The sequence below is a fragment of the Mesorhizobium sp. B1-1-8 genome, from assembly GCF_006442795.2.
GTDB lineage: Bacteria > Pseudomonadota > Alphaproteobacteria > Rhizobiales > Rhizobiaceae > Mesorhizobium.
In genome coordinates, this window is sequence record NZ_CP083956.1 from 2,546,371 (window position 1) to 2,604,041 (window position 57,671).

Annotated in this window: 43 protein-coding genes (2 of these 43 only partly in view); 26 read left to right on the plus strand and 17 right to left on the minus strand. The window is 63.8% G+C overall.

Going from position 1 to position 57,671, the window contains the following annotated elements:
• Window positions 1-83 carry the beginning of an RrF2 family transcriptional regulator gene (locus FJ974_RS12445; RefSeq protein WP_040984137.1) on the minus strand. The gene continues 367 nt to the left of window position 1, outside the view, so 83 of the gene's 450 nt are visible here — the first part of the coding sequence; the start codon lies at window positions 81-83; its stop codon lies off the left edge, out of view.
• Between the two features lie 313 nt (window positions 84-396).
• Between FJ974_RS12445 and FJ974_RS12450 the strand changes: the two genes are divergently transcribed.
• Both FJ974_RS12450 and FJ974_RS12455 read left to right on the plus strand, forming a co-directional pair.
• Window positions 397-666, plus strand: coding sequence for an antitoxin (locus FJ974_RS12450; RefSeq protein WP_140535207.1), 270 nt, complete (start codon window positions 397-399; stop codon window positions 664-666).
• Window positions 666-1,064, plus strand: a complete 399-nt coding sequence (locus FJ974_RS12455) for a type II toxin-antitoxin system VapC family toxin (protein ID WP_140535209.1) — start codon at window positions 666-668, stop codon at window positions 1,062-1,064. Before FJ974_RS12450 ends, FJ974_RS12455 begins: the two co-directional genes overlap by 1 nt.
• A 9-nt stretch (window positions 1,065-1,073) precedes the next feature.
• Here the strand turns inward: FJ974_RS12455 and FJ974_RS12460 are convergent, their stop codons facing one another.
• The 7 genes from FJ974_RS12460 to FJ974_RS12490 form a co-directional block, all read right to left on the minus strand.
• Complete coding sequence (locus tag FJ974_RS12460; RefSeq protein ID WP_140535212.1) at window positions 1,074-2,114, minus strand: sulfate/molybdate ABC transporter ATP-binding protein; 1,041 nt, start codon at window positions 2,112-2,114, stop codon at window positions 1,074-1,076.
• Between the two features lie 35 nt (window positions 2,115-2,149).
• Window positions 2,150-3,034, minus strand: a complete 885-nt coding sequence (gene cysW, locus FJ974_RS12465) for a sulfate ABC transporter permease subunit CysW (RefSeq protein ID WP_140535215.1) — start codon at window positions 3,032-3,034, stop codon at window positions 2,150-2,152.
• On the minus strand, window positions 3,027-3,878 hold the full coding sequence (cysT, locus tag FJ974_RS12470) for a sulfate ABC transporter permease subunit CysT (protein ID WP_140535217.1): 852 nt from the start codon (window positions 3,876-3,878) through the stop codon (window positions 3,027-3,029). The genes cysW and cysT overlap by 8 nt, the downstream gene beginning before the upstream one ends.
• Window positions 3,879-3,986: 108 nt before the next feature.
• Window positions 3,987-5,015: a sulfate ABC transporter substrate-binding protein gene (locus FJ974_RS12475; protein WP_140535220.1), complete on the minus strand. Its 1,029-nt coding sequence runs from the start codon at window positions 5,013-5,015 to the stop codon at window positions 3,987-3,989.
• A gap of 265 nt (window positions 5,016-5,280) precedes the next feature.
• On the minus strand, window positions 5,281-5,592 hold the full coding sequence (locus FJ974_RS12480; RefSeq protein ID WP_181177200.1) for a hypothetical protein: 312 nt from the start codon (window positions 5,590-5,592) through the stop codon (window positions 5,281-5,283).
• Window positions 5,593-5,692: 100 nt separating this feature from the next.
• Window positions 5,693-7,783: a penicillin-binding protein 1C gene (gene pbpC / locus FJ974_RS12485; protein ID WP_140535225.1), complete on the minus strand. Its 2,091-nt coding sequence runs from the start codon at window positions 7,781-7,783 to the stop codon at window positions 5,693-5,695.
• 90 nt (window positions 7,784-7,873) lie between these two features.
• Window positions 7,874-13,354: an alpha-2-macroglobulin family protein gene (locus FJ974_RS12490; RefSeq protein WP_140535228.1), complete on the minus strand. Its 5,481-nt coding sequence runs from the start codon at window positions 13,352-13,354 to the stop codon at window positions 7,874-7,876.
• Between the two features lie 279 nt (window positions 13,355-13,633).
• Between FJ974_RS12490 and FJ974_RS12495 the strand changes: the two genes are divergently transcribed.
• The 6 genes from FJ974_RS12495 (at window position 13,634) to FJ974_RS12520 (ending at window position 30,137) form a co-directional block, all read left to right on the plus strand.
• Complete coding sequence (locus tag FJ974_RS12495) at window positions 13,634-15,562, plus strand: autotransporter assembly complex protein TamA (RefSeq protein ID WP_140535231.1); 1,929 nt, start codon at window positions 13,634-13,636, stop codon at window positions 15,560-15,562.
• A gap of 2 nt (window positions 15,563-15,564) precedes the next feature.
• Window positions 15,565-23,487 (plus strand): translocation/assembly module TamB domain-containing protein, encoded by a 7,923-nt coding sequence (locus tag FJ974_RS12500; RefSeq protein ID WP_226891585.1) that lies wholly within the window; start codon window positions 15,565-15,567, stop codon window positions 23,485-23,487.
• 253 nt (window positions 23,488-23,740) lie between these two features.
• Window positions 23,741-25,399, plus strand: coding sequence for an ABC transporter substrate-binding protein (locus tag FJ974_RS12505; protein WP_140535234.1), 1,659 nt, complete (start codon window positions 23,741-23,743; stop codon window positions 25,397-25,399).
• Window positions 25,400-25,548: 149 nt separating this feature from the next.
• The gene (locus FJ974_RS12510) at window positions 25,549-26,583 is read left to right on the plus strand and encodes an ABC transporter permease (protein ID WP_140535237.1); all 1,035 of its coding nucleotides are present in this window, start codon (window positions 25,549-25,551) and stop codon (window positions 26,581-26,583) included.
• 11 nt (window positions 26,584-26,594) lie between these two features.
• Window positions 26,595-27,752: an ABC transporter permease gene (locus FJ974_RS12515; protein ID WP_140535239.1), complete on the plus strand. Its 1,158-nt coding sequence runs from the start codon at window positions 26,595-26,597 to the stop codon at window positions 27,750-27,752.
• A gap of 51 nt (window positions 27,753-27,803) precedes the next feature.
• Window positions 27,804-30,137, plus strand: a complete 2,334-nt coding sequence (locus FJ974_RS12520) for an ABC transporter ATP-binding protein (protein WP_140535242.1) — start codon at window positions 27,804-27,806, stop codon at window positions 30,135-30,137.
• A gap of 18 nt (window positions 30,138-30,155) precedes the next feature.
• Here the strand turns inward: FJ974_RS12520 and FJ974_RS12525 are convergent, their stop codons facing one another.
• Entirely contained in the window at window positions 30,156-30,746 is a 591-nt protein-coding gene (locus FJ974_RS12525) for a hypothetical protein (protein WP_140535245.1), read from the minus strand.
• A 209-nt stretch (window positions 30,747-30,955) separates the two neighbouring features.
• Between FJ974_RS12525 and FJ974_RS12530 the strand changes: the two genes are divergently transcribed.
• Together FJ974_RS12530 and FJ974_RS12535 are read left to right on the plus strand one after the other, a co-directional pair.
• On the plus strand, window positions 30,956-32,494 hold the full coding sequence (locus FJ974_RS12530) for a trimethylamine methyltransferase family protein (RefSeq protein WP_140535248.1): 1,539 nt from the start codon (window positions 30,956-30,958) through the stop codon (window positions 32,492-32,494).
• Between the two features lie 78 nt (window positions 32,495-32,572).
• Window positions 32,573-34,999, plus strand: coding sequence for a GcvT family protein (locus tag FJ974_RS12535; RefSeq protein ID WP_140535250.1), 2,427 nt, complete (start codon window positions 32,573-32,575; stop codon window positions 34,997-34,999).
• Between the two features lie 25 nt (window positions 35,000-35,024).
• Here FJ974_RS12535 and FJ974_RS12540 read toward each other — a convergent pair whose 3' ends face one another.
• Complete coding sequence (locus FJ974_RS12540) at window positions 35,025-35,417, minus strand: DoxX family protein (RefSeq protein ID WP_140535253.1); 393 nt, start codon at window positions 35,415-35,417, stop codon at window positions 35,025-35,027.
• A 204-nt stretch (window positions 35,418-35,621) separates the two neighbouring features.
• Here FJ974_RS12540 and FJ974_RS12545 point away from each other — a divergent pair, with 204 nt between their 5' ends.
• Window positions 35,622-36,110, plus strand: coding sequence for a hypothetical protein (locus FJ974_RS12545; protein WP_140535256.1), 489 nt, complete (start codon window positions 35,622-35,624; stop codon window positions 36,108-36,110).
• 327 nt (window positions 36,111-36,437) lie between these two features.
• Here the strand turns inward: FJ974_RS12545 and FJ974_RS12550 are convergent, their stop codons facing one another.
• A complete protein-coding gene (locus FJ974_RS12550; protein ID WP_140535259.1) occupies window positions 36,438-37,214 on the minus strand; it encodes a VOC family protein in 777 nt (258 codons plus the stop codon).
• A gap of 233 nt (window positions 37,215-37,447) precedes the next feature.
• On the opposite strand from FJ974_RS12550, the gene FJ974_RS12555 reads away from it, so the two are divergent.
• The 4 genes from FJ974_RS12555 (at window position 37,448) to FJ974_RS12570 (ending at window position 41,488) form a co-directional block, all read left to right on the plus strand.
• Window positions 37,448-38,812, plus strand: a complete 1,365-nt coding sequence (locus FJ974_RS12555) for an NAD(P)-dependent oxidoreductase (RefSeq protein WP_140535261.1) — start codon at window positions 37,448-37,450, stop codon at window positions 38,810-38,812.
• A gap of 2 nt (window positions 38,813-38,814) precedes the next feature.
• A complete protein-coding gene (gene preA / locus FJ974_RS12560; RefSeq protein ID WP_140535264.1) occupies window positions 38,815-40,128 on the plus strand; it encodes an NAD-dependent dihydropyrimidine dehydrogenase subunit PreA in 1,314 nt (437 codons plus the stop codon).
• Window positions 40,129-40,484: 356 nt separating this feature from the next.
• The gene (locus FJ974_RS12565) at window positions 40,485-41,018 is read left to right on the plus strand and encodes an RrF2 family transcriptional regulator (RefSeq protein WP_140535267.1); all 534 of its coding nucleotides are present in this window, start codon (window positions 40,485-40,487) and stop codon (window positions 41,016-41,018) included.
• 11 nt (window positions 41,019-41,029) lie between these two features.
• Entirely contained in the window at window positions 41,030-41,488 is a 459-nt protein-coding gene (locus FJ974_RS12570; protein WP_140535270.1) for a carboxymuconolactone decarboxylase family protein, read from the plus strand.
• 114 nt (window positions 41,489-41,602) lie between these two features.
• Here FJ974_RS12570 and FJ974_RS12575 read toward each other — a convergent pair whose 3' ends face one another.
• Entirely contained in the window at window positions 41,603-42,325 is a 723-nt protein-coding gene (locus FJ974_RS12575) for an SDR family oxidoreductase (RefSeq protein WP_140535273.1), read from the minus strand.
• Entirely contained in the window at window positions 42,322-43,167 is an 846-nt protein-coding gene (locus FJ974_RS12580) for an SDR family oxidoreductase (RefSeq protein WP_140535275.1), read from the minus strand. Before FJ974_RS12580 ends, FJ974_RS12575 begins: the two co-directional genes overlap by 4 nt.
• A 103-nt stretch (window positions 43,168-43,270) precedes the next feature.
• Here FJ974_RS12580 and FJ974_RS12585 point away from each other — a divergent pair, with 103 nt between their 5' ends.
• Window positions 43,271-44,143: a helix-turn-helix transcriptional regulator gene (locus FJ974_RS12585; RefSeq protein ID WP_140535278.1), complete on the plus strand. Its 873-nt coding sequence runs from the start codon at window positions 43,271-43,273 to the stop codon at window positions 44,141-44,143.
• 358 nt (window positions 44,144-44,501) lie between these two features.
• Entirely contained in the window at window positions 44,502-45,452 is a 951-nt protein-coding gene (locus FJ974_RS12590; protein WP_226891586.1) for an IS481 family transposase, read from the plus strand.
• Here the strand turns inward: FJ974_RS12590 and FJ974_RS12595 are convergent.
• The gene (locus FJ974_RS12595) at window positions 45,449-46,078 is read right to left on the minus strand and encodes a TetR family transcriptional regulator C-terminal domain-containing protein (protein ID WP_140530182.1); all 630 of its coding nucleotides are present in this window, start codon (window positions 46,076-46,078) and stop codon (window positions 45,449-45,451) included. The genes FJ974_RS12590 and FJ974_RS12595 overlap by 4 nt on opposite strands.
• Before the next feature lie 342 nt (window positions 46,079-46,420).
• Between FJ974_RS12595 and FJ974_RS12600 the strand changes: the two genes are divergently transcribed.
• Window positions 46,421-47,749, plus strand: a complete 1,329-nt coding sequence (locus FJ974_RS12600; RefSeq protein WP_140530184.1) for an aspartate aminotransferase family protein — start codon at window positions 46,421-46,423, stop codon at window positions 47,747-47,749.
• A gap of 90 nt (window positions 47,750-47,839) precedes the next feature.
• Here FJ974_RS12600 and FJ974_RS12605 read toward each other — a convergent pair whose 3' ends face one another.
• A complete protein-coding gene (locus FJ974_RS12605) occupies window positions 47,840-48,478 on the minus strand; it encodes a TetR/AcrR family transcriptional regulator (RefSeq protein WP_140530185.1) in 639 nt (212 codons plus the stop codon).
• A gap of 121 nt (window positions 48,479-48,599) precedes the next feature.
• Between FJ974_RS12605 and FJ974_RS12610 the strand changes: the two genes are divergently transcribed.
• The 3 genes from FJ974_RS12610 to FJ974_RS12620 all read left to right on the plus strand — a co-directional run bounded on the left by FJ974_RS12610 (window position 48,600) and on the right by FJ974_RS12620 (window position 51,746).
• Entirely contained in the window at window positions 48,600-49,850 is a 1,251-nt protein-coding gene (locus FJ974_RS12610) for a Zn-dependent hydrolase (protein WP_140530187.1), read from the plus strand.
• Between the two features lie 64 nt (window positions 49,851-49,914).
• The gene (gene hydA / locus FJ974_RS12615) at window positions 49,915-51,366 is read left to right on the plus strand and encodes a dihydropyrimidinase (RefSeq protein ID WP_140530188.1); all 1,452 of its coding nucleotides are present in this window, start codon (window positions 49,915-49,917) and stop codon (window positions 51,364-51,366) included.
• A gap of 2 nt (window positions 51,367-51,368) precedes the next feature.
• Window positions 51,369-51,746, plus strand: a complete 378-nt coding sequence (locus FJ974_RS12620; RefSeq protein ID WP_140530190.1) for a hypothetical protein — start codon at window positions 51,369-51,371, stop codon at window positions 51,744-51,746.
• A gap of 62 nt (window positions 51,747-51,808) precedes the next feature.
• Here FJ974_RS12620 and FJ974_RS12625 read toward each other — a convergent pair whose 3' ends face one another.
• Window positions 51,809-52,213 (minus strand): cupin domain-containing protein, encoded by a 405-nt coding sequence (locus tag FJ974_RS12625; RefSeq protein ID WP_140530191.1) that lies wholly within the window; start codon window positions 52,211-52,213, stop codon window positions 51,809-51,811.
• Between the two features lie 113 nt (window positions 52,214-52,326).
• Here FJ974_RS12625 and FJ974_RS12630 point away from each other — a divergent pair, with 113 nt between their 5' ends.
• The 5 genes from FJ974_RS12630 to FJ974_RS12650 all read left to right on the plus strand — a co-directional run bounded on the left by FJ974_RS12630 (window position 52,327) and on the right by FJ974_RS12650 (window position 57,173).
• Window positions 52,327-53,118, plus strand: a complete 792-nt coding sequence (locus tag FJ974_RS12630; RefSeq protein WP_140530193.1) for an ABC transporter ATP-binding protein — start codon at window positions 52,327-52,329, stop codon at window positions 53,116-53,118.
• A 413-nt stretch (window positions 53,119-53,531) separates the two neighbouring features.
• Window positions 53,532-54,410: an ABC transporter permease gene (locus FJ974_RS12635; RefSeq protein WP_140530197.1), complete on the plus strand. Its 879-nt coding sequence runs from the start codon at window positions 53,532-53,534 to the stop codon at window positions 54,408-54,410.
• The gene (locus tag FJ974_RS12640) at window positions 54,407-55,543 is read left to right on the plus strand and encodes an ABC transporter permease (protein ID WP_140530198.1); all 1,137 of its coding nucleotides are present in this window, start codon (window positions 54,407-54,409) and stop codon (window positions 55,541-55,543) included. Before FJ974_RS12635 ends, FJ974_RS12640 begins: the two co-directional genes overlap by 4 nt.
• 39 nt (window positions 55,544-55,582) lie before the next feature.
• Window positions 55,583-56,554: an ABC transporter substrate-binding protein gene (locus FJ974_RS12645; RefSeq protein ID WP_140530200.1), complete on the plus strand. Its 972-nt coding sequence runs from the start codon at window positions 55,583-55,585 to the stop codon at window positions 56,552-56,554.
• A 169-nt stretch (window positions 56,555-56,723) separates the two neighbouring features.
• Complete coding sequence (locus FJ974_RS12650; protein ID WP_140530201.1) at window positions 56,724-57,173, plus strand: CHRD domain-containing protein; 450 nt, start codon at window positions 56,724-56,726, stop codon at window positions 57,171-57,173.
• A 47-nt stretch (window positions 57,174-57,220) separates the two neighbouring features.
• On the opposite strand, the gene FJ974_RS12655 is transcribed toward FJ974_RS12650, so the two are convergent.
• Window positions 57,221-57,671, minus strand: the 3' end of a protein-coding gene (locus tag FJ974_RS12655; protein WP_140530203.1) for a thiamine pyrophosphate-binding protein. 1,199 nt of this gene lie beyond the right edge of the window; 451 of the gene's 1,650 nt are visible here — the last part of the coding sequence; the start codon falls outside the window, past its right edge; it ends in the stop codon at window positions 57,221-57,223.

The window sequence follows — 57,671 nt, forward strand, 5'->3', positions numbered from 1 at the left end:
TTGACGAATGCAAGCTGGCCAGCCGGCAGGCCGGAAAGATGCACGAGGGCCTTGAGGCCGTATTTGCCTTTTTTGGTCAGCATGCCCGATTCAGTTTCATCAAACCCCAATCGCCTGCATCTGGCGGTTGTTTGTGTGCAAATCATGACAGTTCGGCCGCCGAGGGCCGTTTGGCCCAACAATTTGCCGGTGCAGCTTAGGCGCAAACGCGTTGATTCTTCGTAACGTTTTTCACGTTGGCGGCGATGGCTTCGCCGGCAAAGGGTGACGGGTTCGTCAATGCAGAAAGCCGGCAAAACCCGGCTTGCTTGCTCTTCGTAATTGCCGGGATATTCCGCATCTTGAATTGTGGAGCCGAATGGCATATACAATTGGCATATACAAACGGGAGCCGTCATGCCTCAGCGCCATCATTCAACACCGCCGAAGGAAGCCAAGTTGTTCCGCAACAACCGCAGTCAGGCGGTACGCATTCCTGTTGAGTTCGAACTTCCCGGGGACAAGGTTCTGATCAGCCGAGACGGCGAGCGCCTCATCATCGGGCCGGTCCGCAAACCCGGCATTGTCGCGTTGCTCGCCCAATGGGCGAAAGAGCCTCCGCTTGGTCCTGAGGAAGACTTTCCCGAGATCGATGATGTGCCTATCAAGCCCGAGGACATCTTTTGATGCGCTTCATGCTGGATACCAACATCATCAGCGACATAATCCGAAATCCGGCCGGCAAAGCCGCCGGTGCGGTGGCTCGCGAGGGAGATAGCGCCGTGTGCACCAGCATCGTGGTTGCCTCGGAACTGCGTTATGGTTGTGCCCGCAAGGGATCGGCCAAGCTGCTCGCGAAGGTCGAGGAACTACTGGCGGAGGTTCCCGTCTTGCCTCTCGATGTGCCGTCGGATGCCAAATACGGCGCACTTCGTGCCGACCTGGAAGCCAGCGGTCAGATCATCGGCCATAATGACCTTTTCATAGCTGCGCATGCCTGCACATTGGGCGTCACGCTGGTGACGGCCAACATCGGGGAATTCAGCCGGATCAAAGATTTGAAAGTCGAGAACTGGTTGGAGTAGCGCCGAGGATCAGGCCGCCGGAAAAAGCTTCCAGCGCCGCGGCCGGAACGCCACGCGGCTTTTTTGCGCCGCTGGATGGTCGACCGGCAGTTCGATCTCGACGCGCTGGCGCTCGCCGCCGATCTCAAGCTCGACCCGCCTGGTGCCGGCGACGCGGCGGCTGGCGGCAACCGTGCCGGCGATGCAGCCGCTGCAGCCGTCGAGCAGTTCGACGTCGTGCGGGCGGAAGTGGAGCAGCGCTTCGCCGGACGGCGCGTGCGGCGCCTGCAGGCCGATCGGCCGGTCGGCGATCCAGATCTCGCCATTCTCGACCCTGACCGGCAGCGAACTCGATTCACCGATGAAGGAATAGACGAAGGGCGAGTTCGGCGTGTCGTAGATCTCGTCGGCGGAGCCGACCTGCTCGATGCGGCCCTGGCTCATCACCACGACGCGGTCGGCAAGCTCGAGTGCTTCTTCCTGGTCGTGGGTGACGAAGACGGTAGTGTGGCCGGTGCGGTCGTGGATCTCGCGCAACCAGCGTCGCAGCTCGCGCCGCACCTGGGCGTCGAGCGCACCGAACGGCTCGTCGAGCAGCAGCACCCTGGGCTCGATCGCCATGGCGCGGGCGAGCGCCACGCGCTGGCGCTGGCCGCCGGAGAGCTGCGCCGGATAGCGCTTTTCCAGTCCCGTGAGCTGGACGAGGTCGAGGAGCTCGGAGGCGCGGCGGCGGATCTCCTGGGCGGAGGGACGTGCCGCACCGTGCCGGACCTTCAGGCCGAAGCCGATATTGTCGGCCACCGTCATGTGGCGGAACAGCGCGTAGTGCTGGAAGACGAAGCCGACATTGCGCTCCTGGATCGACTTCTGCGAGGCGTCCTCGTCGCCGAAGAAGATTTTTCCCCGCGTCGGCCGTTCGAGCCCCGCGATCAGCCTGAGCAGCGTCGTCTTGCCGGAGCCGGACGGTCCAAGCAGCGCGATAAGCTCGCCCGACTTGATGTCGAGCGAGACGTCACGGAGGGCCGGAAACCGCTCAAACTCCTTGCGCACGTTGGCAACGCGAACTTCCATTTACAAACCTTTTAGTTGATGCACGGCGTACGCATTCAATGTCCGCGCGTCGCGGCGATTTCGGCGCCGTAGCGCATCTCGAGAAGTGTTTTCAAGACCAGCGTCACCAGCGCCAGGCCGGCCAGCAGCGAAGCCACGGCGAAGGCGCCGACGGCGTTGTATTCGTTGTAGAGGATTTCGACGTGCAGCGGCATGGTGTTGGTCAGCCCGCGTATGTGGCCCGACACGACCGAGACCGCGCCGAATTCGCCCATCGAGCGCGCATTGCATAGCAGCACGCCGTACAGGAGCCCCCATTTGACGTTGGGCAGCGTCACATACCAGAAGGTCTGCCAGCCATTGGCGCCGAGCGAGAGCGCCGCCTCCTCGTCGCCATTGCCCTGTTCCTGCATCAGCGGGATCAATTCGCGGGCGACGAACGGGAAAGTGACGAAGATGGTGGCAAGCACGATGCCGGGCACGGCGAACAAAATCTGGATGCCGTGCGCCTTCAGCCATTCGCCGAGCAACCCTTGAGCACCGAACAGAAGCACATAGACCAAGCCGGAAATAACCGGCGAGACCGAGAAGGGCAGGTCGATCAGCGTCGTCAGAAACGCCTTGCCCTTGAATTCGAACTTGGCGATCGCCCAGGCCGCCGAGATGCCGAAGACGACGTTGAGCGGCACCGAGATGGCCGCCACCAGCAGGGTAAGGCGGATCGCCGAACCGGTGTCGGGGCTGGAGAGCGCTTCCGTGTAGGCGCCGATGCCCTTGGCCAGCGCCTCGTGGAAAACCACGATCAACGGCAGAAGCAGGAATATGGCGAGGAAGGCGAAGGCGATTGCCATCAGCACGGCCTTCACCGGCCGGCTTTCGGTCACCGCCGCCGACTGGCTCTCGTGGTGCGGCTCGTAGGATTTGATCTCGGGATCAGCCATAGCGCTTGCGGCTCCATGTCTGCGCCAGATTGATGACCAGCAGCATGACGAAGGACAAAAGCAGCATGATCGCCGCGATCGCGGTCGCCGCCGGGTAATTGTATTCCTCCAGCCGGATGACGATCAGCAACGGCGCGATCTCGGATTTGTAGGGCAGATTGCCGGCAATGAAGATGACCGAGCCGTATTCGCCGACGCCGCGCGCGAAGGCGAGCGCAAAGCCGGTGGTGATGGCCGGCGCCAGCCCCGGAAAGAGCACGCGGGTGATGATCTGGAAGCGATTGGCGCCAAGCGTGGCGGCCGCTTCTTCCACTTCCTTGTCGATCTCCTCCATGATCGGCTGCACGGTGCGCACGACGAAGGGCAGGCCGATGAAGATCAGCGCGATAACGATGCCGAGCGGCGTGTAGGCGACCTTGATGCCGAGCGGCGCCAGCAGATAGCCGATCCAGCCGTTCGGCGCGTAGAGCGTGGTCAGCGCGATGCCGGCGACCGCGGTTGGCAGCGCAAAAGGCAGATCGACCATGGCATCGACGATGCGGCGGCCGGGAAAACGATAACGCACCAGCACCCAGGCGACGAGGGTGCCGAAGACGACATTGACCGCGGCGGCGATGGCGGCGGCGCCGAAGCTGATCTGAAGCGCGCCGAGGGTGCGGCGGTCGGTGGCGATCGCCGAGAATTCGGTCCAGCCGAGCGCGGCCGAGCGCCAGACCAGCCCCGACAAGGGGATGAGAATAATGAGCGTCAGGTAGGCAAGCGAGAAGCCGAGCGTCAATCCGAAACCCGGAACGACGCTCGGCTGTCTGAACCGCCACCCCGCTCGCGCGGGTGTTGTGGTCATAGAATTCTGGATCGTCCCTTCTTATTCAAACCGGAATGACTTGGCAGTCGTTCAGCCGGCATTCCCGATCGGGTCAACCGGGCCTTCGGGGGTCTTACTGGGCGGATCTCACTGGGCTGGCTGGTAGATCTGGTCGAATATGCCGCCGTCGCCGAAATGGTAAGGTTGTGCCTTCTTCCAGCCGCCGAAAAGCGGATCGTCGATCGAGATCAGCTTGATATCGGGCGTCTTGGGCAGATCTTCCGGCGCCACCAGCTCGGGCTTGGCCGGACGATAGTGGTTCCTGGCGATGATCGTCTGCCCTTCCTTTGAGTAAAGCCAGCCGAGATACGCTTCGGCCACCTTGCGCGTGCCCTTGGCGTCGACATTGGCGTCGACAACAGCCACCGGCGGCTCGGCCAGGATCGAGGTTGGTGGATAGACGAGGTCGAAATTGTCGGCGCCGAACTCGTCAAGCGCCAGATAGGCGTCGTTTTCCCAGGCAATCAGCACGTCGCCCAGGCCCTTCTGCGCGAAAGTCACGGTCGAGCCACGCGCGCCGGTGTCGAGCACCGGAGCGTTGGCGTAGAGCTTGCCGACGAATTCCTTGTTCTTGGCCTCGTCGCCGCCGTCATGGGCGTTGGCGTAGGCCCAGGCGGCAAGATAATTCCAGCGCGCGCCTCCGGACGTCTTCGGGTTCGGCGTGATCACTTGCACGCCATCCTTCACCAGATCGTTCCAGTCGTGGATGCCCTTGGGATTGCCCTTGCGCACGAGGAAGATGATGGTCGAGGTGTAAGGAGCTGAATTGTTTTCGAATTTCTTGCGCCAGTCGGGATTGATCTTCTTCGACTTGTCGACGATGGCGTTGATGTCGCCCTCGAGCGCCAGCGTCACCACGTCGGCGTCGAGACCGTCGATGACCGCGCGGGCCTGGGCGCCCGATCCGCCATGCGACTGCTGGATGGTGACGGTCTCGCCGGTCTCGGCTTTCCAGTGCGCGGCGAAGGCCTCGTCATAGGCCTTGTAGAGTTCACGTGTCGGGTCATAGGACACATTGAGGATGGTTGTGTCGGCAAAAGCGAAGCCCAACGTGCCGAACTGGACAGATGCGGCGACCAGCGCGCCGAGCAGTTTCCTGAAATGAGGTTTGGTCATTTCCGTCTCCGTTGAACTGCACGAACTCTACCGAGTTTATAGAATTTAGATGCATTCGAATGTTGCCTTTTTCATCTCCTTGAAGCAATTTTTCGCCGAGCAGCCGGTCAAGGAGGAAATATTTTCCTCAAAACGACACCGGCTACTCCGCGTCAGCGGGCCTAACTAGAAGCGGCCTGTGTGCGGGCAAGCCCTACGCAGGCCGAAACCTACTTGGCGGTCGCCGCTTTCTGGACGTTGGGGACCGCCTTTGCCGCCTGTCGGGTCAGGATGCAGACCAGCGCGTGATAGCCGCCGGCCTTGCGACGCGGGAATTTTCGAGGCTGGCATAGTGGATGTTCTGGCGAATGGTGGGATCGACATCGGCGAGCCTGACGAAGCCGGCGGGCAGGGGATTGGCACGGGCTGGGGGAGGGATCGCGATTGTTAGCGCAAGCGCTGCGAAGAATGCTTCCAAAGATTGGCGCGAGGCCCCCCTCTCTGGCCTGCCGGCCATCTCCCCCTCAAGGGGGGAGATCAGCAGCTTCGGTGTCGCGCTCAACCTTTGACGGTTGGCGAAAACGGATGCGAAATCCAATCTCCCCCCTTGAGGGGGAGATGCCCGGCAGGGCAGAGAGGGGGGCCTCGCGCCGGGCTTCAGCCCAAAAAGCGCAATCCCCTGAATCGCTTGCCGTTTTCTATTCAACAAACACCTTCACACTTGCCGCGCGGCCGGCCGCGTCGATCACCGTCAGGGTTGAATAACCGGTGCCGTCGGGCTGCCAGGTGGCGGTGCGGCGGCGGTCGATGCCGGCGAGCGGCTTGCCGTTGGCGAGCCAGCGGAACGGCGCGCGGCCACCCTGCAGCTTCAGCACCAGCGGCGTGGCGTCGGCCGAATTGGTGCCGAGATCGACGCGAGCGCCGTCCGGCGGAAAGATGATGGTCGGCGCCGGCTCGGTCGGCGTCGCCTGCACTAGCCCGTCCGATCCGGCGCCGAAGCGGGCAAGCGTCAGCGGCAAGTCCTCGCGTTTGGGGTTGAAGACGCCCGGCGGGCGGCTTGGCAGCGGCACGCTGGCCAACCCCGAGCGGACGAAGCCTTCGAACAGGATGGGCGCGGCCGAGACATAGCCGGAGAGGCCCGGTACCGGCCCGGCATCGGCGCGGCCGACCCAGACACCCAGCACGTGGCGGCCGTCGAAGCCGACCGACCAGGCGTCGCGGTAGCCATAGGAGGTGCCGGTCTTGTAGGCGATGCCGCGCTGCATGGCGCCTTCCGGCGGCTTCACGCCGGACAGGATGTCGTCGATCTGCCAGGCCGCCTGGTCGTCGAGGATGGTGGCCGTGGTGCGCTCGGCATTGGCCGGCTCGGTGCCGTCATGCAGCGTGTGCGCCTTGCCGCCATTGGAAAGCCCGGTATAGAGCTGGACGAGGTCGCGCAGGGTCACACCGACGCCACCGAGGCCGATGGCCAGGCCCGGCGCCTCGTTGACCGGCAATATGGGATTGACGCCGGCCTGACGGAAGCGCGCCGTCAGCCTGGCCGGGCCGACGGCGTCGAGCACGCGGATGGCCGGCACGTTGAGCGACAGCTGCAGCGCCTGGCGGATCGAGACGTCGCCTTGGTAGCCCATGTCGAAATTCTTCGGCCGGTAGCCGCCGAAATCGGCGGGACTGTCCTCGATGATCATCTCCTGCGCCACCAGCCCCTGCTCGAAGGCGAGCCCGTAGATGAACGGCTTCAGCGTCGAACCCGGCGAGCGCACGATTTTGGTCATGTCGATCCAACCCGAGCGGCTGGCGTCGAAGAAATCGGCCGAGCCGACCTCGCCGAGGATGTCGCCTGTACGCGCATCGGCCATCACCATGGCGACCGAGAGCTTTGGCCCGAGCCTTGCGGCGGCGTTCTTGGCCACCTGCTCCAGGCCTTCCTGGACGCTTTTGCGGATGGTCAGCTGCAGTGGCTTGCCGGGCTCCGCCTTGGGCAGCATGGCATAGGAAGCGTGCGCGGCGAGCGCCGGCAGCTTGCGGCGCAAGCCGGAGACGTCGTCGAGCGCGGCGCGCGCGGCCTCGCGTTCGCCGAGCAGGCCAGCCGATACCATGCGGTTGAGCACGCGGTCGCGGGCGGCATGGGCGATGCCGAGGTTGCGGTCGGGCCGGCGCTTTTCCGGCAATTGCGGCAAGGCGACGAGGAGGGCGGCTTCCGAGACCGTCAGCCGCTTCGGCTCCTTGCCGAAATAGGCAAGCGAAGCGGCGCGAACGCCTTCGAGATTGCCGCCATAGGGCGCCAGCGTCAGATAGCGTTCGAGGATCTCGCGCTTGGTCAGCCGCCGCTCAATCTGGATGGCGCGCAGCATCTGCTTGAGCTTGGAGCCAAGGCTGCGGCTGTCGCGCGGCTCGATCAGCCGGGCAAGCTGCATCGACAGCGTCGAGCCGCCGGAGACGATATGGCCGCTGGTGGCCAACTGACCGGCGGCGCGCGCCAAAGCCAGGATGTCGACGCCACGGTGATCCCAAAAACGCTTGTCCTCATAGGCGACGAGCATGTCGACAAACTGCTTGTCGACCTGGTCGAGCCGGGTTTCGAGCCGCCAGTAGCCGTCCGGCGTGGCGAAGGCGCGCAACAGCTGGCCGTCACGGTCTTGCACCTCGGTCGAGACGGTCAGCGTTGCCGGCAGCGGCGGCGGGAAGGCGCGGTCGAGTTGCCAGAGGGTGGCGACGGAGAGGGCAAGAAAGCCGGCGAGGCAAACGCCTGTGATGGCGGTTCGCCGGAGGATTTTTCTGGAGAGCATGGCGCTGCCCCTCATCCGCCTGCCGGCACCTTCTCCCCGTATAGGGACGGGGAGAAGGAGGCTGTTGGCAACGCTGACGACCTTCGCATCTTACGGCGCCTTGATCTCCATCACGCCGCTGGCGGTGCGGGCCGAATATGCCGGACGGTACATGTCCTCCACCGTCGCCGGCGGATGCGCATAGGTGCCGGGCGTCACCGCGCGGACCACGTAAGCCAGCATGATGTTGCGGTTGCTGTCGCCCTCGTTCGGATTGAAGGCGGCGACGAAACGGTCGTCACGAAACTCGAGATGCGCGGCGTCGGTCTGCGCCAGCCAGGAGAAGTTTGACAATTGCGCGCTGGAAACGAGGCCCGGATTGTCGATCTCGAAACCGGCCGGCAACAGGTCGGTGATCAGCAGGCGCGACGGCCACTTGTTCTGCTCGTAGATCTTGAGCACGACGACATAGCGTTCGTTCTGCTTGACCTCGGTGACGTTGGCTTCGGTGCCGTCGAGCCTGTAGTAAGTGCGATCGATGGTGAAGCCGTCGCCGCCTGCCGGCAGCGGCTCGACCGGCGACGCCACCGTGGTGACGACCGCCTGCAGCGGCGTCGTGCCGGTGTTGGCGATAGTGAGCGGGCTATCGACGAGGTTGCTGCCGGCGACCTGGTCGGAGTAACCGCCCGAATGCGGCGCGCCGTTGACGGAAAGCGTGATGGAATCATTGCCTTCCTTCAGCGCCCGCGCCGCCAGCAGCATCCAGGATTCGTCCTGGGTGCTTGTCCAGCGGGCATCGGCGCGCTCGCGGCCCACCAGCTTGATCAACTGCGGCATGATGCTTGGCACCGGCTTCGATTCCGCCGCCAGCGCCAGCATCGCCGCGCCGTCGCGGAGTGGCGAGCCGTAGTCGGAGCGGTAATAGTCGTATTCGGTGCTCGACTGCGCCAGCCGCAACGCCGTCTGGAAGGTGGCTTCCGAGCGCTGCGTGTCGCCATAGAGCGCCAGGCTTGCCGCCAATTGGGCGACCGCCATCGGGCTGGAGAAGGCTTCGAGCCGCGTGTCGGCGTAGTAGCGCAGGTCGCCGATCGAGGCCTTCTTGTTGCGGGCGAGAACATAGAGCGCATAGGCGATCTCGCTGCCGCGATCCTGGACATCCTGGTCGTAGCCGAGCGAGTTCTGCAGATTGTTCAGCGCCTGGTTCATCGCCAGCGCCGGCACGTCATATTTCTGCTCGCGCGCCCTGGTCAGGAACTCGGTGACATAGGCGTCGAGCCAGAGATCGCCGGAGCCTGGACCCCAGAGGCCGAAGCTGCCGCTCGCCGCCTGGTAGGACAGGACCTTATAAATCGCGTCCTGGACGCGTTGATGCAGGTCGGGGTCGCTCTCCATGCCGATGCTCTTGGCCATGTCGTTGACATAGAGCAGCGGCATGGCGCGGCTGGTGGTCTGCTCGGCGCAGCCATAGGGGTAGCGGTCGAGCGTCATCAACAGCGAGGGCACGTCTAGCGCGGACGACTGCGAAACGCCGACACTGACGGACGCGCCGTCGAGCACGCTTGCGGCAAGCAGCTCCTTATCGACGCGCAGCGAGCCGCCATGCGGCTTCAGGTCGACCACCATGCGGTTGGTGACCGGAAGCTGCGCCGGACGCACCGGCATATAGAGCGTCTGCTCGACAGTGGTGCCATCGGCGTGGGCCAGCTTGACGGTGATCGAGGCATCGCCGGCGGTGTGTGCAATCAGCGGGAAGGAGAGCGTCTGCCGCTTGCCCTGGGCGAGCGTCAGCGTCTGCGGCAAAGGCTTGTCGCCGGTCGAGAGGTCGCCGGTGGTGGTGACCGAGAGCTTGTAGTCGCCGGCCGGGCCGTCGGTGTCAGCGATGTCGAGGCGCATAGTGGCGGCATCGTTCGGCGCCAGGAAGCGCGGCAGGCCGGCGGTGATCACCACCGGATCGCGCACGATGACGTCGGTCTGGGCGTGGCCGACGGCTTCCTTGGTCCAGGCCACCGCCATGACGCGCACGGTGCCGTTGAACTGCGGAATGTCGAAGTCGATGCGCGCCTTGCCGTTGGCGTCGAGCTCCACCGGGCCGGAGAAGAAGGCGACCAGCTTTTCGGTCGGCGGGCTGCCTTGCGACTGCATGTTGGCGCCGTCGCCGCCGGTCCGCAATTTGCCGGCGGTGCCGAGCGAGCCGTCGATCAGGCGGCCGTAAATGTCGCGGATCTCGAGCCCGAGCATGCGCTGGCCGAAGAACCAGTCCTCGGGATCCGGCGCCTTGTAGTTGGTGAGGTTCAGGATGCCGACATCGACCGCCGCAACCATGACATAGGCGTTGCTGCCGGCCTGAGCGCCGGCGACCGAGACCGGGATCGACAGCTGCTGGCGCGGCACGGTCTTTTCTGGCGGCGTCAAAGCAACAGTCAGCTTCTTCGAGCCGGGATCGACCTTCAGCCATTCGATGCCGATGGCGCGTGCCGGCATGCGCGTTTCCTGCGCGTCGCCCGGCCTGAACAAAGTCGCCGTGACATAGGCGCCGGCGCCCCAGTCGTCGCCGACCGGGATGTCGACGGTGCTGCCGCCGGCCGGCACGGTTGCCGTGACGGTCTTCAGCAATTTGTCGGCGCCGATGGTGACCAGCAGTTCGCCGGCAAAGTGCGGCGAGATTTTCAGCCTGGCGACCTCGCCGGCGGCGTAACTATCCTTGTCCAGCGCGATCTCCAGGGCGTCCGGGGTTTCGGTGGTGGTGGAGGAGACATACCAGCCGGCGTCGAACTCATAGCTGGTAGCCGGCCCGTCCGGATCCGCCGTCTCGACTTCGAGCCGGTAACGGCCCCAGTCGACGGGGAGCGACACGGTCGCCTCGCCGTCGGCCTTCAGGTTGATCTGGCCGTTGGCGACGGCCTTGGTAAGGTTGACCGCTTCGTAGTTCCAGGAATTGTTGGAGCGGTACCATTGGTAATTGCGCTCGACCTTGACCAGCGACCACTGGGCGCCCTTCAATTCCTCGCGCTTGCCGTTGGGGTCCACCGCGATGATGCTGAATTTTGCGGTTCCGCCTTGCGGCACCTCGCCGTCTTCGAAATCCGGACGGATGCCGATCATGTCCTTTTCGGGGTGGACGGCGATATCGAGCGAGCGCTCGACGGCGCGGCCGCCGGTTTCACGCATCCGCACCGTGACCTTGGCGTTGACCAGCTTGGTGGTCGAGGGCAACTTGTCGATCGAGACCGGGAAGGTCGCCTTGCCGTTATCGCCGACCACGGGCAGATTGGTGAACGGTGTCACCGTCGGTTCGGCAGACTGTTCGTCGGCAAGGCCGAAGGTGAAGTCCTTGAACCGGTCCCAGGTGCTGGTGGTCGACAGTGTCATCTCGCCTTCGAGCGCCAGGCCCGCGGCCGGCGCGCCATAGAGGAATCGGCCGTCGACATTGACATTGGCGGTCTCGCCCTGGGCGATCTCCTTCTTGTCGGCGGTCAGGTCGAACTCGATGCGATCCGGCACGAAGTCCTCGACCAGGAACATCTGGCTGGCCACCGCCGCCTGCTTGGGATCGGTGTAGATCGATACCGTCCAGGTGCCGCGCATGGCGTTGGGCTCGAGCGGCAGGTCCACCGCGTGGCCGCCGGCGGAGGCGCCGTCGCTGACGATGCGGCGGTTCTCGACGCCGTCGGGACGCGTGAAGATGAAGGTCAGCGGCAGGTTCTCGACCGCTTTGGCGGCGCCGTCGCGAGCGAGCGCCGCGACATGCACGTCCTCGCCGGCGCGGTAGATGCCGCGCTCGGTCCAGGCATAGACGTCGAGCGCGCCGGGTGCCGCGCGTCCCTCGACACCGCGATCCGAGAGGTCGAAGCCGGCACGGCCCATGTCGAGGAAGACGAAGTCGTTATCGCTCTGCTTGGCCATCAGCACGGCCGGCACCATGCCGCCTTCGCCGCGCGTCAGGCCGGGATTGAAGACGGCGTGGCCTGCGGCATCGGTCGTCGCGGTACCGAGGATTTCATTGTTCTTGGCAAGCAGCGTGACTTCGGCGCCGCCGATCGGCTTGGCGCTGCCGAGCGAGCGGGCAAAGACATTGAGCCCGTCCTGGCCGGTATAGGTGGAGAGGCCGATATCGGAGACGACGAACCATTGGGTGGCCAGCGAACCGTAGTCGTCTTCCTTGGCGTTAACGGCCTGCGCGGTCAGCACGTAGACGCCGGGCTTGCGCTGCGGGATCGCCTCATCGACCGGAAACGACGTGGTGACCTCCTTGTTGAGGTCGTTGGCGATATCGAGCGTGCCCTCCCAGACCGGGGATCCCATCTGGTCGGAAATGGTGGAAATATCATAGCTGTCGAGCTGATGCAGGAACTGGTAGCCGGACAGAAGCTGCGCCAGCGAACGGTCGCCGATGCGGTAGAGCTTCATCCTGGCGGCTGTCATGTTGACGGTGACGACCGGGATGCCGCGGCGGGCGCCGGACGGCAGCACGAAGCTGTCGCCGGTGAAGCGGGCCGACGGAGCGCGATCCTGGACATAGATCGACAGCACGACCGGAGCGGCGATCGTCTCGCCGACCGCGGCCGGCAGGCCGGCACGGAAGGTGACGTCATAGTGCTGGCCGTGTTCCAGCCCTTCGACGCAGATCTGCTTGTCCTTGGCCTCGACGCCCTTCGGGGGAGCGCTGTCGACGGTGACGAACTGCGAATAGTCGACGCCGGTCTTGACCAGTTCCTCGGAAAACTGCGCGCAGATGCGCGGCGAACTGGAATCGGCGTCGACCGAGTGGTCGACGACGCGGAAGCCTTTGCGCGCCTTGAGATCGGCATAGTCGGCCTGCACGGCCGGCGAACTGACCAGTGCGAGGCTCGCCTCATAGGCCTGCAGGGAGGGCCGGAAGAGGTCGCGCTTGTCGAGACCGGCGGCAAGCAGCGCCAGCGCCTCGGCGCGGGTCTTGGCGGTGCGCACGAGCTTATAGGCGTTGAAGGCGGCGGAGGTGACGTTTGCCGGCAAAGTCGAGGGTTCGGAGGTGTTGGCAGCCGGCTGCACGGCCAGAGTCTGGCGCGCCAGCGCCAGCCAGAGCGCGCCGTCGTCGGGCAGGACGGAAACGGCGGCCTGATACTTCTGCATGGCCAGGCGATGATCGCCGGTGAGCGCCGCCTGCTCGGCCGCCGCCTGGAGCGCGGCCAAGCCTTCGGTCGGCTTGTCGTAGGCCGGGTCGGTCAGCTTGTTGCGGAATTGCTGGGCCTGGTCGGCCATCCAGTTGGGAAAGAAGGCCAGCGCCGGCGGAGCACCGATATCGGGGTCGCCATCGACATTGGCGATCTTGCCGGCGACGGCGCCGCTGAAAGGTTTCAGCTGGTTATAGTCGGATTTGAGAAAACACCATTTGGCCTTGGTGTTGTAGGTGAAGGCGCGGCAGGCGGGGTCGCCGAGGCATGTGGTTTTGCACTGGTCGAGGCTGGCATTCTGTTCGGACCTGAGGTCGAAGCCGAAATAGTCGGAATTGTCCGTCGTCACGATGCGCCGGGCTTCGGCCGCAAGTGCCGCGCCGCCCAGGGCGAAAAAGAGAAGGACGAAAAAAGAAAGACCACGAGCCGCGCGCATTGCCACATCACCCTCCCAGACATTGCTTGCGTCCAGGCATGATCAAGCTTCGGTCAGGCTTGTCAACGCCAGGAGCGCCGCAGGTTTATCACCCGCGAACGGTTTCCGTGCCGGCCAAAGGCCGGTATTTCGACAGAACCTCTGTGAGAAGGATCACACTTTCTTGCGAAAATGCAAAAGGTGTGAATTCCAAGCCCGGTCTATTTCAGACAATTGGATTGTGGCCCCTTTACGAACGTTTCAGAACTTCATTCCAATTTTAGTTTTGTCGACTAGGTTACCTTAATGCCGGCGCATGAAACGCAGATGTCAGGAGGGTTCGCGCCAGGGCGCGGGCTTCCGCGCGCCCTGCTTTTTGCGCTTATTTGCATGACAATGCTCGCCGGCGAAGCGCGGCCGGCGGCAGCCTTCGAGATTTTCGGCATCAAGCTCTGGGGCTCGTCCAGCGACGAAGATGCCGACATTGTCGACCCGTTGCGCTATTCGGTGACCATCGACGCGCCGGACGCCGACAAGGATCTGGTCAAGCGGCTTGAAAACGCCTCGGCGCTCAAAAATGACGAGGAGCATCCGGTCTCGGGATCGCTCGGCCTGATGGCCAAGGCGCGCAGCGATCGCGAGCAGCTTGTCGCCGCTCTTTACGCCGACGCCCGCTATGAAGGCGTTGTCACCATCACCATCCAGGGCAAGTCGATTGACGAATTGCCGCCGGATGCCGAATTCAAGGGGCCGCAGCCCATTCCGGTGGTCGTCAGTATTGCCGCCGGACCGAAATTCACGCTCGGCAACATAAGGCTGAAAGGCGATGCCGCAGGACTGGCGAGCGCCGATTTCGGCCTGATCGCCGGCGGCGATGCCGGATCGGGCGCGGTGATCAAGGCCGAAGCCGCGATCGTGCGTGCGCTCAAGGAAGAGGGCAGGCCGCTCGCCAAGGTGACGGATCGCCAGATCGTCGCCGACCACGCCACCTCGACGCTCGACGTGACGCTGACGGTGGCGGCGGGCCCGGTCGCCGGCTACGGCGACACCACGGTCGAGGGCACGGAGAAGGTCGATCGCGACTTCACCGAATACATGACCGGGCTGAAGCGCGGCCAGCAATATTCGCCGCAAGAGATCGACGATGCGCGCGACCGCCTGCTCGGGCTCGAAGTCTTCAACAGCGTGACCGTCAAGGAAGGCGACAGACTCGACACTAACGGCAATATTCCGATCGACGTCCGGGTCAGCGAGCGCAAGCCGCGCTTTTTCGGCATGGGCGGGACGTTCTCAAACACGGAAGGCCTGGGACTCGAGGGCTATTGGGAACATCGAAACCTGTTCGGCCAGGCCGAGAAATTGCGCTTCGATGGCGCCATCAGCGGCATCGGCAGCAACAAGATCACCGAGCTCAACTACAACGCCGGCGTCATGTTCGAAAAGCCGGGCCTGCTCGGGCCGACATCGAAATTCTTCACCGGCGTCAAGACAGTCCTGGAGCACCCCGACGCCTATGACCATTTCTCGGTCAAGGGCGACGTGGGCGTCTCTTACGACCTCGACAAGAGGCAGCGGGTCTCGGCTGAATTCGATCTGGATTATTCACGCATCCACGACGCGTTCGGCAAGCACACCTACCTGATCGCCAGCGTGCCGCTGCAATATGTCTATGACAGCCGCGACAACAAGCTCAACCCGACCAGAGGGTTTCGGGCGCTTGCCTATGCCGAGCCGAGCTACGACATCCTGAACGGCGCGACTTTTCTGAAGCTGAAAGGCGAGGGTTACGCCTATCAGTCGCTCGATACGGCAAGCAGGTTCGTGCTCGCCGAGCGCGCGACGCTGGGTTCGATCGTCGGCACCGGCCTGCAAAACGTGCCGGCCGACCGGCGCTTTTATTCTGGCGGCGGCGGGTCGGTGCGCGGTTATGCCTATCAAGGCATCGGCCCGAAGGACATCAACGGCCAGCCGATCGGCGGCCTGTCCTTCTTCGAAACCTCGGCCGAGATGCGCATCGGCATCACCGATACGATCGGCATCGTGCCCTTCGTCGATGCCGGCACGGTTTCGACGAAGTCGTTCCCCGATTTCTCCAACGTCAAGGTCGGCGCCGGCGTCGGCCTGCGCTATATTACGCCGTTCGGGCCGCTGCGCATCGATGCCGCCGTGCCGCTCAACCGCAATCCGGGCGATCCGCATTTCGGCATCTATGCCGGCATCGGCCAGGCGTTCTGACGATGAAGATATTCTGGCGCATCCTCCGCATCTGCCTCTACACGCTGCTTCTGCTTGTGGTGGTGGCGCTCGGCGCGCTTTTCGTGCTGACCGGCACGGAAGGCGGCCGGCAGAACCTCGCCAGCCTGATTTCCACAATGGCCTCGAGCGAGGACCGCAAGGTCACGGTCGCTGGAATCGAGGGCATCTGGTCGGGCGCGCTCAGGCTCGACCATGTCGTGGTGGAAGACCGCGCCGGCCCATGGCTGGTGGCCCGCAAGGTGGCGCTCGACTGGTCGCCGACGGCGCTTTTGTCGTGGAACTTCGACGCCGACCGTATCGCGGCGGAGCGCATCGAGCTGGCGCGGCTTCCGCACGCGAGCCAGCAGCCGTCGCAAGGCGGGTCGACGGACCTGCCGGTGTCGATCGACGTCAGGCAGATCGACCTGCCGGAGATCGCGCTTGGCCAGCAACTGGCCGGCAGCGGCATTGCCGAGCTGGCTGCCGAGGGATCGCTCAAGGCCGATCCGTCGCCGCTGGCGGTCCAAACGGTGCTTAACGTCAGCCGGCATGACGGCAAGCAGGGCAATGTCGACGCCAAGATCCATTTCGCGCCGGCCGACAACAAGCTCGATCTCGACCTCAAGGCATCGGAGCCGGCGGGCGGCATCATCGCCAACCTGCTCAATCTGCCGGGCGCGCCGCCTGTGAACATCGTTGTCACGGGCACGGGACCGCTGGGCAATTGGAACGGCATCGGCACCTTCGTCGTCGACCGCCAGATCGTCACCCAGCTCACCGGCCGCCACCAGCTTACCGACAAGGGCCACCATATCGAGGCCAAGGGCGACGGCGAATTCGAGCGTTTCCTGCCGGAGAGGATCAAGTCGCTGTTTGCCGGCAAGACGAGCTTCGACGTCGCCGGCACGGCGACCCCGGCCGGTGGTGTCGACATTGAGCACGCCAACATCGAGAGCGACGCCCTGCATGGCACCGCCACCGGCAACGTCGATCCGAAAGGCGCCAGCGACCTTGCCGTCGAGCTTTCGGCCAAGGACAAGCCCGTCACCGTCGATGTCGGCACCAGCGCCGTGCCGATCCTGGTCGCGGTCTCGAAGGCGACCGCGCGAGCCTTTGGCGACGGCAAGGCGCCGACGGTCGATATCGGCACCGCGCTGGCCTCGGTCGCTGTCGGCGGCACGCAGCTCAACAATCTGACCGGGCAGATCCATTCCGACGGCTTCGATGTCGAAAACCGCAGCGGGCCGGTCAGCATCAAGCTAGCGGCCGCCGGACTGAAGACCGACGTGGCAACGCTGGCGCCGCTGGTGACGGGCAAGCTCGCCGCCGATCTCTCCGGCTCGATCAGCCGCGAGAGCGTGACCATCGACAAGGGCACGCTACGTAGCGACGCGCTCAATGCCGCGCTGACGGCCGGCGTATCGCTCGCCGACCTGTCGATGACGCTGAAGATGAACGCCGACGCCGTATCGAAAGCGCTGCCGCCGCAGATCAGCTCGCTGCTTGGCGAGCGGGTGAAATTCTCGGCCACCGCGACCCGCGATCCGCAAGGCGCCTTCGCCGCCAATTCGCTGGAACTCACCTCCGGCTCGCTCAGCGCCAGCGGCACGGCCAGCGCCCAGGGCTCCGACATCCAGGCCAACCTCAAGGGAACCTTGGGCGATGTCTCGTCGCTGTCGTCACTGGCCGGCACGCCGCTTGCCGGCGGGGTCGCTTTCGCGCTGACCGCCAGCGGCCCGCGCTGGGCGCCGGACTTTTCCGTCTCGGCCAATAGCGCCAGCCTGACGGCGGCGGGCCGCATGGTGAAAGACATCAAGCTCTCGGCAAAGGGCAAGGCCGACATTGCCAACCCATCCGCCGACGTTTCACTGACCGGCAGCGTCAACGAGCAGCCGCTCGATATCAGGGCATCGCTGGTTACCGCTGACGGCAAACGCTCGATCAAGGGGCTCAGCCTGTCGCTCGGCGACAGCAAGGTTTCGGGCGATCTGGCGCTCGACGACAAATTCCTGCCGCTTGGAACGCTGACGCTGGCCATGCCCGATATCGCGCCGCTTGCCGCACTTGGCGGACAGACCGCGACCGGCGACATCAACGGCACGATCGGCCTGGCCAAGGATGGCGAGGCACCGACCGTCACCGTCAATGCGACCAGCGGCTCGATCGCGCGCGGTGACGTGGCGGCGAAGGCGATCACCGTCAATGCGCTGATTGCCAACTACCTGAAAGCCCCGGGAATCTCAGGCACGATCAAGGCCGACAGCGTCACCTCCGGCAGCACCGTCGTCACCGGGATTGATATCGATCTCAAGCACGACGGCGACTGGACGAATTTTTCCGGCGGCGCGACGCTGGCAGGCATTCCGGCCACCGCCGCCGGCCGCTTCAAGATCGCGCAGCGTGTGACCAATGTCGAGATCGCTTCGGGTGAGGCCACCGTTCGCGGCATCAAGGCGGCGATCACCGAGCCATCGAGCCTGACAATCGCCAATGGCGTGACCAACATCGAGAAACTTGCGCTCGGTCTGGATGGCGGCGCTGTTGCTCTGTCCGGCAGCGCCGGCCAGGCACTCAACCTGACCGCGACTTTTGCCAATTTGCCGGCTGCGATGGCCAATGGTTTCTCGCCCGGCCTCGATGCTGTCGGTACGCTGAATGGCACGGCGCAGGTTACGGGTTCGTCGTCCAATCCCGATGTTCGCTTCAACGCACAACTGACCGGAGCCGAAACCAGCCAGACCCGGCAGGCTGGCCTTGGGCAGCTCAACCTCGATGCCGCCGGCAATGTCTCCATCGCGGCCGGCCTCGTCATCGACCAAGCGACGCTTTCGGGCGACAAGATCTCGGGCAAGGCGGCAGGCACCATCAACCCGAACGGCGCCACTGATTTTTCGCTCGACCTGGCCTCGAACGGACCGAGCGTGCCGCTCAAATTCGGCAGCGCCGCAAGCCCGATCGCGCTCGAATTGCAGACCTTATCGGCGAAGGCCGGGGGGCGGGGTGCGAAGCCCCGGCTCGACATCTCTGCGGTGCTGCCGTCCGCTGCGACCAATCATGTCAAGATGGCAGGCATGGCGCTGGCGCTGCATTCCGATGGTTTCGACATCGAGAACCGCACCGGCCCGGTTTCCGGAACCGTCGCGGCCGACCGGATCGATCTCGACAACCCGACCGTTGCACCGCTGGTAGCCGGCAAAGTCACCGCCAAGGTCGCCGGCAGCCTTGCCGGTGACGCCATCACGATCGACAGTGGGTCAGCCACCAGCGGCGCGGTCGACAGCGCCTTCAACGGCCGGATATCGCTTGCCGAAGGCGCCGTCGATTTCAATCTCAAGGCGGATGTGCTTTCGGCAGCACTGCCGGCTGCGGCGCGTGGCGTGCTGGCCGCGCGTACGCAATTCAGCGCCACGGCCAGGCGCGATGCTGCGGGCAATGTCAGCGTCGGGCCGGTCAACCTTGCTTCCGGCGCGTTGACCGCCGGCGGGCAGGCGAGCCTCATCGACAACAAGCTCAGCGCCGCCATCAAGGGCGCGCTGGCCGACATCTCGCTGCTGTCCAAGGATGCCAAGGGCGCCGTCGCCTTTTCGCTCGACGCGCACGGCGCCGCCACGGCGCCGGATCTCTCGGTGACGGTAAACAGCGACCGGCTTTCGGTGGCGGCGCGTGAGATCACCGGACTGAAACTGACCGCGACCGGCAGGGCCGATGCAGCCAACCCGGCGGCCAATGTGCAACTGACCGGCAATGTCGCTGGCCAGCCCCTGCAAGGCAGCGCGGCGCTCGCCACCACAAATGGCAAAAGCGCCGTCAACGGGCTGTTGCTGTCGCTGGGTCCGAACAAGATTTCCGGCGACCTCGCGCTCGACGAGGCGTTCGTGCCGTCAGGCACCCTCTCGCTCGATCTGCCCGACATCGGGCCGCTGGCGGCACTTGCGCTGGAACAGGCGGAAGGCGACGTGCGAGGCACGATCGCGTTCTCGACAGCAGCCAGCGGACCGATCGTCGCCGTCAAGGCCAGCACCCGAGCGATCAAGCGCGGTGACCTCTCGGCGAAGAACGTCGCCGTCGATGCGCAGATCGCCAATTATCTGGCGGCGCCCGTCATCTCCGGCACGGTCCACGCCGACAGCGTGACCTCCGGCGGCACCATCGTCACCGGCATCAGCGTCGACCTCAAGCGCGACGGCGACTGGACCGGCTTTTCCGGCGGCGCCACGGTGGCCGGCATTCCGGCCACAGCAACCGGTCGCGTCAAGATCGCCAACGGCACGACCAATGTCGAAATCGCCTCCGGCGAGGGGACGGTGCGGGGCATCAAGGCGGCGATCGCCGAGCCGTCAAGCCTATCGATTGCCAATGGCGTGGCCAGCATCGAAAAGCTGGCGCTCAATCTCGGCGGGGGTTCGGCCACGGTCACCGGAACGGCCGGCCAGGCCCTTGATCTAACGGCCAATCTCGCCGATCTGCCGGCAGCACTTGCCAACGGTTTCGTGTCAAGCCTCGACGCCGCCGGTTTGCTGACCGGCACGGCGCACGTCACGGGTGCCTCCGCCAGCCCCGACATCCAGTTCAATGCCCAACTCACAGGAGCTGAAAGCAATCAGACCCGGCAGGCCGGGCTGGGGCCGCTCAACCTCGACGCCGCGGGCAGCTACAGCCTGAAGGGCGGCGTAGCCCTGGACCACGCAACGCTTTCGGGTAACAAGATTTCCGGCAAGGCCGGCGGCACCATCAATCCAAACGGCGCCAGCGACTTTTCCCTCGATCTCGCGTCATCCGGGCCAAGCCTGCCGTTGACGGTCGGCAGCGCCAAGAGCCCGGTCAGGATCGAGGTCCAGTCATTGTCGGCCAAGATCGCGGGCCAAAGCACGCAGGCTCGCCTGGATGTGTCGGCTGTTCTGCCGTCCGTTGCCGCCAGCCAGGCGAAGATGGGCGGTCTTGCCGTGGCGCTGCACTCGGATGGGTTCGATCTCAAGGCGCGGGCGGGTCCGGTTTCCGGCACCGTGTCTGTGGACAGGATCAGTCTCGACAATCCCATGATCGCGCCGCTGATTGCCGGCAGGGTAACGGCCGAGGTCAACGGCCGCCTGACGACGGATTCCGTCGCCGTCGACAGCGGCTCGCTCAAGAGCGATGCGCTCAACAGCCAGGTCGCTGGCCGGATGTCGCTCGGCGACGGCGCCGTCGATCTCAATCTGAAAGCCGACGTTGCGTCTTCCGCCTTGCCGGCGGCGGTGCGCGGCATGTTTGGCGACACCGCGCAGTTGAGCGCTGCGCTGAAGCGTGATGCCGGCGGCAATATCAATATCGACGGCCTGAAGCTGATCTCGGGCGCGTTGAGCGCCGACGGGCGGGCGAGCCTTGTCGACAGTAAGGTTGCCGCCGACATCAGGGGTGCGTTGAGCGACGTTTCGCAGCTGTCGAAAGACGCCAAGGGCGCCATCGCCTTTGCCATGAATGCGCAGGGCCCGATCATGGGGCCGGATCTGTCGTTGACGGTGAACAGCGACCGGCTTTCGGTGGCGGCGCGCGACATCACCGGGCTGAGGCTGATCGCGACCGGCAAGGCCGATGCCGCCAATCCGGCGGCCAATGTGCAGCTTACCGGCAATGTCGCCGGGCAACCCCTGCAAGGCAGCGCGGTGCTGGCGACCACCAATGGCAACCGCGCCGTCAACGGGCTGCTGCTGTCGCTGGGCTCGAGCAAGATTTCCGGCGACCTCGCGCTCGACGAAGCTTTCGTGCCGGCCGGCACCGTCTCGCTCGATCTGCCCGACATCGGCCCACTGGCCGCCCTTGCGTTGGAAAAAGCCGAAGGTGACGTGCGCGGCACGATCGTCTTCACCAAGACGGCAAATGGGCCCCCCAACGTAGTCGTGAAGGCCAGCACGGCGGCGATCAAGCGCGGCGATCTTTCGGCGAAGAATGTCGCCGTCGACGCGCAAGTCGCCAATTACATGGCTGCCCCTGTCATCGCCGGCACCGTTCGTGCCGAGAGCGTCATTTCGGGCGGCACTGCCGTCACCGGCGTCGACGTCGACCTCAAGCGCGATGGCGACTGGACCGGCTTTTCCGGCGGCGCCACCGTCAAGAACATTCCGGCAAAGGCCACCGGGCGGGTGAAAGTGGCGAACGGCACGACAACCATTGAGCTCGCTTCCGGCCAGGCGACGGTGCAAGGCATCAAGGCGGCGATCGCGCAACCCTCGACGGTGACTATCGCCAACGGCGCGACGACGCTGGACAGGCTGGTGCTCAACCTCGGCGGCGGCACGGCGACGGTGACCGGCAAGGTCGGGCAGGCGCTCGATGTCAACGCCAATCTCGCCAGGGTGCCCATCTCGCTCGCCAACAGTTTCTCGCCCGGCCTCGATGCAGCCGGCTCGATCTCCGGAACGGTGAAAGTGACGGGCGCGCCGGCCGGCCCGTCCGTTGCCTTCAACGTCAATGGGTCCGGTGTGCAGACATCGCAGACCCGCGGCGCCGGGCTTGGCGCGATAAACGTGACTTCGTCGGGAAATTTTGCCGGCAACAAGCTTGCCTTCGACGCCAATCTCAGCGACGCGGCCGGACTTGGCCTGAAGGGCGGCGGCACGGTGACGACGGCAGGGACACCGACGCTGGCGCTCGACTTCAAGGGCAAGGTGCCGTTTTCCTTCCTTGCCGCCAAGCTTGCCGCGCAAGGCCTGGCGCTTAACGGCACCGCCAATGTCGACGTGCAGGTGCGCGGCCCGGCATCCGCGCCGGTGATCAGCGGCAAAGTCACCACGTCGGGTGCGCGCTTTATCGACGCGCGCTCCGGCCTTGCGGTCAACGACATCGCCGCCGACGTCTCGATCGGCGGCGGCGTTGCCAGGCTCAATAGCCTGACCGGCACGCTGTCAACGCGCGGCAGCGTGTCGGCCAGCGGCACGGTCGGCATCACGCCGGCGCAAGGTTTTCCGGCCAATCTGTCGGTCAAGCTCACCGATGGCCGCTACATCGACGGCCGGGTGGTGACCGCCAATCTCGGCGGTGATCTGACCATCAAAGGGCCGCTCGTCTCGGCGCCGGTTATCGCGGGCACCATCAATCTGGCGAAGACGGTCATCACGGTGCCGGAAAAGCTGCCGGGATCGCTGTCGGCGCTCGACGTCAAGCACAAGAATGCGCCGCGTGCGGTGCGCGCGCAGGACAAGGCGCTGCGTCCGGCCTCGTCCAGCGCCAACAGCAATAAAGGCGGTGGTCTCGCCCTTGACGTCACCGTCAATGCGCCGAACCAGATTTTTATCCAGGGCAGGGGCCTGGATGCCGAACTCGGTGGCTCGCTCCGGCTGACCGGGCCGGCATCGTCGCCGCAGGCGGTCGGCACCTTCACCCTGCAGCGCGGACGGCTGACGATCCTCGCCAAGCGGCTGACTTTCACCGATGGCACGGTCGGCTTCTCGGGCTCGCTGGTGCCTTACCTCAACCTCACTGCGACCACGACGACCAGCAGCGCCACCGTCACCATCGTCGTATCGGGCGAGGCGACCAATCCGAAGTTCACCTTCTCCTCGGTGCCGGCGCTGCCCGAGGATGAGGTGCTGGCGCAGCTGATCTTCGGCCGCTCGATGTCGAACCTGTCGCCGCTGCAGATCGCGCAGCTGGCCGATGCGGCCGCGCAGCTGGCCGGGGCCGGCGGCACGACCTCGCTGCTCGACAATCTGCGCAGCGCCATCGGCATCGACGATCTCGACGTGACGACGGACGAGAAAGGCGGCACCGCGGTGTCGGCCGGCAAATATCTCAACGACCGCACCTATGTGACGATCCAGAAGGGCGACAAGCCGGGCTCGGGCAAGGCGACGATCGACCTCGATGTCGGGCGCGGCGTCAAGCTGCGCGGCGAGGCGAACGACGCCGGCGAAGCCAAGGGCGGCATCTTCTACGAGCGCGAATATTGACGTTCCCGGCTTGCGCCGCGGACGATGCGCCTGGCCTTATCCGTCTAAAATGTCTTGATTTAATTGCCCGGGCGATTTTTCAGAAATCTGCGGCGCAATAGCAATTTTGCGTCATGACTGTCGCTATCGCGCGAACCGGCTTGCATCTTAAGTTGCACATTCCCTAACCTGTTCCCAATTCACACCGTTTTTTGACATCACGGTTTGGATGCGGAATGTTAAAAGGCAGAAAGCCAACCAATGGGAGATAGTCATGGCAATCTACAAAAGTAACGGTGACCGCGTTCCGGACCACATTCTGGCGATGGCCGAAGAGGCCAAGTCAGGCGAGGTGGACCGCCGCGAATTCCTGGCGCTCGCCAGTATCTTCGGCGCTTCGACCGCCATGGCATACGGCATGCTCGGCCTCGCCGCTCCGACCCCGGCCAGGGCCGAAGACGTGCAGGGCAAGAAGGGTGGCGTGATCAAGGTCGCCATGTCCATCAAGGACCCCAAGGATCCGCGGACGGCCGACTGGTCGGAGATTGCCAATGCCGAGCGCCAGGCGCTCGAGCCGATGGTGAAATACACCAAAGAATACACATTCGCCCCATATCTGATCGAAAGCTGGGACATCAACGACGACGCCACCGAGTACACGCTGCATGTGCGGCCGGGCGTCGAATGGAACAACGGCGACAAGTTCACCGCCGACGACATCGTCTACAATTTCACCCGCTGGGCCGACAAGGGCGCGGAAGGCAACTCGATGCCGGGCCGTCTCGGCAGCCTCGTCGACGACAAGACCAAGAAGCTGCGCGAAGGCTCCGTGGTCAAGGTCGACGACATGACGGTCAAGCTCAAGCTGAGCAAGCCCGACATCGCCATTATCCCGAACCTGTGCGACTATCCGGCGCTGGTCGTGCACAAGACGTTCGACGAGAAGGGCGCCAACTTCAAGGCCTGCCCGATCGGCACCGGCCCGTTCGAGCTCGTCTCCTACGACGTCGGCCAGAAGGTGGTCTACAAGCGCCGCACGACCGGCAAGTGGTGGCAGGGCGAGGCTTTCCTCGACGGCGTCGAGTTCATCGATTACGGCACCGATCCGGCTGCGACGGTTTCGGCCTTCGAGTCCGGTGAAGTCCAGACCAACCACGAAACGACCGCCGACTACACCAAGATCATCGCCGACGTCGGCGCTCCGGTTTCGGAAGTCGTGACGGCAGCCACTGTGGTGTCGCGTTTCAACGTCACCCACAAGCCTTATGATGACCAGAAGGTCCGTCAGGCGATGTTGCTTGCCGTCGACAATGCCACCGTGCTGCAGCTCGGCTACGGCAATGCCGGCACGCCGGCCGAAAACCACCATGTCGCGCCGATCCATCCGGAATATGTCAAGCTGCCGGAGATCAAGCGCGACATCGCCAAGGCCAAGCAGATGCTGACGGAAGCCGGCGCGATCGATTTTGAGCACGAGCTGATCAGCAACGACGAGGACTACCACAAGAACACCACCGACGCGATCGCGGCGCAGCTGCGCGAGGCCGGCATCAAGGTGAAGCGCACCGTGCTGCCGAGCTCGACCTTCTGGAACGACTGGACGAAGTACCCGTTCTCGGAAACCAACTGGAACATGCGCCCGCTGGGTATCCAGGTCATCGCCATCGCCTACCGCTCCGGCGAAGCCTGGAACGAGACGGCCTACGCCAATCCGGAATTCGACAAGAAGGTCAATGAGGCCCTCGGCATCGCCGATGCCGAGAAGCGCAAGGTGGTGATGAAGGACATCGAGACGATGCTGCAGGAATCCGGCATCATCATCCAGCCCTACTGGCGCAAGCTCTATATCAACATCAAGCCCGAGGTGAAGAACCACTCGATGCACCCCACCTACGAGCACGACTTCGGCAAGGTCTGGCTCGACCAGGCGTGATTCATTGCTCGACGGATACGAGGGGCGCAGCCTCTCGTATCCGCAGCATCGCCGCCGTTGCATGTCGTGCGGCGGCGGCGTGACGTCACAAGGTTTTCGACACAAGGGTTGACCGTATCTGACCCCAACCCGGCCGGCAGGGGGTGCAAATGTTCTCATTCATCGCCAGACGCATCGGCACCATTTTGCTCACGATGCTGTGCCTGACGCTGGTCGTTTTTTTCCTCGTCAATCTCGAGCCCAATCTGAAGAAGCTCGCGATCAGCCAGACCGAAATGCACACCTCGGCCGAGCAGCTTGAAAGCTGGCTGGTGAACCATGGCTACCGGCAGAACTTCTTCGCGCGCTACGGCCAATGGCTGGGTGTCCTGCCCAAGCAGCCGATCACCGATCCGGCGACCGGAAAGACGACGCAGCGCTTCACGTTCTGCAACGACCCGCTGGAGCCGAAATTCTCCGGCGTCCTCGAAGGCGATTTCGGCTGCTCGACCAAGTTCAAGACGACGGTTGCCGCCAAGCTGTTCCCGGCGCTCGGCGCCACCGGCATCCTGATGCTTTGCGTGCTGGCGGTGATGGTGCCGATCTCGCTGCTTATCGGCATTCTCGCCGGCATGCGCGAGGGCTCGCGCACCGACCGCACGCTGTCGGTCGCCTCGATCGCCTCGACGGCGACGCCTGAATATGTGTCGGGCGTCATCTTCACCGTCATCTTCGCCTCCTGGCTCGGCTGGCTGAACGGTTCGGCCGCTTCCGCCAGCCAGGGCATCACCTTCTATAATTTCACCCTGCCGGTGATCACGCTGGCGATTTACGGCATCGGCTATATCGCCCGCATGACGCGCGCCTCGATGGTCGAGGTGATGACACAGCAATATATCCGCACCGCCCGCCTCAAGGGCCTCTCCTTCAGCAACGTGGTCGTCAAGCATGCGCTGCGCAACGCGCTGATCGCGCCGTTCACCGTCATCATGCTGCAGTTCCCGTGGCTGCTCACCGGCGTCGTCATCGTCGAGGTGATGTTCCGGTACCAGGGGTTCGGCTACACGCTGGTCGAGGCCGCCGGCAACAACGACATCGACCTTCTGCTCGGCTGCTCGCTGGTCTCGGTGTTCATCGTGCTGATCACGCAGCTCATCTCCGATGTCGGCTATGCGTTTCTCAATCCGCGCATCAGGGTTCAGTAGGGGGAAGGCGCATGCAAACTCAGTATATCGGCGCCTCCACCATCATCCTCGAAGTGCTCTGGCGTTTCTGGCCGGTGTGGGTTGCGCTGGTCATCGTCATGGGCACGAGCTTCGTCTACAAGAAGAAGCTGGCGCTCTACGGACAGCTGTTCGACAGCGGCGTCGGCATCGCCGGCGTCGCCATCTGCCTGTTCTGGCTGTTCACGGCAATCTTCGCCTCGACCATCTCGCCTTTCGATCCGCTCGGCCAGATCCCGATCATGAAGGATACACTGCCCGGCGCCATCGAGCCGCAATCGGGTCTCGTCTATTTGTTCGGCGGCGACAAGCTTGCCCGCGACGTGTTCTCGCGCATGGTCTACGGCAGCCAGATCGTGCTGATCATCGCACCGGCGGCGACCGGCTTCGCGCTGATGGTCGGCATCACGCTCGGCCTGCCGGCCGGCTATTATGGCGGCAGGATCGATACGATCCTGTCGTTCCTGGCCAACCTGGTGCTGGCCTTCCCGGTCATCCTTTTGTTCTACCTGCTGGTGACGCCGGGCATCATGGACACGCCGATCCCCTATGCGCTGGCGGGTGTCTTCTTCCTGTTTCCGATCATCTTCTTCTGCGTGCTGTTCTGGACGCGCTACAAGAACCGGCCCGACCGGATCTACATCCTTTTGGGGCTGACGCTTGTCATCGGCGGCTGGGTCTATGCCGGCCTCGTGTTCGACAGGGATCCGCTGAAGATCGTGCACATCGATCCCAACCAGCTCAACATCTTCGTGGCGGTGGTTTTCGCCTCCAGCCCCGGCGTGTTCCGCATCGTGCGCGGCCTGACCATGGACATCAAGACCCGCGACTATGTGGCGGCGGCGCAGACGCGCGGCGAATCGCCCTGGTACATCATGCTATGGGAAATCCTGCCCAATGCGCGCGGGCCGCTGATCGTCGATGCCTGCCTGCGCGTCGGCTACACCACGATCCTGCTCGGCACGCTCGGCTATTTCGGCCTGGGCCTGGCGCCCGAAAGCCCCGACTGGGGCACCGCGATCAAGGATGCCAGCCGCCTGCTGCGCTCCTTCATCCATCCGGCGCTGCCGCCGACGATTGCGCTGATGTCGTTCGTGCTGGGGCTGAACCTTTTGGCCGATTCCCTGCGCGAGCAGTCGATGAAGGATTGATGCCGGGGTCTTCGACCCTAACTGGCGACGAATAAGGATTGGAGCGACCCAATGAACGAGGCAGTTCGAGATCCAGCCAAGCCGACCAATGGGCCGATCATCGAGATCGAAAACCTCTCGATCTCGTTTTTCACCCGCAAGGGCGAGATACCGGCCGTGATGGACTTTTCCTGCACGGTCATGCCCGGTGAGGCGATGGGCATTGTCGGCGAATCCGGCTGCGGCAAGTCGACCGTGTCGCTCGGCATCATGCGCGACCTCTCCAACATCGGAAAGATCGTTGGCGGCAAGATCAAGTTCCAGGGCAAGGACATGGGCGAGCTCTCCGAGGAGGAGCTGCGCGCCATCCGCGGCAACAAGATCGCCATGATCTACCAGGAGCCGATGGCGAGCCTGAACCCGGCGATGAAGGTCGGCCAGCAATTGATGGAAGTGCCGCTGATCCACGACAAGGTGTCGAAGGAAGAGGCCTACAGCCGAGCGCTCGAAATGGTGCGCGCCGTCAAGCTGCCCGATCCGGAGCGCATGATGCGCTCCTATCCGCACCAGCTTTCCGGCGGCCAGCAGCAGCGCATCGTCATTGCCATGGCGCTGCTGTCGAAGCCGGCGCTGCTCCTGCTTGACGAGCCGACGACGGCACTCGACGTGACCGTCGAGGCCGGCATCGTCGAACTGGTCAAGGGGCTTGGCGAGAAGTTCGGCACCTCGATGATCTTCGTGTCGCACAATCTCGGTCTCATCCTGGAGACCTGCGACCGGATCACGGTGATGTATTCGGGCGAGGCGGTGGAAACCGGCAAGATCGAGGACGTCTTCGACCGGATGCGCCATCCCTATACGCAAGGGCTGTTCCGCTCGATCCCGCTGCCCGGGGCCGACAAGAATTCGCGGCCGCTGATCTCCATCCCGGGGCAATTGCCGCTGCCGCATGAGCGGCCGAAGGGGTGCAATTTCGGTCCGCGCTGCCACCATTTTGTCGAAGGCGTCTGCAACGCCGCCGAAATCCCGATGATCCCGGTCGAGGGCCATGACGGGCATTTCTCGCGTTGCGTGCGCTTCAACGAAATCGACTGGGAGGCGCTGCCGCCCGGCGCCAAGAAGGTCAACGAGCGCGTCGTGCCCGGCGCACCGGTGCTCAAGATCGAGGACCTGAGGAAATACTACAAGGTCGGCGGCAGCGAAGTGTTCGGCTCCAGCGAAGGCCGCGTCGTGAAGGCCAACGAGACGATTTCGTTCACGGCGCGTGAATCGGAAACGGTCGCGATCGTCGGCGAATCCGGCTGCGGGAAGTCGACGCTGGCCAAGGTGCTGCTGGGTCTCGAGACCGCAAGCTCCGGCATCGTGACGCTCGCCAACAAGGAAATCCAGTCGACCGGCATCGAGAATCGCGGCGTCGACACCGTGTCGTCGATCCAGATGGTGTTCCAGAACCCGTTCGACACGCTGAACCCCAGCCACACCGTCGGTGCGCAGATCATCCGTACGCTGGAGAAGTTCAACGTCGGCAAGACGGTTGCCGACCGCCGCAAGCGCATGCTCGAGCTGCTCGACCTGGTGAAGCTGCCGCGCGCCTTCGAGAGCCGCAAGCCGCGCCAGCTCTCGGGCGGCCAAAAGCAGCGCATTGGCGTGGCGCGCGCCTTTGCCGGCGACGCCAAGGTGGTGGTTGCCGACGAGCCGGTCTCGGCGCTCGACGTCTCTGTGCAGGCGGCGGTGACGGAGCTGTTGATGGACATCCAGCGCAAGAACAAGACGACGATGCTGTTCATCAGCCACGATCTGTCGGTGGTGCGCTACATCGCCGACCGCGTCGTCGTCATGTATCTCGGCTACATCGTCGAGCAGGGCACGACCGACCAGATCTTCGCGCCGCCTTACCATCCCTATACGGAGGCGTTGCTGTCAGCGATCCCGATCGCGGACACCAGCGTGGTCAAGAAGCACATCGTGCTCGAAGGCGACATCCCATCGGCGATGAACCCACCGACCGGCTGCCCGTTCCAGACGCGCTGCGGCTACAAGAAGCTGGTGCCGGACAATCTGTGCGAGACGAAAGTGCCGCCGGTGAAGAATCTCGGCGACGGCCATATGAGCCTGTGCTGGCTGTCGGACGATGTGCTGGCCAAGATGGAGCCGGTGATCAAGTTCGACAAGGAGCACGCGGCGCATGAGGGCGTGCCGGACGATGCGCCGCATGGCGAGGGGCCGGGCTTTGCCGGTTCGCCGCCGCAGCGTCCCGACGGCAAAAACGCCAGTGCGGAAGCCGACGCGATCGGAGAGGGCGTCGAGGAGAATGACGCTGTGCTCAAAGCCCGTCGCCACGAAGTGCGCGACGAGGATTCGGAAACCGGTGTCTCAAGGCCGAAGGACACGACAAGGCGGCACTAACCCCGAAAGGGTCTATCTTTAGTTTCCGCATTGCCGCAACTGGGCGGCGTAGTCCTGCGCCATCTTGTCCGTGGCGCGCGCGTAGCTTTGCACGCCGGCGTCGCCGCGATTGCCGCGGCCATAGGCGGTCCAGCCGAGATAATAGGCCAGATAGAGATTGTAGGTGTCGTTGCGGGCGACGCCGAAGGTGTCGGCGGTCTTGGAATGGTACCAGCCGACGAAATCGACGGCATCCGCGAATCTGGTCCGCCGTGCCGCCCAGTTGCCGGTTTCGCTCTGGTATTGCGACCACGTGCCGTCGAGCGCCTGCGAGAAGCCCGTGGCGCTGGAGACATGCGTCCAGGGAATGAAGCCGAACAGCTTGGTGCGCGGCGGCCTGGCGTTGCTCTTGAAGCCGGACTCCTTGCGCACCGTCGCCATCAGCACCGGAACCGGCACGACGTATTTCTGCTCGGTGCGCTCGGCGGCGGCCTGCCAGTTGTCGAACCAGCCGTCATTCTGGTCGAAGACGGCGCAGACATTGTTGATGTGGCTGGGCGCCGTCGCGCAGGCGCAAAGCTCCAGCAGCACAGAGACAGCGACAATTTTACTAAAACTCGACCTACGCATTGGAAGACGAATAGGCCGAAATCATAAAAGGAGTCTTGCGCGCTTCCTTAACGCGGCCGGCTCGCCGACCAAGACAAGTATTGACATTGCGACTGATCGCGTCGCTTTCCTTTCGGTCAATTCCTGGAAATGCCGCCTTGGCTAAAATCACGCCGGCAAAGGGCGAAATCCTGACAGCCGCTGCAGCGCGCCGGCGTTCTGATGGGCACATGAGCGAACCAAGACGCAAGCGCGGCGCCGAGCGCACCAGCAACCGAGGCCCAGCCGCCATTCCGCAACTGCCGCTGCGGCGGGTGACCAACCCGTACCCGCCGATGGCGATGCTGTCGGCCGATCAGATCGAGGCCATTCACCAGGCGTCGATGCATATCCTGGAAAATTTCGGCATCGAGGTGATGAGCCCGCGGGCGCTTTCGCTATTCGAACGCGCCGGCGCCACGGTCGATCACGCGACGATGAATGTGCGTGTCGATCGCGGCATGGTCGACGAAGCGCTGAAGACGACGCGTTCGAGCTATACGCTCACGCCACGCAACCCAGCCCGCGCCATTCATCTCGGCGGCAACACAATCAACTTCACGCTGGTCGCCGGGCCGCCCAATGTGCACGACATGGAGCGCGGCCGCCGCGCTGGCAATCTCGCCGATTATTCCGACCTGGTCCGGCTGGCGCAGCACTTCAACTGCATCCATATGCTCGGCAACCAGGTGTGCGCGCCGGTCGAGCTGCCGGCAAACTCGCGCCATCTCGACACCTATTTCGCCAATCTGACGCTGACCGACAAATGCTTCCATGTCTCGGCGATCGGCCGGGGCAGGGCGCTGGACGGCATCGAGATGATGGCGATTGCGCGTGGCTTGACCCTCGACCAGATCGGCGAGGAACCAGGCATCACCACCATCATCTCGGTCAACTCGCCGCGCCGCTTCGACGAAATGATGGCCGAGGGCCTGATGACCATGGCCGAGTTCGGCCAGTCGGTGGCGGTGACGCCGTTCACGCTGATGGGCGCGATGAGCCCGGTGACGCTCGCCGGCGCTTTGGCGCAGCAGAATGCCGAGGCGCTGTTCGGCATCGTGCTGACGCAGCTCGTGCGCCCCGGCGCGCCGGTGATGTATGGCGCCTTCACCTCCAACGTCGATATGAAATCCGGCGCACCGGCCTTCGGCACACCGGAGAACACCAAGGCCAACATCGCTTCCGGGCAATTGGCGCGGCGCTATAAATTGCCCTACCGCACGACGCCGGGCTCGGCCTCCAATGCCGCCGACGCGCAGGGCGCCTATGAGACGCTGATGGCGCTGTGGGGCGCGGTGCTCGGCCATGGCAACCTCGTCTACCACGCCGCCGGCTGGCAGGAGGGCGGGCTGACGGCCTCGTTCGAAAAGCTCATCATCGATGTCGAGATGATCCAGCACATGATGGAATTCCTGCGGCCGATCGCGGTCGACGAGGCGGAGCTTGCGGTGGAAGCGCTGGGGGCAGTGCCGACCGGCGGCCATTTCTTCGGCGAGCCGCACACGCTGGAGCGCTATGCTACCGCCTTCTACCAGCCGATGCTCTCCAACTGGCAGAACTACGAGGCCTGGCAGGAGGCCGGCGGGCTCGACACCACCGCGCGGGCGACGCGGCTGTGGAAGAAGGCCTTGGAGGAGTATGTCCAGCCGGCGATGGACCCTGCCGTGCGCGAGGCGCTCGAATCCCATATGGCCAGGCGCAAGGAAACGATCGGGCAGGGCGAGCCGTGATGCTTCCCATTCCGATTGAACGCCCTACCATCCTGAATCCGTTTATTCTTCTAACGTCCTGATATCAGAGAAAAACTCATGAAATCGCATGCAAAGGTCGTGGTCATTGGCGGCGGTGTCGTCGGATGCTCGGTACTGTTCCATCTCGCCCGCCACGGCTGGACCGACGTCGTGCTTCTGGAGCGCGACGAGCTGACCTCGGGCTCGACCTGGCATGCCGCCGGCGGCATGCACACCATCAATGGCGATCCGAACGTCGCCAAGCTGCAGAAATACACGATCTCGCTCTACAAGGAGATCGAGGAGTTGTCCGGCCAGGCGACCGGCGTGCATCTGACCGGCGGCGTGCTCTTGGCGGCGACCGAGGCGCGGCTCGACTGGCTGCGCGGCGTCGTCTCCAAGGGCCGCTACCTCGGCATCGACCTCGAGGTGATCTCGGCCAAAGAGGCGGCCGAATTGATGCCGCTGATCGATCCCAGCCAGTTCGTCGGCGCGGTGCGCAACAAGGAGGACGGCCATCTCGATCCGTCCGGGGTTACGCATGCCTACGCGAAGGCCGCGCGGAAACTTGGCGCAGAAGTGGAACGCTTCACCAAGGTCGAGGACATCGTGCGCTGCCCGGACGGGCTGTGGCGCGTCATCACCAACAAGGGCGACGTGATCGCCGAGCATGTCGTCAATGCCGGCGGCCTGTGGGCGCGCGAGGTCGGCCGCATGGTCGGCCTCGAACTGCCGGTGCTGGCGATGGAGCATATGTATCTGATCACCGAGGACATGCCGGAGGTTGCCGACTGGAACAAGAAGACCGGCACCGAGATCATCCATGCGGTCGATTTCGACGGCGAGCTCTATCTGCGCCAGGAACGCGGCGGCATGCTGATGGGCACCTATGAGAAGGCCAACAAGGTCTGGTCTGAATTCTCCACACCGTGGAATTTCGGCCACGAATTGCTTGAGCCGGATATCGACCGCATCGCGCCGTCGCTGGAGGTCGGCTTCCGCCATTTCCCGGCGTTCCAGAAGACCGGCATCAAGCAGATCATCAACGGGCCCTTTACCTTCGCGCCGGACGGCAACCCGCTGGTCGGCCCGGTGCGCGGCCTGCCGGGCTTCTGGGTCGCCTGCGGCGTCATGGCCGGCTTTTCGCAGGGCGGCGGCGTCGGCCTGGCGCTCTCCAACTGGATGATCGAGGGTGATCCCGGCGCCGACATCTGGGCAATGGATGTCGCGCGCTACGGCGACTGGGCGACGATGGCCTATACCAACGCCAAGGTGCGCGAGAATTACTCACGGCGTTTCTCGATCCGCTTTCCCAACGAGGAATTGCCGGCAGGGCGCCAGCTCAAGACGACGCCGGTCTACGACCTGCTGTCGGCCAGGGGCGCGCAATGGGGCGTTTCTTTCGGGCTCGAGGTGCCGCTGTGGTACGCGCCGGAAGGCGTCAAGGACGAGTTCTCATGGCGGCGCTCGAGCGATTTCGACCACGTCGCCAAGGAGGTCGCGGCGGTGCGAGGCGGCGTCGGCCTGTCGGAGATTTCGAACTTCGCCAAATACAAGGTGACCGGCGAGGGCGCCCCGGCATGGCTCGACCGCATGCTGGCCTGCAAACTGCCGAAGCCCGGCCGCATGACGCTGGCGCCGATGCTGAAGGAAGACGGCAAGCTGATCGGCGATTTCACCCTCGCCAATATTGACGATCGCGAATGGTTCATTGCCGGCTCCGGCGTCGCCGAACAGTATCACATGCGCTGGTTCGAGGCGCATCTGCCCAAGGACGGCTCGGTGCGCATCGAGGCGCTGGGGCAGCAGCTCACCGGCCTCGCTATCGCAGGGCCGAAGGCAAGGCAGGTGCTTGCGAAAGTCAGCCGCGCCGATGTTTCCAATGCCGCGTTCCCGTTCATGGCGGTGGCCAGGATGGATATCGGCATGGCGCCGTGCCTGGTCGGGCGCGTCAGCTATACCGGCGATCTCGGCTACGAGATCTGGGTGGCGCCGGAATATCAGCGCGCGGCTCTCCAGGCGCTGCTGGCGGCTGGCGAGGAATTTTCGATCGGTCTGTTCGGCTCGCGCGCCCTCAATGCGCTCAGGCTGGAGAAGAACTACGGCTCATGGGCGCGCGAATACCGGCCGATCTATGGGCCGCTGGAGGCTGGTCTCGACCGCTTCGTCGCCTATGGCAAGGAGGCCGAATTCATCGGCAAGGAAGGCGCGCTGGCCGAGCGCAAGCAAGGCGGCAAGCTCAGGCTGCGCGCCTTCATCGTCGACGCGACCGATGCCGACGTCATCGGCGACGAGGCGATCTGGCATGACGGCGCGGTGCGCGGCTGGGTCACCTCCGGCGGCTACGCTCACCATTCGAAGAAATCGGTCGCCATGGGCTATGTGCCGAAGGAGATCGCCGACAGACCGGACGGCTTCGAGATCGAGATCCTCGGCAAGCGCCATGCGGCACGCATCCAGGCAGCGCCGCTGTTCGACGCCAATTTCGAGCGGATGCGCGCCTGAGACAGACGCGCATCTGTTCTGACGGTCAGGCGTTGCGGCGGTTGTCCAGCGCGAAGGCGCCGGCGCCGGCGAAGATCAGATAGAGGAAGATGAAGCAGAACGAGATCGCCGAGTCGCCGCCATTGTTGACCGGGAAAAAGTCGCGCGGGAAGTGCGCCATGAAATAGGCGATCGCCATCTCGCCACAGAGCAGGAACGCCACCGGCCGGGTGAAAAGGCCCAGCAAGAGCAGGACGCCTCCGGCAAATTCGAGGATACCTGACGTCAGCGCAATCCCTGTCAGCGCTTCAGCATGGGCACCGGCAGGAAAATTGAACAGTTTCTGGGTGCCGTGTTCGATGAACTGCAACGCCGTCATGATCCGGAGCACGGCCAGCGCCTGCGGCTGGTATTGGGCAAGGCCTTCGAAAAGCTTCATGCAAAACTCCATTTACCCCGCCCGGATCGGCCATAGATTATCGCCCCGCGGTGGACCATTCACTTCCTGGGTCCTGCTATCAACAATCGGTGACTTGAAACGGTTCCCCGACGACCTGCATTTTTTCTCTCTGTGGTTGCATTTATATCGTTATAGTTGTATCTAAAGGCGTCGAACGCTTTAAACCGTATAGGTCCGCGCATCATGAAAACACTCGTCATCAGCCTCTTCGCAATCCTTGCGGGCACCTGCTCCGCCACGGCCGCCGACGCCGGCTGTGATGCCTTCAAATGGCCGGTCGCACGCGAGCAGGCCCTGTTTCCGGAGGCGCCCGCCGCGCAGTCCGGCGCCGCCCTCACGGTCGGGCAAGCGGTGGATTTCTCACTCGCAGCGGTCGACACGATCAGCTTTGAAGTGCCGCCCGGGCATGCACCGGCAGCCGACACGTTCGGCGCCATGGCCAGCGTGACCGTGCCACCTGAAGGCGAGCTCCAGTTCAGCCTGTCCGACGACGCCTGGATCGATGTCGTTCAGGACGGCCATGCCGTAAAATCAGCGGCCTTCAGCGGCGTGAAGACCTGCCCGGAAATCCGCAAGAGCGTGCGCTTCAAGCTGGCGGCCGGTCCGGCCACCGTTCAGCTCAGCGGCGCGAAGAAGACCGATCTCAAAGTGGCGGTGCTGGCGCCGGAATGAAGCCCCGAGAGGGCCAGCGCCGGCGGGACAAGCACCCCTTCTGTTTTGTCCATTCTTCGCAGCAATTGCGGAGGGTTGATCGCACATCTCCCAAGGGAGTAGTGCAATCGCATACGGCGCTCCCCCACTCCGTCTCGGCTTCGCCGAGCCACCTCTCCCCCCACATTCGTGGAGGGAGAGGAAATGCCAACCGCTAAGGCTGCGGCCTTGAAAGGCTTGGTTTCCTCTCCCCCATGCACATGGGGGAGAGGTGGTCGCGCAGCGGCCGGAGTGGGGGGCTGGCGCTGCCTTAGGCGATTTGCCCGCCCCAAGGAAAGATCGGCAATTCTACCGTGCCGCGGCCAGCAGCGCGAAATGCGCGCCCTGCGGGTCCTGGCACTGGACGATCCAGCTGCCGTTCGGCACTTCCATAGGTCCCATCAGGACCTTGCCGCCATTGTCGGTGACGCGCTTGGCCGCCGCGTCGATCCCGTCGACGTTGAAATAGAACAGCCAGACGGGGGTTGGAATCTGCGGCGGCTTGTTCATCATGCCGCCGCCGGATTCAGGGCCGGCGCCGAAAGTCTTGTAGATGCCCATCTCGCCCATGTCGAACTCGCCGGCGCTGGTCCAGCCGAACTGCTCGGAATAGAAGTCGAAGGCCGCCTTCCAGTCCGAGGTGTAGAGTTCATGCCAGCCGACATGGCCAAGGGTGGTCGCCGGCACTGGCGGCTGCTCGGGCTGGTTGGGCTGCAAGAACATGAAGGTGGCGCCCTGCGGATCGGCAACGACGGCGAAGCGTCCGACGCCCGGAATGTCGTCCGGCGCGCGGTGGACGGCGCCGCCGGCGTCCTTAAGCGCCTGGGTCGAGGCATCGACATCCTTGGTGTAAATATAGCCGAGCCAGGCCGGCGGCATGCCCATCTTGGCGGCGGCCTCGGGCAGCATCATCAGTCCGCCGACGCCGCGCACGGCCGAATTCATCACAATGTAGCGGGGCATGCCTGGCGCCTTGTCGAAGGGCTCGGCCCTCCAGCCGACGACTGCGGTGTAAAAGGCCTCGGCGGCGTCGAGGTCGGTGGTCATCAATTCGTACCAGAAGAAGGGCTTTGGGGAATTCGGCATAATCGGTCTCCTCACCGGTTCGGGTGTCGATCGCAACGCGATCCATCTTAGGACGTGTTTCCCGACAGAAATCCGACAAGGGGAGCAAAAATTGACAAGATTGATCGTGATAAAACATGACTATAATCATCATGTTTTATTCAGCCATTACAGTGATTTGGCCGAAAATTGACCAATTGATAAAAAAATAAAACGTGCTAGCCTTCCCCAAAACGAAAACAAGGGGAGCTGGAATGGCGACTGGTCATTTCATCGAAGGCATTACCGGCGGCCGGCTGTCTTCGGAGCAATATGCCGATAATTTTTCCGACCTGCATCCGCCGCTCGATCATCACGAGGCGCTGGTCGAATCCGATCGCTGCTACTTCTGCTACGACGCGCCATGCATGAATGCATGCCCGACCTCGATCGACATTCCGCTGTTCATTCGGCAGATCTCGACCGGCAATCCGCTGGGGTCGGCCAAAACCATCTTCGACCAGAACATCCTCGGCGGCATGTGTGCCCGCGTCTGCCCGACCGAGACGCTGTGCGAGGAAGTCTGCGTGCGCGAAGTGGCGGAAGGCAAGCCGGTGCAGATTGGCCGCCTGCAGCGCTACGCCACCGACGTGGCGATGGGCGAGAACAAGCAGTTCTACACGCGCGCCGAGCCGAGCGGAAAGAGCGTCGCGGTGGTCGGCGCCGGGCCGGCAGGGCTGGCGGCAGCGCATCGGCTGGCGCGCCATGGCCATGACGTCACCATACTGGAGGCGCGGCCGAAGGCCGGCGGCCTCAACGAATACGGCATCGCCGCCTACAAAAGCGTCGACAATTTCGCCCAGGCCGAGGTTGACTATGTGACCTCGATCGGCGGCATCGACATCCAGAACGGCAAGGCGCTCGGCCGCGACTTCCGGCTGTCGGACCTGATCCGCAACTACGATGCGGTGTTCCTTGGGCTGGGTCTCGGTGGCGTCAACGCGCTGCGCGCCGATGGCGAGGATGCCGACGGTGTAGCCAATGCAGTCGAGTTCATCGCCGAGCTCAGGCAGGCGAGCGATCTTTCGAGCCTGCCGGTCGGCCGGCGCGTCGTCGTCCTCGGCGGCGGCATGACGGCGATCGACGCCGCGGTACAGTCGAAGCTGCTCGGCGCGGAAGAGGTGACGATCTGCTACCGGCGCGGCCAGGAACATATGAACGCCTCCGGGTTCGAGCAGGATCTGGCCGCCGCCAACGGCGTCACCATCCGCCATTGGCTGCAGCCGAAGCGCGTCATCGCCGAGAACGGCAAAGTGTCGGCGATCGAGCTGGAATACACCGCCATGAACGGCGAAAAACTTACGGGTACCGGTGAAACGCTCAGGCTGAACGCTGATCAAGTGTTCAAGGCGATCGGCCAGAGCTTCGTGCCGGCAACGCTCAACGGCAGCGTCGCCTCGATCGATCTCGAGCACGGCCGCATCAAGGTCGACGCGGAAGGCCGCACCTCGCTGGCGAAAGTCTGGGCCGGCGGCGACTGCATCTTCGGCGGTGACGACCTCACCGTCTCGGCGGTGGCGCAAGGCCGCGACGCGGCGGAATCGATCCACCGGGCACTCACCTCGAACGGGAGGGCATGAGCATGGCAGACATCCGCAACAGTTTCGTCGGCATCAAGTCGCCGAACCCGTTCTGGCTGGCCTCGGCGCCGCCGACCGACAAGGCCTACAATGTCGAGCGCGCCTTCAAGGCGGGCTGGGGCGGCGTGGTCTGGAAGACGCTGGGCGAAGAGGGGCCGCCAGTCGTCAATGTCAACGGTCCCCGCTACGGCGCGATCTGGGGCGCCGACCGCCGGCTGCTTGGCCTCAACAACATCGAGCTGATCACCGACCGCGACCTGCAGACCAATTTGCGCGAGATGAAGCAGGTGAAGATGAACTGGCCGGATCGGGCGCTGGTTGCGTCGATCATGGTGCCATGCGTGGAGGAAAGCTGGAAAGCGATCCTGCCGCTGGTCGAGGAGACCGGCGCCGACGGCATCGAACTCAACTTCGGTTGCCCGCACGGCATGAGCGAGCGCGGCATGGGCTCGGCGGTCGGCCAGGTGCCGGAATATATCGAAATGGTGGTGCGCTGGTGCAAGCAGTATACGCGCATGCCCGTCATTACCAAGCTGACGCCCAACATCACCGATATCCGCAAGCCGGCGCGGGCGGCGCATGCCGGCGGAACGGACGCCGTCTCGCTGATCAACACGATCAACTCGATCACCGGCGTCGATCTCGACTCTTTCGCGCCGCAGCCGACCATCGACGGCAAGGGCTCGCATGGCGGCTATTGCGGCCCGGCGGTGAAGCCGATCGCCATGAACATGGTGGCCGAGATCGCGCGCGACCCGGAAACGCACAGCCTGCCGATTTCCGGCATCGGCGGCATCACCACCTGGCGCGACGCCGCCGAATTCATGGCGCTCGGCGCCGGCAATGTGCAGGTCTGCACGGCGGCGATGACCTATGGCTTCAAGATCGTGCAGGAGATGATCGCGGGCCTCGAAAACTGGATGGACGAGAAGGGCCATGTCTCGCTGTCCGACATCATCGGCCGCGCCACGCCCAATGTCACGGACTGGCAGTACCTCAACCTCAATTATGTCGCCAAGGCGCATATCGACCAGGACGCCTGCATCAAATGCGGCCGCTGCCACATCGCCTGCGAAGACACCTCGCACCAGGCGATCACCAGCATGGTCGACGGCAAACGGCATTTCGAAGTGATCGATGCCGAATGCGTCGGCTGCAATCTGTGCGTCAATGTCTGCCCGGTCGAAGGCTGCATCACCATGGAGCCATTGGCGGCGGGCGCGATGGACGAGCGCACCGGCAGGCCGGTGTCGCCGATCTACGCCAACTGGACGACGCACCCCAACAACCCGATGGCCAAGGTAGCGGCGGAGTAGGGTTGGTTCCTCGCCCCACGTAGGGGGGAGAGGTGGCCCGGCGAAGCCGGGACGGAGAGGGGCCTTCGGGACGACTGGGGCGCTACCTTAGGCTCTTGATCGCCCCCTATCTTCCTCGCGCCCCGTTCTTTCGCCGGTTTCTGTCTGCGCGGATGGCTTCCCCCTCTCCGTCCCGGCTTCGCCGGGCCACCTCTCCCCCGCTTTGCGGGGTGCGAGGAACCCAGGTCCTGCGAAGCGCCGTGTCTCGTTTTTAAATCATCAAACTCTTCCCTCATATTCCAGCGGCAATTTCCACGTCTCTATTGCAGATAAAAATTATCCATGATAAAAACTATCATGAATTGGAGCGACAAACCATGAAGCTCGGCGAGGGCGTTGAGGCGGCCATCCACTGCGCGGCGACGCTGGCCAGCGTCGAGGGCAACAGCACGATGCCGGGGGCGGCCCTGGCGGAGGCTTTCGGTCTGTCGCCGAGCTATCTGTTGAAGCATCTCAACCAGCTGACGGCGGCGCGCATCCTGGAATCGGTGCCGGGACCGGCGGGCGGCTATCGCCTGGCGCAGCCGGCCGAGCGCGTCACGCTGCTCGACATCGTGCTGGCTGTAGAGGGGCGCGAACCGGCCTTCCGTTGCGCCGAAATCCGCCAGCGCGGCCCGGTCAAGATCGATGCATCGGCCTATGTGAAACCCTGCGGCATCAATGTCGCGATGCTGAAGGCCGAGCGCGCCTATCGGGCCGCGCTCGCCGAAGTGAAACTTTCCGACATCGTGGCGACCTACGCCGCGGAAGGCGATCCGCGTTCGATTGCCGCAAGCTGCGCCTTCGTCGAGCGCCACCAGCGGCCGCAGAAATCCGGCCCAACAAGCAAGTTTAACCCCCGCCAGATGTGAAAGGAAAGACGATGAACCAGAGACTGCAATTCTTTGCCAAAGCGCCCGAAATCATGAAAGCGGTGTCGGCCCTCAACAAGGCGGTCGATGAGTGCGGGCTCGAGGTTGGCCTGCTGCACCTGGTCAAGCTCAGGGCGTCGCAGATCAACGGCTGCTCCTACTGCGTCGAGATGCACAGCCGCGAGGCAAGGCGCGACGGCGAGACCGAGCAGCGGCTCTATCTGGTTTCCGCCTGGAAGGAATCGCCGCTGTTTTCCGAGCGCGAGCGTGCCGCTTTCGCCTGGACCGAGGCGGTGACGAAGATCGCCGACAACGAGATATCGGACGAGCTTTACGCCCGCACGCTCGAGCATTTCTCGGAAGAGGAACTGGTCAAGCTGTCGGTGGCGATCGGTATGATCAATACCTGGAACCGGCTTTGCATCCCGTTCCACGCCATTCATCCGATGCCGGCCGCCAAGGCCGCGTGACGCTCCGATTTTTACTGGAGCGCCGCCCAAAGGGTGGCTCTCCAGTCATATTTTTGACTGGAGAGTTTGAGGCTTCCTGGCGTTGATGGCGCAGCCGGTTCGAGAAGCGGCTGGTCATGCAGCGTAGCGCAGGCCGCCGTCGCAGGTCAGCACCTGGCCGGTGACGAAAGTGTTGGAGACGAGGAAGGCGATTGCCGCGGCGACGTCCTCGGCGCGGCCGATGCGGCCGACCGGCGTCTTGGCGACATAGTCGGCAAACAACGCCTGCCGCTGGTCGTCGGCCAGAAAATCCCACCACGGCGTGTCGATGACGCCGGGAGCAACCACATTGACGCGCAATGGTTTCAACTCGACGGCCAGGATCGGCGCGACAGTCAAAAGCATGCCGTTGATGGCGCCGATGCCGGCGATGCCGGGTGCGGCGAGCTGCGCCGACACCGCCGAAATGAAGGTAACGGAGCCGCTGCGGTTCAAGGTCGGCAGCGCCGCCTGCAGGCAGGACAGTTGCGGCCGGATCTTTTCGTCGACGCCGCTGCCGATGTCGGCAAGGTCGAGGGTCGCGAACGGTCCCAGGCCCTTGCCGCCGCTTGCCGCCAGGACGAGATGATCGAATGGGCCGAGCCGATCGAAGAACTGGCGGACCTCATCCGGCTTGGTTGCATCGAAAGCGGCCTTGCCGACTCTGCCGCCAAGGCTCGCCCAGGCGCTTTTCAACTTATCCTCGTTGCGGCCAGTAATCGTCACTTTCATTGTGGGGCTGACCAGCCGCCTTGCGGTTGCAAGGCCGATGCCGGACGAGCCGCCGACAATCACGCAATGTTCGATGGTCTCGCTCATGAATGTTGTTCCCTGGATGTTGAGGATGCGTGCCCGGTCAGTTCGAGGCTGAGGGCCCGCAACTGGCGGCGGGCGTTTTCATCGTAGGCCTGTGCGTCGGCGCGCGATTCCCGCTGGCCGTCGAAATAGCGTCCGCTTCGCCCGTCCAGAGCCGGCGAGGTCGCTAGGTTGAGGATGGCCTCGGCGCCGGTCTCGACCGAATTCCACGGTGTGATGCCGGCCTGCCGGACCATGGTGGTGTTCATGTAGCTGGCCGGATGGAGCGCGTTAACGGTGACGCCGGTGCCTTTGAGCTCTTCCGCCAGGTCGATGGTGAACAGGATCTGCGCCAGCTTGCTCTGGCAGTAGGCGCGAACGCCGCTATAGCCTTGGGTCAGCATGACGTCGCCGAAATCGATCGCCTGCTGGCCGGCCGAGGCGACGTTGACGATGCGCGCCGGCGCGCTGGCCTTGAGCAGCGGCAGCAGTTCCGATGTCAGCAGAAAACCCGCGAGATAGTTGACGGCAAAGCGCAGTTCGTAGCCGTCGGCGCTCACCTGCCGCCTGGCGCCATCGCCGCCGGTGCCGACGCCGGCATTGTTGATCAAGATGTCGAGCCGGTCGGTCCGGGCGCGCACAACTTCTGCGAGGTGGCGTACTTCGGCAAGCGAAGCGAGGTCGGCGGCGAGAAATTCCGCCTTCCCGCCCTCTGCTTCAATGGCGGCGACTGTCGCCTTGCCACGGCCTTCGTCGCGGCCGTGCACCAGCACGTGCGCGCCCCCGGCGCCGAGCCTCTCGGCGACAACGCGGCCGACGCCGTCGGTCGAGCCGGTGACGAGAACGGTTTTGTCCTTGAGTTCCATGTTCAGAGCCTCCTTGTGTTGCTCTGAACGTTAAGATGGGGCGCGGCGCGCATCCCAAACAGTTCAAACTTTATCCTGGTATCGATACTGCTATAATAAGGTCATGGATGCCGTGACCCAATCCCCCGAGGACGGCCGTCGCCACGAGCTTGGCGCCTTCCTGCGCTCGCGCCGCGAGAGGCTGTCGCCTGCCGAAATCGGCATCGCGACCGGCGCCAGGCGGCGCACGCCCGGGCTGAGGCGCGAGGAGGTGGCGATGATCGCCGGCGTCGGCACCACCTGGTATACTTGGCTGGAGCAGGGCAGGGACGTGCGACCCTCGGCGGAAGTGCTGACCGCGCTCTGCGAGGCATTGCGCCTCGACGCCGTCGAGAAGCGGCATCTGTTCATCCTCGCCGGCCGGCAACAGCCGGAACGCCGCCCGGCGGCGTCCGAGAAGGTCGACGGAACGCTGCTGCACATGCTGCAGAGTCTCGTCCTGCAGCCGGCCTATGTCGTTGGCCGACGCTGGGATGTACTGGCCTGGAACGATGCGGCGGCGGCGGTGTTCGGCGACTATGGCCTGCTGGAGGGGGACGCCCGTAATATCGTTCATCTGGTGTTCACCAGCCCACACCACCGGCGACTGCTGGTCGACTGGGAGGAGCTAGCCCGCGTGGTGCTCGCTTCGTTTCGCGCCGAGAGCGCGAAATATGTCGGCGATCCGGATTTCGAGCGGCTGATCGCACTCATGATGCGCTCAAGCCCGGAGTTCCGAGATTGGTGGCCAAGGCGAGACGTGGCGCGCAGGCTGACGGGAGTGAAGCACGTCCGTCATCCCACTGCCGGAGCGATGGCCTTCGAGCATATGAGCCTGTCCATCGATGACGGATCGGACATGCGGCTGATCGTCTACACGCCGCTCGCCGAGCACAACTCGGTTGCGAAATTGCGGAAGCTGCTGGACGATCTGCCATCCGAGCGGCGCAGCGCGTGAGATTGGCTAGCGGCACCCCTCAGCATCGTCATCCACGGGCGGAGCGGGAGCGAAGCGGACGCGGAGACCCGAGGATCCATTCCGTTACCTTTGCCGGTGGGTGCAGCGGTGAGAATTCTGGACGGTAGCGGAGCTTTGGAGTCACGGAATGGATCCTCGGGTCTGCGCTGCGTCGCTACGCTTCCTTGCTTCGCCCGTGGATGACGAACATTGGATGTCTCGGCCAATCACCAACGTCAGTAACAGCCAAACGGTCAGTAAAGTTGGTCCTGTCCGTTGGCAATTTGACGAGACGCTAAAACTGTTTCATCCCAGGCTTTAATGGTTCATTATTTTCCCCCGATTGGAAGGAGGCACTATGGGCCAGGTTCTGCATGGGCGCGCCACGACGACAGAGGCAATCCGTCGAGCAATACAAAATAGTCAAGAGAGCCTGAGGAAGCTGTCCAAGCGCTACGGGATCGATCCGAAGACGGTTGCCAAATGGAAGGGGCGAACTTCGGTCGCTGATCTGCCGACTGGTCCCAAAGCCCCGAAGTCGACGGTGCTGTCGATCGAGGAAGAGGCTGTCATCGTCGCTTTCCGCCGGCATACGCTGTTGCCCCTGGATGATTGTCTCTATGCGCTGCAGCCAACGATCCCGAACCTGACGCGCTCGTCATTGCATCGCTGTCTGCAGCGTCATGGCATTTCGAGATTGCCCGAGGTTGAAGGCGACAAGCAGCCCAAGAAGAAGTTCAAGGCCTATCCGATTGGCTATTTCCACATCGACATCGCCGAGGTGCAGACCGCCGAGGGCAAGCTATATCTCTTCGTGGCCATCGACCGAACCTGCAAGTTCACCTACGTCGAACTCCACACGCGGGCCACAAAAATGATCGCGGCCGAGTTCCTGCGCCACCTCATCCAGGCAGTTCCCTACCAGATCCACACGATCCTCACCGACAACGGCGTCCAGTTCAAAAACCGCGAGCAGGACCGCACCGCCATGGAGCACATCTTCGGGCGCACCTGCCGCGACAACGGCACCGAGCATCGTACCACCAAGGTGAAGCATCCCTGGACCAACGGCCAGGTCGAGCGAATGAACCGCACCATCAAGGACGCGACCGTCAAGCGCTTCCACTACGACGATCACGACCAATTGCGACAGCAACTCAACGACTTCGTCGCAGCCTACAATTTCGGCCGGCGACTGAAGACCCTCAAGGGCATCACTCCCTTCGAGTTCATCTGCAATGTCTGGAAAAAAGAGCCTGAGCGGTTCAGACTCGATCCAATCCATCAAATGCCGGGACTAAACAGCTAACCCTTCGGTTTCAGCCCGTCGAGGAACAACTGCTCCAGAAACCGCGCGGCATCCTCGAAGCGGCCGTCGCCGCCGCGGTCGGCGCCGAGCACGGCGCGCACCTGCACGTCGAAATCGGCATAATGCTGGGTCGTCGCCCAGATGGAGAAGATCAGGTGCCAGGGGTCGGTGCGGGCGATCTTGCCGGCGCGCATCCAGCCCTTGATGACGGCGGCCTTCTCGTCGACCAGCGTCTTCAGCTCGCCCTCCAGCAGCGGCATGATGCGCGGCGCGCCTTGCAGGATCTCGTTAGCGAAGAGCCGGCTTTCGCGCGGGAAATCGCGCGCCATTTCGAGCTTGCGCCTGATGTAGCTGCGCAGTTCGGTGAGCGGATCGCCGATGTCGTCGAGCTCCCGGAGAGGCGCCAGCCAGGTGTCGAGCAGGCGCTGCATCAGCGTTTCGTGAATGTCTTCCTTGCGGCGGAAATAGTAGAGAAGGTTAGGTTTCGACATGCCGGCGGCCTCGGCGATCTGGTCGATGGTCGAGCCGCGAAACCCGTTGGTGGAGAAGACTTCGAGCGCGGCTTCCAGGATGAGTTCGCGCTTTTCCTGCTGGATCCGGGTGCGGCGAGGAACTGAGCCTTCCATCGCCGCCGTCATCCTTGCCGGCTGCTGGAGCAATTCCAGGAAAAGTGCGCAGCGGTTTTCCGTCCGGAATTGCGTAACAACAAGGAATTGGAGCAGGTCAGCCGTTCTATCAAGCGCTGAACTGCTCTAGCGCGCGGGCTCTCTGGACCAATTCTCTGGACCAGTTTTTCTCCGATCCGTGGAGCGCGCTTTCGCTGCCGCATTTCCGCTAGTAATCCCTTGACCGCCGACAGGGCGGTGCTAACGTTTGTCCAACCGGTCAAAATTTTGCGTAGCACGAAAACGCAGCAAAGACCAAGCGTTGGCCGCACCGAAACAAGGTTACAAGGGGAAGTCTTGGTCATGTCCAACCGGCTGAAAGTCACGCCGAACGATCTCAGCGCATTCTGGATGCCGTTCACGGCAAACCGCCAGTTCAAGCAGGCGCCGCGCATGTTCGTGTCCGCCAAGGACATGCATTACACCACCAGCGATGGCCGCAAGGTTCTCGACGGCACGGCGGGTCTGTGGTGCGTGAACGCCGGCCACTGCCGGCCGAGGATCACCGAGGCGATCCAGAACCAGGCCGCCGAGCTCGACTACGCGCCGGCCTTCCAGATGGGCCATCCGATCGTGTTCGAGCTGGCGAACCGGCTGGTCGATATCGCCCCCAAGGGCATGGACCATGTCTTCTTCACCAATTCCGGATCGGAATCGGTGGACACCGCGCTCAAGATGGCGATCGCCTATCACCGCGTTCGCGGCGAGGGCTCGCGCACCCGTCTGATCGGCCGCGAGCGCGGCTATCACGGCGTCAATTTCGGCGGCATCTCGGTCGGCGGCATCGTCTCCAACCGCAAGATGTTCGGCACACTGCTCGGCGGCGTCGACCACCTGCCGCACACGCATCTGCCGGAGAAGAACGCCTTCTCGAAGGGCGTGCCGGAGCATGGCGCCGAGCTCGCCAATGAGCTGGAGCGTCTCGTCACCTTGCATGACGCCTCGACCATCGCTGCCGTCATCGTCGAGCCGGTCGCCGGTTCCACCGGCGTCATCCTGCCGCCGAAGGGCTATCTGCAGAAACTTCGGGAAATCTGCACGAAGCACGGCATATTGTTGATTTTCGATGAAGTGATCACCGGCTTCGGCCGCCTTGGCGCGCCGTTCGCGGCGGACTATTTCGGGGTCACGCCGGACATCATGACCACCGCCAAGGGCGTCTCCAACGGCGTCATCCCGATGGGTGCGGTATTCGTCAAGAAGGAGATCCACGACGCCTTCATGACCGGCCCGGAGCACATGATCGAGTTCTTCCACGGCTACACCTATTCGGGCAACCCGATCGCCTGCGCCGCGGCGCTCGGCACGCTGGACACCTACAAGGAAGAAGGCCTTTTGACCCGCGGCGAGGAGCTGGCGCCTTACTGGGAAGACGCGCTGCATTCACTGAAGGGCGAGCCGCATGTCATCGACATCCGCAACATCGGCCTGATCGGCGCGATCGAGCTGGCGCCGATCGCCGGCAGCCCGACCAAGCGGGCCTTCTCGGCCTTCGTGAAGGCGTTCGAACGCGGCGCGCTGATCCGCACCACAGGCGACATCATCGCGCTGTCGCCGCCGCTGATCATCACCAAGGGCCAGATCAACGAACTGATCGACCATGTTCGCGATGTTCTGAGATCGATCGACTGACAAGCCGGAGCGGGCACCTTCCCATCGAGGGGAGGGTGTCCGCGGCAAGGCAGGTGAGGTCGGCGCGGGAGCGCCGATCTTGAGTGAGAGTCAGGCGGGCAGCGCGCCGATGCCGGTCAGAATCACCCGCTTGATGTTTTCTTTGGCTTCCCGCCATTGCCGATCCGACAGCGACTTGCCGCCGTTCAGCGTCTCGATCTGGTGGCCGAAATCGGCGTAATGCTGGGTCGTGGCCCAGAGCATGTAGAGGAGATGACGCGGGTCGACCGGGTCCATCTTGCCCTCCTCGATCCAGCGCCTGATGATCTCGACGCGACCGTCGGTCCATTCGCGCAGCGTCGATTCCATATAGTCCTGAAGCACGGGCGCGCCGTGCATGACTTCCGAGGCCCAGACCTTCGAGCCGTCCGGGTGGCGACGCGATATTTCCATCTTGGCGTCGATATAGGCGCTGATGCCGTCTACCGGGCCACGCGCGGCGTCGAAGCAATTGGCCGCCTGCAGCCAGATCTCGAAAATGTTCTGGACGACGGACCGGTAGAGCTCTTCCTTGGTGGCGAAATAATAGTGGAGATTTGCCTTCGGCAGCCCCGCCAGATCGGCGATCAGCTGCATCGTGGCGCCGCCGAACCCGGCTTCTGCAAACACCTTTTCGGCGGCGAGCAGAATTGCTTTTTCATTCTCGCGCCTTATGTCCTGTCGCCGCATGGGACGGGTGGATTCGCTCATGTCTCCCCCAAGATTCTCGTTGACCGCTTGGTCAGCTTGTGTAGTCTGAAAGCTGACCATACGGTCAGGATGCAAACCACTCAAGGGGCGACAAGACCCCTGGTGAAAATGGGAACTGCAAATGGCCGCACCCGGCGAAAATCTGCGCGTGAATTCAGATCGCTTGTGGGACTCCATCATGGAGATGGCGAAGATTGGTCCCGGCATTGCCGGCGGCAACAATCGCCAGACCGTGACCGACGAGGACGGCGAGGGCCGGCACCTGTTCCAGCGCTGGTGCGAGGCCGCCGGGCTCGAAATGGGCCTCGACGAGATGGGCACCATGTTTGCCCGCCGCGAAGGCGCCGATCCCAGCCTGCCGCCGGTCTATGTCGGCAGCCATCTCGATACCCAGCCGACCGGCGGCAAATATGACGGCGTGCTCGGCGTGCTTGGCGGGCTGGAAGTCGTGCGTTCGCTCAACGATCTCGGCATCAAGACGAGACATCCGATTGTCGTCACCAACTGGACCAACGAGGAAGGCGCACGCTTCGCGCCGGCCATGATGGCGTCCGGCGTGTTCGCCGGCGTGCTCGACCAGGCAGATGTCTACCAGCATGTCGACAAGGACGGCAAAAGGTTCGGCGAGGAGCTCGAGCGCATTGGCTGGAAGGGCACCGAGAAGGTTGGCGACCGCAAGATCCACGCCTTCTTCGAATTGCATATCGAGCAGGGGCCGATCCTCGAGGACGAGGGCATCGATATCGGCGTCGTCACCCATGGCCAGGGGCTGAAATGGCTGCAGGTGACGCTGACCGGCAAGGAGGCGCATACCGGCTCGACGCCGATGCCGAAGCGCCGCAATGCCGGGCTCGGCATGGCGCGCGTGACCGAACTGGTGCACGAGATCGCCATGGACTACCAGCCGGACGCCGTCGGCGCGGTCGGCCATATGGAAGTCTATCCGAACTCGCGCAACATCATCGCCGGCCGCACCGTCTTCACCATCGACATCCGCTCGCCGGAAAAGGAAGTGCTCGACGCCATGGACGGCCGCATCCGCGAAGGCATCGACACGATCTGCGACGCGCTCGACGTCAAGTATGAGATTGAGCAGGTCGGCCATTTCGACCCGGTCACCTTCGACAACAACTGCGTCAAGGCGATCCGCGATGCGGCCGAGCGGCTGGGCTACACGCATCGCAACATCGTCTCGGGCGCCGGCCACGACGCCTGCTGGATCAACCGGGTCGCGCCGACGGCGATGGTGATGTGCCCGTGCGTCGACGGGCTCAGCCACAACGAGGCGGAGGAGATCACCAAGGAATGGGCGGCGGCGGGCGCCGACGTGCTGTTTCATGCGGTGGTGGAAACGGCGGGAATTGTTGAATGATCGACTAGACCAATCACCTCGGAACGCAGCTCGCAAAGAAGCGCGACAAGAACAGGGGAACAAAATGACCAAAGTCATCAGGAACGGCACCGTCGTCACCGCCGACCGCACGTGGAAGGCCGACGTGCTGATGCAGCACGGCAAGATCATTGCCATCGGCTCCAACCTGCACGGCGACCATGAATTCGATGCCACCGGCTGCTACGTCATGCCGGGCGGCATCGATCCGCACACCCACCTCGAAATGCCGTTCATGGGGACGTACTCGGCCGACGATTTCGAATCCGGCACGCGCGCCGCGCTTTCCGGCGGCACCACCATGGTCGTCGATTTCTGCCTGCCGGCACCGCAGCAGTCGCTGCTGGAAGCCTTGCAGATGTGGGACAACAAGACCTCGAAGGCAGCCTGCGACTATTCCTTTCACATGGCGATCACCTGGTGGGGCAAGCAGGTGTTCGACGAGATGGCGACCGTCGTCGACAGGGGCATCACCTCGTTCAAGCATTTCATGGCCTATAAGGGCGCGCTGATGGTCGACGACGACGAGATGTACGCCTCGTTCCAGCGCTGCGCCGATCTCGGCGCGTTGCCGCTGGTGCATGCCGAGAACGGCGACGTGGTCGCGGCGCTTTCGCAGAAACTGCTTGCCGCCGGCAACAACGGCCCCGAGGGCCATGCCTATTCGAGGCCGCCGGAGGTGGAAGGCGAGGCGACCAACCGCGCCATCATGATCGCCGACATGGCCGGCGTGCCGCTCTATGTCGTGCATGTGTCGTGCGAGCAGAGCCACGAAGCGATCCGCCGCGCGCGCCAGAAAGGCATGCGGGTGTTCGGCGAGCCGCTGATCCAGCACCTGACGCTCGATGAAAGCGAGTATTTCGACAAGGACTGGGACCATGCGGCGCGCCGCGTGATGAGCCCGCCATTCCGCAGCAAGTGGCACCAAGATTCGCTGTGGGCCGGCCTGCAGGCAGGCTCGCTGCAGGTGGTGGCGACCGACCATTGTTCCTTCACCACCAAGCAGAAGCGCAACGGCGTCGGCGACTTCACCAAGATCCCGAACGGCACCGGCGGCCTCGAGGACCGCTTGCCGGTGCTGTGGACGACCGGCGTCAACACCGGCCGGCTGACGATGAACGAGTTCGTCGCGGTCACCTCGACCAACATCGCCAAGATCCTCAACATGTATCCGAAGAAGGGCGCCATCGTCGAAGGCGCGGATGCCGACATCGTCGTGTGGGATCCGAAGCGCAAGAAGACGATCTCGGCCGACAAGCAACAGTCGGTGATCGATTACAACGTCTTCGAGGGCTTCGAGGTGACCGGCCTGCCGCGCTTCGTCTTCTCGCGCGGCGAACTGTCGATCGAGGAGGCGGACGTCAAGGCCAAGGTCGGCCATGGCGAATTCGTCGCTCGCGAGCCGAACGCGGCGGTCAACCGGGCGCTGTCGACCTGGAAGGAGATCACCGCGCCGCGCAAGGTTGAGCGTTCCGGCATTCCGGCGACAGGAGTTTGAGGATGCGCGCCATTCATCTTGCCATCGCGGCAGCCGCGTTGCTGGCCGCCGGCCAGGCCTTGGCGGCCGGCATCGACCTGTCAAAACCCTATGGCAATAAATCCGGCTGCATCAACAAGAACGGCCAGCAAGTCTATGCCGAGGACATGCTGCTGTTGACCAGCGAGGCATTCGTCACCGTGGCGAGTGCCTGCACCTTCACCGACAAAAAGGAGCAGGCCGACGGTTCGCTGACGGTCAACGCAGAATGCGAAGCCGAAGGCGAGGATGGAAAGTCACCCGCCACCTTCACGGTCAAGCACAGCGCCAGGAACGCCAAGAAGCTGGTGATCGCCGACGAGGATGGCACCGTATACGGCGAAGTCTCGCGGTGCCGATGATTGCCGAAGCAATTGTTCGGCCCGCATTGCTTACGTGGATTGCCGACCCGTCAATGCCGATCTCAGGCAACCAGCGCATCCAGTTCCGGCAGCAGGACGACGCTTTCCTGCTCGTTGGGGTCGGTGCGGGCGATGACCGCCGAAGAAGGCGCGCCGCTCAGATTGGCGGGCAGATGCGGGACGCCGGCCGGAATGTAGAAGAGGTCGCCGGCCTTGACGACGATGTGATGCTCGAGCCGGTCGCCATACCAGGTGTGGACCTCGCCGGACAGCACGTAGATCGCCGTCTCATGGTTTTCGTGCATATGCGCCTTGGCGCGGGCGCCTGGCGGCATGGTGAGCACATGCATGCAGATGCCGGACGAGCCGACCGTTTCGGTGGCAATGCCGGCGAAATAGGTCAGCCCCTGCTTGCCTTCATAAGTGCTTTCGGGGCGAATAAGATGACAAGTGGGTTTGGGCGGCATCGGCAAGGCTCCTGGCGGCGTCGAGGGATTGGACAAGTGGAAAGCAACATCAACGCAAATGCAATCGTATTTCATCCCGCGCGGCAGCGGCTGCGAAAGGCAGGCTGCTGCCAATGACAGGACAATCGCCAGCCGTCGTTTCGGCAAGCAAGCTCGGCCTCACCTTCCAGACCAGTGACGGTCCGGTGCAAGCGCTATCCAATGTCGACCTGACCGTCGGCAAGGGCGAATTCGTCTCCTTCATCGGCCCGTCGGGTTGCGGCAAGACCACTCTGCTGCGCGTCATCGCCGATCTGGAGAAGCCGACGGCCGGGACCATCTTGGTCAACGGCATGACGCCCGAGCAGGCGCGCGAGAAACGCGCCTACGGCTATGTCTTTCAGGCGGCGGCGCTTTTCCCGTGGCGCACGATCGAGCGCAATGTGGCGCTGCCGCTGGAGATCATCGGCCTCGGTCAGGCCGAGCAGGCGGAGCGCATCAGACGCACGATGGAGCTCGTCAACCTGTCCGGCTTCGAGAAGAAATATCCCTGGCAACTTTCGGGCGGCATGCAGCAGCGCGCCTCGATCGCGCGCGCGCTCGCCTTCGACGCCGACCTGCTCTTGATGGACGAGCCGTTCGGGGCGTTGGATGAGATCGTGCGCGATCATTTGAACGAGCAGCTTCTCCAACTCTGGGACCGGACCAACAAGACAATCTGCTTTGTTACTCATTCGATTCCCGAGGCGGTCTATCTCTCGACGCGCATCGTGGTGATGTCGCCAAGGCCCGGCCGCGTCAGCGACGTTATCGAATCGACGCTGCCGAAGGAACGGCCGCTCGACATTCGTGAGACGCCGGAGTTTTTGGCGATCGCGGCGCGCGTGCGCGACGGGCTCAGGGCAGGGCACAGTTATGATGATTGAGGGGGATGAGTTTCCTCCTCTCCCCCACGGGGAGAGGGTGGCCGGAGCGAAGCGGAGGCCGGGTGAGGGGACGGCCAACCGCGCCTTCGTCATCCTGGGGCGCAGCAGGCGCGACGTCGCCTGCGCAGCGGGACGAGCTAACAACGCCATCGTCATCCTAGGGCGGAGCAAGGAGCGTAGCGACGCGGCGCAGACCCTAGGATCCATGCCGTTACTTCCGAGCGCTACAGCGGCGCGGAACATGGTTCCCCGCGCCGCGCCATGCCAGTCGGATATTCTCGACCACGTCCGCCCTTCGACTGACGTCACGGAATGGATCCTAGGGTCTGCGCAGGCGCGTTCGCGCCTGCTCCGCCCTAGGATGACGAAGGATGGGTTGCGCCGCGCTCTGCCACCGAGCGGAGGCGTGCCGCATGGATAGCTTCCGCTCCAAAATCATCCCCGTCTCCACCATCCTCGCCGGCGTGGTGGTGATCTGGTATGTCTTCGCCGTTATCCTCAACACGCCGTTCCAGCGCGATCTCGACAGCCGAGCCAACGAAACACCCGGCGCCGTCGAATTCGTCGGCAAGACGCTGTCGCAGCCCAAGCCGACGCTGCCGGCGCCGCATCAGGTGGCGGTGAATTTCTTCGAGAACACTTTTCTGCGGCCGGTCACCTCGACCCGCAGCCTCGTCTACAATGCCTGGGTGACGCTGTCCTCGACGCTGCTCGGCTTCGCCTTCGGCACCGCGCTCGGCATCCTGATCGCCGTCGGCATCGTGCATGTGGCGACGCTCGAGCGCAGCCTGATGCCGTGGATCATCGCCTCGCAGACCATTCCCATTCTGGCGGTGGCGCCGATGATCATCGTCGTGCTGGCGGCGGTGGGTATCACCGGCCTGATCCCGAAAGCAATGATCTCGACCTACCTGTCGTTTTTCCCGGTCGCCGTCGGTATGGTGAAAGGACTGCGCTCGCCCGAGATCATGCATCTCGACCTGATGCACACCTACAATGCCAGCCCTACGCAGACCTTCTGGAAATTGCGCGTGCCGGCCTCGGTGCCGTTCCTGTTCACCTCGATGAAGGTGGCGGTGGCGGCAAGCCTGGTCGGCGCCATAGTCGGCGAATTGCCGACGGGTGCCGTCGCCGGCATCGGAGCGAAGCTTCTGGCCGGTGCCTATTACAGCCAGTCCATCGACATCTGGTCGGCGCTGGTCGCAGGCTCGGTCGTGGCGGCGCTGCTGGTCATGGTGGTCGGTATCGCCGGCCGGCTGGTTGATCGCGCCATGGGCGGGAGGCCGGCATGAGTACGCTCCTGGACCTTGCCAACATAGGGCCACGCTCCTGGCAGGGGTTTACCGCGCTTGCCCTGATCGCCGGTGCCATATTCTTATGGCCGCTTACCAATGCCACACCCGGCTACAACGTGGCGGCAGCGGCTTTGATTTTCTTCCTGCTGCTGCTTGCGATCGAGATGGATCAATTTCCACCGGTGTGCGCTGCAATCTGCCTTTTTGTTGGCTCGCATGGCGCGGTCTGGGTGCTGATGCGCGGATTGGTAGGAAACGAAGGCACCGCCCGAATATCCTTCTTTTTTGTCCTTGCAGCTGCCTGGCTGCTCGGCTGGCGATGCGTGGCGGTGCTTTCGACGCTCCGTCCTGCGGCGAACTGGGCTCGGACCGCGCTACGCCTCGTCATCCCCGCCATCTTCGGCGCCTGGATCCTGATCATCTGGGAAGCCGTGACACGGGGAGCCGGCATCCCCTTCATCCTGCTGCCGCCGCCGAGCGCCATCGGCGCGCGTATTGCCAACTCACTGCCGATCCTGGGATCGGACGTGCGGCAGACGATCTTCAAGGCGGTGCTGATCGGCTATGTCGTCGGCAATCTCGCCGGCTTCACCGTCGCCATCCTCGCCGACCGCGTGCCTTTCCTGCGGCGCGGCCTGCTGCCGATCGGCAATATGGTTTCGGCGCTGCCGATCATCGGCGTGGCGCCGATCATGGTCATGTGGTTCGGCTTCGACTGGCCGTCCAAGGCCGCGGTCGTCATCATCATGACCTTCTTCCCGATGCTGGTGAATACGGTGGCGGGCCTTGCCGCATCCGGGCATATGGAGCGCGACCTGATGCGCACTTATGCATCGGGCTATTGGCCGACCTTGCTCAAGCTCAGGCTGCCGGCGGCCATGCCGTTCATCTTCAACGCGCTGAAGATCAACTCCACGCTGGCGCTGATCGGCGCCATCGTCGCTGAGTTCTTCGGCACGCCGGTCGTCGGCATGGGATTTCGCATTTCGACCGAAGTCGGGCGGATGAATATCGACATGGTCTGGGCCGAAATCGCAGTTGCAGCACTTGCGGGTTCGGTCTTTTATGGCGTGGTCGCTCTTGTCGAGAGAGCCGTCACGTTTTGGCATCCCTCTGTCCGTGGTGGATAGGGGCGGTGGGTTTGGGTGCTAACTTCAGAGGGTAAAAACATGAAAAGACTGGTAATTTCTGCTTTGGCCGGCGCGATGTCGCTGGCCGCTTTCCAGGCGATGGCGGCCGACAAGGTGACGCTGCAGCTGAAATGGGTCACGCAGGCGCAGTTCGCCGGCTACTATGTCGCCAAGGCCAAGGGTTTCTATGACGCGGAAGGCCTCGACGTCGACATCAAGCCGGGCGGCCCCGACATCGCGCCCGAGCAGGTGATCGCCGGCGGCGGCGCCGACGTTATCGTCGATTGGATGGGCGGCGCGCTGGCCGCGCGCGAGAAGGGCGTGCCGCTGGTCAACATCGCCCAGCCGTTCAAGAAGGCCGGCATGGAGCTGGTCTGCCCGAAGGACGGCCCGATCAAGACCGAAGCCGACTTCAAGGGCCATACGCTCGGCGTCTGGTTCTTCGGCAACGAATATCCGTTCTACGCCTGGATGAACAAGCTTGGCCTCAAGACCGATGGCGGCAAGGATGGCGTGACCGTGCTGAAGCAGAGCTTCGACGTGCAGCCGCTGATCCAGAAGCAGGCGGACTGCATCTCGGTCATGACCTACAATGAATACTGGCAGCTGATCGACGCCGGCTACAAGCCGGAACAGCTGACCGTGTTCAACTATTCGGCGATGGGCAACGACCTGCTCGAGGACGGGCTCTATGCGTCGGAAGACAAGCTCAAGGATCCGGCCTTCGCCGACAAGATGGTGCGCTTCGTGCGCGCCTCGATGAAGGGCTGGAAATATGCCGTTGATCACAACGACGAGGCGGCAGGCATCGTCATGGACAATGGCGGCCAGGACGAGAACCATCAGAAGCGGATGATGAGCGAAGTCGCCAAGCTGGTCGACAATGCCGACGGCAAGCTCGACCCGGCGACCTATGAGCGCACCGCCAAGGCGCTGCTCGACCAGAAGATCATCACCAAGGAGCCGACCGGCGCCTACACCACCGCCATCACCGACAAAGCGGTCAAGTAAGGCCGCTTCTCAACGGCTGACATCGAAAGGGGCGGGCGACCGCCCCTTTTTCATGCGTGGTGGTAAAATAAATGTGTACCGGGGGATACATCCGGCCGTCCAGCCGTTGCATCGACGCATTCGCGCGTCGAGGGGCCGTGACGGATGCGACAGCCAACGGAGGTTCTCAATGCGCATCCAGTCTATGTCGCCGATGCTTTCGGCGATCGTCGTTTCGACGGCTTTCCTTTTCGCATCGCCAGCCATGGCCGATATGGTGAAGTACAAGGCGACGCTCGACGGCGGCCAGCAGAGCCCGCCTGTCACCACCAAGGGCAAGGGGACCGCCACCCTCACCTTCGACACCACCAAGAAGAAGCTGACCTGGAACGTCAAATATTCCGGCCTCAGCGGGCCGGCGACGGCCGGGCATATTCACGGCCCGGCGGACATGGGCGCAAACGCGGATCCCGTAATTCCGTTCAAGAAACTCAAGAGCCCGATCAAGGGATCGGCGATGCTGACCGATGCGCAGGCGGCCGATCTGGAGGCCGGCAAATATTACGTCAACATCCACACCAAGGCCAATCCGGACGGCGAGATCCGCGGCCAGATCGAGAAGGCTGCGACGACGATGTAGCGCAGGCCTGCCGGCAGGACAGGGCGGTAACCGCCCTGTCCGTCGCGTCATGATTTATCGCGGATTTGCGTCAGCGTGCGGGTCGGCGTGATCGCCTCGGGATCGAGCCTGATCTCGACGATCGCCGGCTTGCCGCTGGCGCGCGCGCGCTCGAAGGCGGGCGCGAAGTCGGCGGTCTTCTCCACCAGCTCACCATGCCCGCCATAAGCGCGGGCGAGCGCGGCGAAATCCGGGTTCTTGAGGTCGGTGGCGACGACGCGGCTCGGATATTCCCGCTCCTGATGCATGCGGATGGTGCCGTAGATGCCGTTGTTGACGACGATGACGATGATCGGCAGGCTGTACTGCACGGCGGTGGCGAATTCCTGTCCGTTCATCAGGAAGCAGCCGTCGCCGGCAAAGGCAATGACCTCGCGGTCCGGAAACAGGGTCTTGGCCGCGACCGCCGCCGGGGTGCCGTAGCCCATCGAGCCGGATGTCGGGGCGGCCTGTGTCGCG

Coding starts and splice junctions, on each gene's coding strand:
- FJ974_RS12450 (WP_140535207.1), top strand. CDS start 397: ATGCCTCAGCGCCATCATTCAACACCGCCGAAGGAAGCCAAGTTGTTC.
- FJ974_RS12455 (WP_140535209.1), top strand. CDS start 666: ATGCGCTTCATGCTGGATACCAACATCATCAGCGACATAATCCGAAAT.
- FJ974_RS12460 (WP_140535212.1), bottom strand. CDS start 2,114: ATGGAAGTTCGCGTTGCCAACGTGCGCAAGGAGTTTGAGCGGTTTCCG.
- cysW (WP_140535215.1), bottom strand. CDS start 3,034: ATGGCTGATCCCGAGATCAAATCCTACGAGCCGCACCACGAGAGCCAG.
- cysT (WP_140535217.1), bottom strand. CDS start 3,878: ATGACCACAACACCCGCGCGAGCGGGGTGGCGGTTCAGACAGCCGAGC.
- FJ974_RS12475 (WP_140535220.1), bottom strand. CDS start 5,015: ATGACCAAACCTCATTTCAGGAAACTGCTCGGCGCGCTGGTCGCCGCA.
- pbpC (WP_140535225.1), bottom strand. CDS start 7,783: ATGCTCTCCAGAAAAATCCTCCGGCGAACCGCCATCACAGGCGTTTGC.
- FJ974_RS12495 (WP_140535231.1), top strand. CDS start 13,634: ATGCCGGCGCATGAAACGCAGATGTCAGGAGGGTTCGCGCCAGGGCGC.
- FJ974_RS12500 (WP_226891585.1), top strand. CDS start 15,565: ATGAAGATATTCTGGCGCATCCTCCGCATCTGCCTCTACACGCTGCTT.
- FJ974_RS12505 (WP_140535234.1), top strand. CDS start 23,741: ATGGCAATCTACAAAAGTAACGGTGACCGCGTTCCGGACCACATTCTG.
- FJ974_RS12510 (WP_140535237.1), top strand. CDS start 25,549: ATGTTCTCATTCATCGCCAGACGCATCGGCACCATTTTGCTCACGATG.
- FJ974_RS12515 (WP_140535239.1), top strand. CDS start 26,595: ATGCAAACTCAGTATATCGGCGCCTCCACCATCATCCTCGAAGTGCTC.
- FJ974_RS12520 (WP_140535242.1), top strand. CDS start 27,804: ATGAACGAGGCAGTTCGAGATCCAGCCAAGCCGACCAATGGGCCGATC.
- FJ974_RS12525 (WP_140535245.1), bottom strand. CDS start 30,746: ATGCGTAGGTCGAGTTTTAGTAAAATTGTCGCTGTCTCTGTGCTGCTG.
- FJ974_RS12530 (WP_140535248.1), top strand. CDS start 30,956: ATGAGCGAACCAAGACGCAAGCGCGGCGCCGAGCGCACCAGCAACCGA.
- FJ974_RS12535 (WP_140535250.1), top strand. CDS start 32,573: ATGAAATCGCATGCAAAGGTCGTGGTCATTGGCGGCGGTGTCGTCGGA.
- FJ974_RS12540 (WP_140535253.1), bottom strand. CDS start 35,417: ATGAAGCTTTTCGAAGGCCTTGCCCAATACCAGCCGCAGGCGCTGGCC.
- FJ974_RS12545 (WP_140535256.1), top strand. CDS start 35,622: ATGAAAACACTCGTCATCAGCCTCTTCGCAATCCTTGCGGGCACCTGC.
- FJ974_RS12550 (WP_140535259.1), bottom strand. CDS start 37,214: ATGCCGAATTCCCCAAAGCCCTTCTTCTGGTACGAATTGATGACCACC.
- FJ974_RS12555 (WP_140535261.1), top strand. CDS start 37,448: ATGGCGACTGGTCATTTCATCGAAGGCATTACCGGCGGCCGGCTGTCT.
- preA (WP_140535264.1), top strand. CDS start 38,815: ATGGCAGACATCCGCAACAGTTTCGTCGGCATCAAGTCGCCGAACCCG.
- FJ974_RS12565 (WP_140535267.1), top strand. CDS start 40,485: ATGAAGCTCGGCGAGGGCGTTGAGGCGGCCATCCACTGCGCGGCGACG.
- FJ974_RS12570 (WP_140535270.1), top strand. CDS start 41,030: ATGAACCAGAGACTGCAATTCTTTGCCAAAGCGCCCGAAATCATGAAA.
- FJ974_RS12575 (WP_140535273.1), bottom strand. CDS start 42,325: ATGAGCGAGACCATCGAACATTGCGTGATTGTCGGCGGCTCGTCCGGC.
- FJ974_RS12580 (WP_140535275.1), bottom strand. CDS start 43,167: ATGGAACTCAAGGACAAAACCGTTCTCGTCACCGGCTCGACCGACGGC.
- FJ974_RS12585 (WP_140535278.1), top strand. CDS start 43,271: ATGGATGCCGTGACCCAATCCCCCGAGGACGGCCGTCGCCACGAGCTT.
- FJ974_RS12590 (WP_226891586.1), top strand. CDS start 44,502: ATGGGCCAGGTTCTGCATGGGCGCGCCACGACGACAGAGGCAATCCGT.
- FJ974_RS12595 (WP_140530182.1), bottom strand. CDS start 46,078: ATGGAAGGCTCAGTTCCTCGCCGCACCCGGATCCAGCAGGAAAAGCGC.
- FJ974_RS12600 (WP_140530184.1), top strand. CDS start 46,421: ATGTCCAACCGGCTGAAAGTCACGCCGAACGATCTCAGCGCATTCTGG.
- FJ974_RS12605 (WP_140530185.1), bottom strand. CDS start 48,478: ATGAGCGAATCCACCCGTCCCATGCGGCGACAGGACATAAGGCGCGAG.
- FJ974_RS12610 (WP_140530187.1), top strand. CDS start 48,600: ATGGCCGCACCCGGCGAAAATCTGCGCGTGAATTCAGATCGCTTGTGG.
- hydA (WP_140530188.1), top strand. CDS start 49,915: ATGACCAAAGTCATCAGGAACGGCACCGTCGTCACCGCCGACCGCACG.
- FJ974_RS12620 (WP_140530190.1), top strand. CDS start 51,369: ATGCGCGCCATTCATCTTGCCATCGCGGCAGCCGCGTTGCTGGCCGCC.
- FJ974_RS12625 (WP_140530191.1), bottom strand. CDS start 52,213: ATGCCGCCCAAACCCACTTGTCATCTTATTCGCCCCGAAAGCACTTAT.
- FJ974_RS12630 (WP_140530193.1), top strand. CDS start 52,327: ATGACAGGACAATCGCCAGCCGTCGTTTCGGCAAGCAAGCTCGGCCTC.
- FJ974_RS12635 (WP_140530197.1), top strand. CDS start 53,532: ATGGATAGCTTCCGCTCCAAAATCATCCCCGTCTCCACCATCCTCGCC.
- FJ974_RS12640 (WP_140530198.1), top strand. CDS start 54,407: ATGAGTACGCTCCTGGACCTTGCCAACATAGGGCCACGCTCCTGGCAG.
- FJ974_RS12645 (WP_140530200.1), top strand. CDS start 55,583: ATGAAAAGACTGGTAATTTCTGCTTTGGCCGGCGCGATGTCGCTGGCC.
- FJ974_RS12650 (WP_140530201.1), top strand. CDS start 56,724: ATGCGCATCCAGTCTATGTCGCCGATGCTTTCGGCGATCGTCGTTTCG.